This window comes from Arthrobacter subterraneus, from assembly GCF_900099735.1.
GTDB lineage: Bacteria > Actinomycetota > Actinomycetes > Actinomycetales > Micrococcaceae > Arthrobacter_D > Arthrobacter_D subterraneus.
In genome coordinates, this window is the sequence record NZ_FNDT01000003.1 from 114477 (window position 1) to 172147 (window position 57671).

Below are 57671 nucleotides of genomic sequence, written 5' to 3' on the forward strand. Positions count from 1 at the left end.
CTCTTCCTCCGTCCACGTCACCTCGGTGTCGGTATCGGTCGAGTAGCGGATGCCGTCCTCGCGGAGTTCTGTCTCTTCCTCCGCGTAGTACGCCTCGTCCCGCACCGAGTACCAGCCTGCGTACTTGTCGAGATAGATGTCCCCGTTGGCTTCCATGCGGCGCCAGAGGTCCTGCGACGCGGCGTAGTGATCCTCATCAGTGGTGCGGATGAAGCGGTCGTAGGTGATGGCGAGGTCAGCGTGCGCTGCCTGGTAGACGGCCGCGTTCCGGTCCACCAGTTCCTTGGGGGTGATGCCCTCTTTTTCGGCGGTCTGGGCGATCTTCATGCCGTGTTCATCGGTGCCCGTCAGGAACATGACGTCGTATCCGTCCAGGCGCTTGAAGCGCGCGATGGCGTCTGTGGCCACATACTCATACGCATGCCCGATATGGGGCACGCCGTTGGGATAGGTGATGGCTGTGGTGATGTAGAACGGGGGCTTCTGCGCAGAACTCACCCTAGAAAGTTACCCTGCCACCGGTTGGTTGTCGCATCATTGCGTTCCAGGCCAGGCAATCATGGTTTTCCCATGGTGGTCCGACAACACTACTTGCATGGCACAGCAACTCGACGACCGCCGCGTCATCCCCCGCCGCACCGTTCCCCGCCACCGGATTCTAGTTCCCGCCGTGCTGGTTGCGGCGATGGCGGGCGGGGCGGCATGGCTGCTGACCAACAGCGTGGAGGAGGAACCGCCCGTCATGCTCGGCGCCTCTGACACTGTCGACGGAGGAATCGCCCGCATTAATGGAATCCTGCCCCTGGAATCGGACGGCTGGGAGCCTCCGGCCAACGGCGCGGCCCTAGAAGCTGCAGTGCCCGACGGCGCACACCGGGTCCGTGTGCTCCTCGAACTGACCGCCCTCGAACCGGACGGCATCAGCTTCCGGGCCTCCGACTACTTCATTGACGGCCTGGGCACCGGCGAACCCCGGGTCATCTGGGCATCGCCGTCCAGCCATGCGGCGCAGCAGGGCGAAAGCATTGACGCCACCCTGGTCTTTGAAATTCCGAACCAGGCGCTTGCACTGGTACTCAGTGACGGCGGCGAAACCCGCCTCTCCCTCGGAACCGAGCACCACACAGCGGCTCAATAAGCGCACCTGAGTAGCGCCGCACGCTACTCAGGTACCTACCCGGACCAATACCTGTGAACATTCGAGTAGTGCCCCTGAATCCGGAAGGCTCGGGGGCATATTTTCGGGTAGACCCTACTCGTGATCGGTGTTTCGGACGTCCCTAGCGTTGATCTCATCATTCGAAGCACAAAGGACGAGGTCTCGCCATGTTGCAGTCAGATACCTTTTCACCCTCACATTCGGGGTCCCCTGTGGACGCACCGGGTGTGCCGGCCTTCCTGACGGTCCAGCTGATCGGCTCGCTGCGCATCCGGCGCGGTGATACCGTACTCAACGCCCGGACCCTCGGTGGACCAAAGCCTCGCCAGATTCTGGAGATTCTCCTCCTGAGCCTGGGTACCCCCGTCTCCAAGGACCGTCTCATCGAGGTCCTCTGGGAGGGACATGCGCCGGCAGAGGCTCTCCCGACGCTTGAAAGCTACGTCAGCGTTCTGCGCCGGAACATCCAGCCGGGCAGCGGCAAACTTGGCCCCCTGCGTACCACCACCGGCGGTTACGTGATGGACGCGGCCATGGTGGATCTTGATGTCTTCCGCTTCGACCAGCTCCTGCGCCTGGCGCAGCAGAGCGCACCCGAAACCGCGCTGCAGCTTCTTCAGGAAGCGCTGGGCTTCGCAACGGCCCCGCTGCTTGGCGACGAACTGCTGCCGGCGTGGGCGGAGGATGAGCGCGAGCTTCACAATTCCCGCGTGCTGGAAGCGACGGTTCTTGCGGCAGAAACGGCGGCAACGCTGGGAGCCGTCTCCGAGTCCATCGACTGGGCCCAGAAGGCCCTGACGATGGATCCTCTCAACGAACGTGCCTGGGAGGCCCGGATTGCCGGCCTCGAGCGCACGGGACGGTACGCCGAGGGCCTGCAGTGCTACGAAAAGTGCCGCAGGGCCATGGTCCGGGAACTTGGCTGTGCGCCGGGTCCGGGCCTGAAGGCAGCACACGCGCGGCTCCTGCAGGCTACTGCGGAGAATGAAGGAGAACTCTCCGACGTTCTCTCTGCACTGCTTGTTCTCCACGGCCAGCTCAGCAGGACGCCAACACCTGCGGCCGAAGCAGCACCGCAGATTGTCCGCCAGTCCCTTCGGGAAGCCACCCACGTCATCAACTCGTTCCTGCTCCGGGCGATGTCCGCAGCGTAGGAGTACCACCCGCCGGCTGATTGGAATGGCGGGTTGGATGAATTTTCACTGGGTTCCTGCCTCATGGGGCAGGAACCCTTTTTTGTCAGCGCCCGTTATCCCCTCCGGAACGCGGCATTGCTGCATCGCGGCATTGCTGCATTGTGTACCTGCTCCCACCCACAGGGAAAGGACCATGGCGGGTAATCCGCCATGGTCCTTTCCCGTGCAAGCCCCTAGGGGGTCAGGCGATTAGGTAGCTGCTCCACCCGTTGCCGATCTGTGCGCGGGTGCCAACCCTCCCCGTACCCGTGCCCGGGTAGAGCCACAGCCCGCCCGCGGAGTCGCGGGCCACCAGGTCGGACTGCCCGTCGCCGGTGAGGTCACCGATGCCGACCAGGGTGTAGCCGGTCCAGCCGTTGCCGAACTGCGACCGGGATCCGAACCCGCCGGTTCCGTTCCCCGGGTACAGCCACAGCCGGCCGCCGGTGTCGTAGGCGATGAGGTCAGAGCGGCTGTCTCCGTTGAAGTCACCGGTGCTGGTCATCTGGTATCCGCTCCAGCCGCTGCCGGCCTGGCTGCGTGAGGCGAAGCCGCCGGTTCCGTTTCCGGGGTACAGCCACAGCCTGCCCGAGGAGTCCCGGGCCAGCAGGTCGGACCTGCCGTCACCGTTGAAGTCACCGGGAGCGGTCAGCGTGAAGCCTGCCCAGCCGTTGCCGATCTGGAGTCCGCTCAGGAGCCCGCCGGCGTTATTGCCGCGGTAGAGCCACAGCCGCCCGCTGGAGTCATAGGCGATGACGTCTGCGCGACCGTCGCCGTTGAAGTCGCGGGTGGCGATGATGCTGCGCATCCCCTGCCAGCCCGTTCCCATCAGTGACCGGGCCTGCAGGCTCCCCGTCCCGTTCCCGGGGTACAGCCACAGCCTTCCGTTGCTGTCACGGGCCACCAGGTCAGCGACGCCGTCGCCGTTGAAGTCCTCGTTCAGCTCGGGCCGGGTGGGCGTCACGGGGTCCGAGAGGGGCGAGAACTCGCCGCTGCCGAGCGCATTGGCTGCGCGCACCTGGAACCGGTAGGCGGTTCCGTTGGTCAGGCCGGTGACCGCCAGGCTGGTTGCGCCGGCGCCCGCCGTCCTCAGTGCGCCGACCGGCTGACCGTCGGGACCGACCACCCGGACCGCATATCCGGTGATGGCTGAGCCGCCGTCGGAAGCCGGAGGCGTCCAGCGGACCGTCACCGATCCGTTCGCCGCGCTGATTCCCCCGAGCACCGGAACGCCCGGAACCGTCCTGGGGGTAACCGGAGCGGACGCTGCCGAGAGTGCTCCGTCACCGTGGGCGTTGACCGCCAGTACCCTGAAGCTGTAGGCGGTGCCGTTCTCCAGTCCGGTGATCTGCGCCGTCGTCGTCGAGCCGGTGCCCGGGATGGTCTGGATCAGGGTTTCTCCGACGAGCACCTGCACCTTGTACCCGGTGACGGCGGTGCCTCCGTTGGGGGCCGGAGCAGACCACGAGAGGTCGACTGCCCCGTTGCCGGCGATACCGGTAACACCTGTCGGAGCGGCGGGCACGACGTCGGGAGTCACCGCTGCGGACAGCGGCGAGAAGGCGCTGGTTCCCAGTTCATTGGCTGCGCGCACCTGGAACCGGTATGCCTGCCCGTTGACCAGCCCGGTTACCACCGTGCTGGTTTCGTTGCCGGACACCTGGCGGAGCGTGCCAACCGTAGCGCCGCTGGCATCCACGGTACGGACCTCGTAGGTGGTGACCGGAGAAACCGGTGCACCCCACTCAACGGTGGCCGAGCGGTCACCGGCCGTTGCCGCAGCGACCTCGGGCACTCCGGGTGCCTGGGAGTCCGCGAACAATAGCTTCTCGATGTTCCGAAGGGTGTCCACACCATCGCCGACACCGAGCGCCGGCAGGGCGTCCGGATCGTCGCCGAGATGGGTCACCGTGGTCACACTGCCCGGGGAGCCCAGGGCGGCACCGGCCGGAACCGTGGTCACCGTGTAGTTCTGCTCGAGATCCGAGAAGATGGCAGCATCCTGATCGCTGCCCGCGCCGCCGTCGAGGATCTCGCGGACAATGACGATGTTTCCGGGATTCACCTCGCCGGCGAAGACCGCCGCCTGGAGGGTACGTGAGCTCCCGGACAGGTAGGGCTTGTCCATCCCGGTGGTGCTGCCGACTTCCGTGGCAGGGTCCGCAGGATCAGTGCGGACGCTCAGCCGGACCTGAAGGAACTTGTCACCGTCGAGGATGTCGTTACCGCCCCGGCCCTCCAGCACGTCGCTTCCGCCGCCGCCGAGGATGATATTTCCCTCGCCCCAGACGCCGCCGTTATCGGTGGCACCGGCAGGGAGCAGCTCTGCGAGGCCCTGGATGCGGGCTGCGCCGTCGGCGTCGAGCCAGTTTTTGCCGGAGAACCCTTCACCCTCGACCAGACGCGGCACTGCGTTGTCGCCGCGCAATACGTCGTTGCGGCCTGCCCCGGACAGGGCCTCCACCTCGGAGTACCTGTCCCGAAGGACTGCAGCGGGGAGTGGGACGCCCAGCAGATTGAGGGTCAGGTCGGCGTCTGCCGCGAGGGGGTCGAGCTGGTGGCTGGACCAGTCGAACCCAGCCGCACCGGCGTTCCGCTCGATGCCGGCATCGGCGAGCATGATGTCGTCGCCGCCCTCGGCGTCGTAGTCGTCATCACCGTTCTGCCCGATCAGGACGTCGTGGCCGGGATCGTTCGGATCATCGAAGAACGGAGCGCCGCTGTCTCCCATCAGGAGATCCGCGCCCTCGCCGCCCTGGATCCAGTCGTCGCCGGCGTCGCCGCGGGCCATGTCGTTTCCGCCGCCGGCAATGATGAAGTCGTCCTGCTCGCCGCCGAAGACGTCGTTGGTGTTGGCGCCGCCGTTGATGAAGTCCTTGCCTGCTCCGCCGAGGATCAGGTCGAGGCCCGGCCCTCCGTCAAGGGCATCGTGGCCGGGGCCGCCCTTGAGGACGTCGTCTCCCGCGGAGTCGGTGATGATGTCATCGCCCTCCCCGCCGAGCGCGGTGTCGCCGCCGTCATTGCCTTCAATGATGTCATTGCCTTCGTTACCGAGGAAGGTGTCATTGTCGACGCCGCCCCACACCCGGTCCGCACCCGCGGTGCCGTTGTAGACGCTCTGGCCGTTGATTCCGGCCGGATCGACCGAGTTTGTCGTGCGGTAGCGGATGGTGCCGTCGGGCATGCGGATCAGGAGGGCTTCCTCGTTGCATTCCGACAGCGGATCATCCAAAACCGTAGTGCCCGAGAACTGCAGCCGGCCGAGTTCGAACTTGCAGTCCGAGGTGCCGAAGACATCCGCCTTGAGGGCAGTTGCGTTGGTATTGCGCATGATGATTTCCGCGAAGGAGTTGCCCTCGAGCTGACCGAGCAGGTTCATGCCGGGCGTGCGCGCCAGGTAGTAGAAACGGTCGCCGCTCTGCAGGTCCAGCATCTGCTGCTCGAAGACGTAATTGAAGGTAGAGCCGAGGAGTCCGCCGAAGAGGTTGGTGCGTTCGGCGAGTCCGCCGACCCACAGGTCCACCCTGTCGAGACCGGTCTTCGATGCTCCCCCGTCATTGGCCCACGTCCCGGTCGAGCCCATGAAGTCCTGGGCGTCGACCGGTATGGTGCCCTCAGCCGCGTCGATCGGTGGATCGACGAGCAGGGTGGCCGCCGCCCGCTTGTCTGCAAGCGTTGTTGCGCCGGTGATGGTGGGGTGCTGGCCGTAGGCTGCAACGAAGTTGATCAGCGACTCGGGATGCTTCAGGTTGAGCCCGAAGTCGATCCAGTTGGTGTAGGGCTTCAGCTGCCCATCGTTGGTGCTGTTGTACAGCTGCTTACGGAGGTTGTTCAGTGAGGGGATGCCGGTTTCGCGGGCCCTTGCGATGTTGATCGCGGCCAGGTCCAGCGGGAGCCCCAGCAGGGCGTTGCGGAGCGTGTCCGTGGTGAACTCATCGAGTTCGTTGCCGACCTGGTCCGACATGCCCATCGCAATGGCGCCCGCGGCGTCCCTGGCGTTGAGGGTACCGGCCGTACCTCCGTCGTAATACTCGGGTGGGTTGAGGAAGGCCTGCAGCAGCGGTACATCATTCGAGGAGCCGTCGGCATTGGTCCGTGCGACGGTATCGGTCAGCATCGAGTGGCCGAACCGGTACACGGCGTGGGCGAATTCTGCGGTGATGGCCGGATCCACATCATCGTGGTAGGTGCCGAATGGCTCGATGAGCGGCTGCACCTTGCGGGCGAACTCCTCGAAGGCCAGGTGCTGGTATTCCATCTCGGTGACAAACCGTGCGGCCTGGAAAATGCGTTCGCCGTTCCAGCCTGCAGCGCCGGCAGTGCTCTTCCATTCAGCCAGGGCGGCGGTGCCGCGCGCGGACGTGTCGGATTCCAGGGTGTGCTTGATGTCCTCGACCAGGCGGTTGTGCTCCGAATGGAACACCTGGTGGATCATGGTCAGCGCGACATTCTCATTGACCCGTCCGTCACCGGCAACGAAGTGGGCGTTGAGCATCTCATCGTCGTAGGTGGTTCCCGGTGCGCCGGGCGGTGTGATGACAGTGTCTGCGTCCGCTGTCAGACCGGGCTTGGGCACCGCATTGTGCGCAATGTCGTCGAGGAAGGCCTCGTTGACCCGCAGCGCGTTCTCCGGTACGGGAACCGGTGCGGCCACATTACCCTCCACCATGCCGGTAGCGGTGACATATTGCGGCAGCCCGCGGGCCGGCCCCGGGATGAACTTGCCGTAGGGGTCGACGGCGATCATCGGAATGCTCAGGACGTCGGGGTCAGCGAGCTTCAGGCCGAGCTTCGTTTCCGCCTGCGCCTTGAGCATCGCCCAGGTTCCCATGCCCCCGCCGGCGGACTCCAGGAGCCGCCCGGTGGACACCGGCCTGCCTTCTGCGTTGTTCGCGTATTCCCTGAGGAACACCTGGTGTGAGGGGTCGGAGCTGTAGGTCTGGGACTGGTCCACATACGGGTTGGTCCGGTTGGTTGCCTCGCGGACGTCGTCGGCGGTTCCGAGCACGCCGTCGGGGCCGGGCTGGTTGGTGGCCCGGGTGAGAACCATGAAACGCATGCGGGGAGGAATGTCGTCTGCGGTATCCAGCACGCCGTCCGGGCCGGCAATCAGCGGATCGTCGGCCTGCAGCGGGACGAAGACGGAGCTTCCGGACTTGTTGACCATATCGAGGCCATGGTCGAAGAACTGCCCGAAGATGGTGAACAGCGAGTTGTACGGTGGCGATAGACCTACGTCAGTGGTGATGTTCGGGATGAAGAGGGTTTCACCGGCCGGCACGCAACCTTCCGGCAGTCCTTCGGCGTCACACGGGACCACGCCCTCGTTGCCCTGGCTGCGGACGGGATACTGTGCTGCAGCAACGGCGGCAGGATTGGTGGACGTCTGGTCCACGATGAGGTTGCTGATCACCCGCGGCTGCGAATCCACCACGTTGCCGGTGCTGTCATAGGTTGTCTGTCCCGGCTCGCGAATGATCGCGCCGTCCTCGGCGGCGCGGAACTCGGGTGCGGTCATCCGCGGGAACGCCCGGTTGGAAGCCCCGAAGTCCTCCCGCTCCGGCTGCAGGTTGTTGCACGAGCCGTCGACCGTGCGCACCCCGTAGGAGACCAGCGGTCCCGGAACCTGGTCCGTCCCCGGACCGAGCAGCGCACCGCAGGGACCCGTCTCGGAGGTGGTGTTGCGCACGTGCGCTTCGGAGATCTTGATCTGCTTCAGGATGAAAGCCAGATCCGAGGCTGTCACCGTGAATCCCTGCCCCACCGGCGCCGCCTGCGCGGGAGCCGCGACAAGAGGCAGGCCGACGCCCGTAAGCATTGCCAATGAGGTGAGTGCTGCGAGTGTGCGCCGGAAGCGGAACCCTGACGGCTGCGTCTGTGCAGCCCGGTACTCCTCCGATGAGTGGTGCGCCTTGCCCATGATTCCTCCCAAGACCGAATCCGGCGGACTTCCGCCGGTGCCGCAAGAGTCCCGTACGAGCGTTATGAATTCCTTGGAGGGTTCATGGTTTCCCCAAGCAGGCGGGCGGAGGATCAAGTAACAAAGAGATGGAGAGGCGGACCATGGGAGAGCGATCGTATGGCTAGCGGCACCGGAACGGCTGCCGTGCCGCTGGCTTCCCGGCGTCGGCGGCATCGATCAGTGGTCGCCGTTCTTGCGGTGCTGGCGGTGCTGGTGGTGCTCCGGCTCTGGGTTCTTGAGCCGCTCTGGGTCTCATCATCGAGCATGGAACCGACCATTCCCGAGGGAAGCGTGGTGCTGCTCTACCGGCACGCCGAACCTGTTCCGGGCTCCCTCGTCTCATTCGCCAATCCGTCAGGGACTGGAACCGTGCTCAAGCGGGTCGTGGCGGTGGGCGGGCAGACAGTCGCCATTGAGGACGCCCGCCTTGTCGTCGACGGCGCGGCTGTACCCGAACCGTTTGTTGATCACTCCCGCATCGACGGGACCTACTTCGGCCCCGTCACGGTGCCGGACGGGCACGTCTTCGTGATGGGCGACAACCGCGCGGCCTCCATTGATTCCCGGGAGTTCGGGCCCCTGCCCGTCGACGAGATCCGGGCCACCGTGGTGTGGCCCACGGCGCCCTCAGAATGACCGCCTGCCACCGTCGTCGTCGTTAAACGAACGACGGCGCCCGCACACCCGGTGCGGACGCCGCCCTTCACAAACGGAGACAGAACTAGTCCTGCAGGTCCACCTCCCGCGCAACGGAGGCGCCGATGGCTTCCTTCAGGCTTTCGAGGACTTCCTGCGGGACCGAGCTGTCGACGGTGAGCAGGGACAGCGCCTGTCCGCCCTCCTTATTGCGCGCGACCTGCATGCCCGCAATATTGATGCCGTGTTCCCCGAGCACGCGGCCGAGCGTGCCGATCACACCGGGGCGGTCCTGGTAGAGGATCACCACGAGGTGCTCGCTGATGGGGATCTCCAGGTCGTAGCCGTTGACCCCCACGAGCTTCTGGATCTGCTTGGGCCCCGTGAGCGTGCCTGCAACCGAGATCTGCGAACCGTCGGACAGAGCGCCGCGAATGGTCAGGACGTTACGGTACTCATCAGACTGGTCCGTCGTCACGAGGCGGGTGTTGATGCCCCGCTGTTCTGCGAGGACGGGAGCGTTGACGTAGGAGACCTGCTCGGACACGACATCGGTGAACACTCCCTTCAGCGCCGCCAGCTCCAGCGCCTTCACATCGAGTGAGGCGATCTCTCCCGCAACCTCGACCTCGATCTGGGTGAGCGAATCATGAGTCAGCGCGGTGAAGATCCGGCCCAGCTTCTCCATCAGCGGGATGCCGGGACGCACATCAGGTGCGATCACACCGCCGGCCACGTTGACGGCGTCGGGCACAAGTTCACCGGCCAGTGCAAGGCGGACAGACTTGGCGACGGAAATGCCAGCCTTTTCCTGCGCTTCGGCGGTGGATGCTCCGAGGTGGGGGGTCACCACAACGTTGTCCATGTCGAAGAACGGAAGGTCGGTGCTGGGTTCCTTGACGAAGACGTCCACGCCTGCGCCCGCAATCTGCCCTTCCTTCAGCGCAGTGTAGAGCGCTTCCTCATCGACGAGCCCACCACGGGCCACATTCACCACGTAGGCGCTGCTTTTCATCTTCTGGAAGGCGGCAGCGCCGAGCATGCCGACGGTCTCCGGCGTCTTGGGCATGTGGATGGTGATGAAATCGGATTCGGCGTAGAGCTCGTCGAGCGTGACAAGCTGCACGCCGAGCTGGGCAGCGCGCGCGGAGGTCACGTACGGGTCATAGGCCAGAATGTCGGTGCCGAACCCCTGGAGGCGTGCCGCAACCAGCGCGCCGATCCGGCCCAGGCCGATGATTCCGATCTTCTTCTCGTAGAGTTCGGTACCCGAGTACTTTGAGCGCTTCCACTCGCCGCCCTTGAGTGCCCCGCTGGCCTGCGGGATGTGACGCGCGAGGCTCAGGATGTGGCCGACCGTCAGCTCGGCAGCGGAAATGATGTTCGAGGTCGGGGCGTTGACAACCATCACGCCGGCCTGCGTGGCCGCCTTGATGTCAACGTTATCCAGGCCTACGCCCGCACGGGCGATGACCTTAAGATTGGGGGCTGCAGCAATAGCCTCAGCGTCCACCTGGGTTGCCGATCGCACGAGGATCGCGTCCACATCCGCGAGGGCTCCCAGCAGTCTGGACCGGTCGGCTCCGTCGGTCTGACGGATCTCAAAGTCGGGTCCGAGGGCATCCACGGTTGCGGGCGAGAGTTCCTCAGCAAGGAGAACTACTGGTTTTTGCACGGGTGATCCTTCGCGATGCGTTGGGCAGAGTATCGGTCGAGCGGTTTGGTCGGGTCTCTGCAAGTCTAGTTTGGCCTGCCGGGACGCCCACTTTGTTACCCGTTATCCGGGCACAGGTGAGACTGGTGCCACAACCTACAGCGGCCGAAGCCACCCCGCCCGCCCGGGCCACCCCGCAAGGGGATGACCAGACTTCAGGGGTGACCTCGGCCGGTGGGTGAAGGTATGGCGGTGCTAGCGCGCTACCGAGCCCTCGGTGTAGTCGTCGTTGGTCTTGATCCAGGAGAACAGCTTGCGCAGTTCGCGGCCGGTGGCCTCGATCGGGTGGTCTTCACCCTTCTTGCGAAGCTCGGCGAACTCCGGTGCTCCGGCGTCCTGGTCATCAATGAAGCGCTTCGCGAAGGCACCGGACTGGATGTCAGCCAGGACCGCCTTCATGTTCTCCTTCACGCTCGGGTCGATGACGCGCGGGCCGGAGACATAATCGCCGTACTCCGCGGTATCCGAGACACTCCAGCGCTGCTTGGCGATGCCGCCCTCAACCATCAGGTCGACGATCAGCTTGAGCTCGTGGAGCACCTCGAAGTAGGCGACCTCAGGCTTGTAACCGGCCTCGGTGAGGGTTTCGAAGCCGTACTGGATGAGCTGGGATGCGCCGCCGCAGAGGACTGCCTGCTCACCGAACAGGTCGGTCTCGGTCTCCTCGGTGAAGGTGGTCTCGATGACGCCGGCGCGGGTTCCGCCGATGGCCTTGGCGTAGGACAGGGCCAGTTCACGTGCCTTGCCGGACGGGTTCTGCTCAACGGCGATGAGGTCCGGAACGCCGCGGCCGGCTTCGAACTCGCGGCGCACGATGTGGCCCGGTCCCTTGGGCGCAACAAGCGCAACATCAACATCGGCCGGCGGCTGGATGTAGCCGTAGCGGATGTTGAACCCGTGGCCGAAGAAGAGCGCGTCGCCGGCCTGCAGGTTGGGAGCAATGTCCTCGGCGTAGACGTGCCGCTGGACCTGGTCGGGGGTCAGCACCATGACGAGGTCCGACTCCGCTACGGCGTCGGCAACGTTCAGGACCCGGAGGCCCTCGGCTTCTGCCTTGGCACGGGACTTGGAGCCCTCCTTCAGGCCGACGCGGACGTCGACGCCGGAATCGCGAAGGCTCAGCGCGTGAGCGTGGCCCTGGCTGCCGTACCCGATGACAGCCACGGTGCGGCCCTGGATGATCGAAAGGTCTGCATCGTCGTCGTAAAACAACTCGGTCACTTGTGTTTCTCCTGTGATGTGATTCTGCTGCTCACCGGTCGTGAACAAGCTTGGATTTCGGGTACTGAATGGGTCTTTGCGCGGCGGGCTAGGCGCTGCGCAGCGCCCGGTCACTCATGGACTTTGCGCCGCGGCTGATTGCCAGCGTCCCTGACTGCACTATCTCCCGGACACCGAACGGCTCCAGCACTGACAGGAGTGCGGAGAGCTTTTCGGCGGTGCCGGTGGCTTCGATGATCAGCGAGTCGGTGGACACGTCAACCACTGAAGCACGGAACAAATCTGCTGCCTGGGTTACCTGCAGCCGTGTTGCGGCGTCCGCGCGGACCTTGACCAGGATGTGGTCGCGCTGCACGGACGATTCGGGAACGAGCTCGACGATCTTGATGACGTTGATGAGCTTGTTCAGTTGTTTGGTGACCTGCTCCAGCAGGTCACCCTCAGCCTCGACCACAACGGTGATCCGGGACATTCCGGTCACTTCGGTGGGGCCGACGGCAAGTGAGTTGATGTTGAAGGCGCGCCGCGCGAAAAGGCTCGCGACGCGGGTCAGAACGCCGGGGACGTCCTCGACCAGGACGGAAAGGGTATGACGGGCCATTGTTAGTCCTCCTGCTCCCAGTCCGGGGTCATGTTGCGGGCAATCTGGATGAGGTCGTTGCTGACGCCTGAGGGCACCATCGGCCAGACCATCGAGTCACGGCTGACCACAAAATCGACGACGACGGGGCGGTCGTTGATCTCGAGAGCCTGCTGGATTGTGGCATCGATGTCCTCGTCCCGCTCGCACCGCAGCCCGGCGCAGCCGTAGGCGTCGGCCAGCTTGACGAAGTCGGGAACCCGGACCGTGTTGTGGCCCGTGTTCAGGTCAGTGTTGGAGTAGCGGCCCTCATAGAAGAGCGTCTGCCACTGCCGCACCATCCCGAGGGATGAATTGTTGATCACCGCGACCTTGATGGGGATGTTGTTGATGACGCAGGTGGCGAGTTCCTGATTGGTCATCTGGAAGCAGCCGTCGCCGTCGATCGCCCACACCACGCGGTCCGGGTTGCCGACCTTCGCGCCCATGGCTGCCGGAACGGCGTAACCCATGGTGCCCAGGCCTCCTGAGTTCAGCCAGGCGTGGGGTCGCTCGTACTTGATGAACTGGGCTGCCCACATCTGGTGCTGGCCGACGCCGGCGGCGTACACCGCTTCCGGACCTGTCAGTTCACCGATGCGCTGGATGACGTGCTGCGGAGCGGAGAGTCCGTCCTCGGGCTGGGTGAACCCGATCGGGTAGCTTTCGCGGAGGCGGTTCAGCACGGTCCACCATGCACTGAAATCCGGTGCGCCGTTGGCGGCGAACTGCTCGCTCAGGGCAGCCGTGAACTCCGGGATGATTTCCTTCACCGACCCGACGATCGGCACGTCAGCGGTGCGGTTCTTGGAGATCTCAGCCGGGTCAATGTCCGCGTGGATGACCTTGGCCCCGGGTGCAAAGCTCGACAGGACGCCGGTGACCCGGTCATCGAATCGCGCACCCAGTGTGATCAGGAGGTCTGACTGCTGAAGCGCGGTCACAGCGGAGACCGAACCGTGCATGCCCGGCATACCGACGTGCTGCGGATGCGAGTCCGGGAAGACGCCGCGCGCCATCAGGGTGGTGACCACCGGCGCGCCGAGGAGCTCGGCCAGTTCCAACAGCTCAGCGGAGGCGTGTGCCTTGATGACTCCGCCGCCCACGTAGAACACCGGACGCTCCGAGGCCATGATGAGCCGGGCCGCTTCACGTACCTGCTTGGAGTGCCCGCGCACCACCGTGCGGTAGCCAGGAATATCGATTTTCGGCGGCCAGGAGAAGGTCATGGGGCCCACCTGGGCGTCCTTGGCGATGTCCACCAGCACAGGCCCGGGCCGTCCCGTGGAGGCAATATGGAACGCCTCGGCCAGGACGCGCGGGATGTCCTGGGACTTGGTCACAAGGTAGGAATGCTTGGTGATCGGCATGGTGATACCGACGATGTCCGCTTCCTGGAAAGCGTCCGACCCGATGACTGCACTGGAAACCTGACCGGTGATGGCGACCATGGGCACCGAGTCCATGTGCGCATCGGCAATCGCTGTGACCAGATTGGTGGCGCCGGGTCCGGAAGTCGCGATGCACACACCTGGGCGGCCGGTCACCATTGCGTATCCCTGAGCTGCATGGCCGGCGCCCTGCTCGTGGCGGACGAGGATGTGCCGGAGCTTGCTCGAGGCCATCAGCGGGTCATAGGTGGGGAGGATTGCACCCCCCGGAAGACCGAAGATGTCATCCACGCCAAGTTCCTCAAGGGACCGGACGATCGCTTCGGAACCGGTCATCTGGGTGGGTGGCACCACCCGGTTCGGTCCCAGGACGGGGTTGGGGTGGGCGGCAGAAGCTGCCGCGTCCCTGCCCGACTGGTGGACCGGTGCCGCCGGAGTGGGCTGCTTGGCTGCCATCAGCGCTGGGCTGATGGGCGATCCCTTGGACATCCTTGAACTTCCTTTGTATCCGGCACAGCGTGTTCGCTGCACAAAATGTTCTGCGCGGGATTGTTCGGTGGGAACAAAAAAACCCCTCAGCCTGGTGGGCTCTGCGAGGGGTTTGCGCGTGACGTAGACGTACCAGTCGGGGCTTTTAGGCCACGCGCTTGGTAACTAGGACTACGGATACGAGCTGCATACCTGTAGTTTTCACTCCCCCGCGAAGAGTGTCAACCGGACCGCGTGCTGTCTCATTATATGAGACAGCAGTTCCAGTTATTGGACACTAACTGAAGCGGACGACGGCGGCTGGGCGCCGCCGTCGTCATCTGCGGTGATGCGGAAGGAACTACCCGCAGTAGGCACCCTCAGACGCTGAGTGCACCAGCTTCGCGTACTTCGCCAGGACTCCCCGGGTGTAGCGCGCAGGAAGCGGTTCCCAGCCGATCTTGCGGCGCTCAAGTTCCTCCGGCTCAACCAGCAGGTCGAAGGTCTTGTTCGGGATGTCCACGCGGATGCGGTCGCCGTCCTGGACAAACGCGATCGGACCGGCGTCCACGGCTTCCGGAGCGACGTGCCCGATACACAGGCCGGTGGTACCACCGGAGAACCGGCCGTCCGTCAGCAGGAGTACATCCTTGCCGAGGCCGGCGCCCTTGATCGCGCCGGTGATGGCCAGCATCTCGCGCATGCCGGGCCCCCCCTTGGGTCCCTCATAGCGGATGACGACGACGTCGCCCGCCTTCACTTCGCCGGCGGCGAGCGCCTGGAGGGCCCCCTGCTCCCGCTCATAGACCCGGGCCGTGCCCTCGAAGACCTCGGCGTCGAAGCCGGCCGACTTCACGACTGCTCCCTCGGGAGCAAGTGAGCCGCGCAGGATGGTCAGGCCGCCGGTCTTGTGGATCGGGTTGTCCATTGCCCGCAGGATCTTGCCGTCGAGGTCCGGCGGATTGATGGACTCCAGGTTCTCGGCGAGGGTCTTGCCCGTGACGGTGAGAACGTCGCCATGGAGGAGACCGGCGTCAAGAAGCGCACGCATGATGACGGGCACGCCGCCGATTTTGTCCACGTCAGTCATGACATAACGGCCGAAGGGCTTCAGGTCCCCCAGATGCGGGACGCGGTCGCCGATGCGGTTGAAGTCGTCGAGCGTGAGGTCGACGTCGGCCTCACGCGCAATCGCGAGCAGGTGAAGCACTGCGTTCGTCGAACCGCCGAATGCCATGGTGACGGCGATGGCGTTCTCGAAGGCCTTCTTGGTCATGATGTCGCGCGCCGTGATGCCGAGGCGCAGCAGGTTGACCACGGCCTCGCCGGACTTCCGGGCGAACTCATCACGACGCCGGTCAGCTGACGGCGGTGCGGCAGAGCCGGGCAGGGACATCCCGAGGGCTTCCCCGATGCAGGCCATGGTGTTGGCGGTGTACATGCCGCCGCAGGCGCCCTCACCGGGACAGATTGCACGTTCGATGCGGTCCAGGTCCCCGCGGGACATCTTTCCCGCTGCGCACGCTCCGACGGCTTCGAAAGCGTCGATGAGCGTGACTTCCTTCTCGGTGCCGTCTTCCAGTTTCACCCACCCGGGCATGATGGATCCGGCGTACAGGAAGACACTCGCCAGGTCGAGGCGGGCTGCCGCCATCAGCATGCCCGGCAGGGACTTGTCGCAGCCTGCCAGCAGGACCGAGCCGTCAATGCGCTCGGCTTCCATGACGGTCTCCACCGAGTCGGCGATCACTTCACGGGACACCAGTGAAAAGTGCATGCCTTCATGGCCCATGGAGATGCCGTCGGAGACCGAAATGGTGCCGAACTGCATCGGAAAACCGCCGGCCGCGTGTACGCCTTCCTTGGCGCCCTGGGCGAGACGGTTCAGGGAGAGATTGCAGGGGGTGATCTCATTCCACGAACTGGCGACGCCGATCTGGGGCTTGACGAAATCGTCATCCCCCATCCCCACTGCCCGCAGCATGCCGCGGGCAGGCGCTCGCTCCATACCGTCTGTGACGGCACGGCTTCTCGGCTTGATGTCTGGTGTTGCTTTGGCTTCGCTATCCACGCTCATGGGTGAAAGTCTAGGCCCGCCGCAGCAGCGCCCCGTGCGTGTGACCCACCTGTTACAGCAGTCGTGGCGTGTTCGGTGCCTCACACCACCACGTTACGGGCGGGACAATGGTGGAGGGACTGCCGCCGCCTCTTTCGGGTAGGGTAGTCGGCGCGGACCTGCGGCCGCCTCGGTAGCTGCACACCAACCAGCCTCCCGCGGGCACATTCCCTACCCAGGCCGGAACATGACCCCCCAGTTGTCGCACGCTCACCCCGACGAGCCTGGAAGCGACGCCTTGAAAAACATTCTGCGGGGAATTTTCGATTCGCAGATCCTCAATTACGGCGATTACAACCTGATCTTCGCCTCGAACGAACGCCGGGAGGGCCGGGACGCCGCGGGGGTCCGGGTCAGCAGGCCCAGGTACTACGTCATCGGCTACCGCTGGCAGCCGGCCGAGATCATGGTGGCTCCCGTCAACGGGCAGACCCTCACAGGCGGCGGAGTACCCGTGGAGCTGAACATGACCAACCTCTCCCACGCCGTTCATCTCGCGGACGGCGACTACGAGGTGGGCACCAATACGGGCAGAACGTTTCGTTTCGGAGTCCAGCCGGAGGTGACTTTCAGTCCCGCGCCCGGCAGGGAGCTGCAGCTCGAACAAGCGGATGACTACACCGATTTCAAGCTGTTCATGCAGGCCTTCGTCGCCATGGCCTAGCGCGGCCGCTTCCCGGCGGGGCTAGCCGTCGGTGCGTCGGGTCCTAGCCGCGGCCGCTTTCCAGCGGGGCTAACCGCTTCCCGGCGGGGCTAGCCGTCGGTGCGTCCGTCGCCCCAGGCTCCGCGCACTACCAGATTCTCCGGCTCCCGTCCTTCGGCGAGCGCCTCCAGCTGCCGCCGCAGCAGCCGCACGATACGCGGCCAGAACGCTCCGGTATTGCCGCCATTGTGAGGGGTGATGATTGCGTTCTTCGCCGTCCAGAGCGGATGGCCGGCAGGGATCGGTTCCGGGTCAAAGACGTCGACGGCGGCGTGCAGCCGCCCACTGACCACTTCAGCGGTCAGCGCGTCCGAGTCCACGACCGGGCCCCTTGCCACGTTGATCACCAGCGCACCATCCGGCAGCGCCGCGAGCACTTCCCTGCCGACCAGCCCGCGTGTGGAGTCCGACAGCGGCGTGATGATGATGAGGACGTCATGACGGGCGGCCAGTTCAACCAGGTCATCACTGCTGTGCACGTGTCCGCGCTCATCGCTGCGGGCTGTGCTCCCGACCCTGGTGAGCTCCACCTCGAACGCGTCCAGCCGCCTTGCGATTTCCTCACCGATTCCGCCTACTCCGAGCAGCAGTACCCGGCGGTCCGCAAGCCCCTTGAAGCGTGCGGGCTTCCAGACGCCCTCGCGCTGATTGAGCACTGCCACATCGATACCGCGAAGCGATGCGATTGCGAGTCCCACGGCCATCTCGGCGGTGGCAGCGGCATGGACTCCCGCCGCGCTGCACACGGCGACCCCTTCCCCCGCCATCTGGGGCACTCCTTCGTAGCCGGTTGACTGTGTCTGCACCAGCTTCAGCGACGGTGCTGACTGCAGCGGCTCGGTGAGATCACCCCTGTCCATATACGGCAGCACCGCCATCTCGACGTCCTGAAGATCGGCGCCGTCGGGTGCACTTTTGAAGTCCCACACAGCGAGGGTGATCCCTTCCGGGGCCGGCTGCAGGGCCTGAAGAAGGTCGTGGTCGGGCACTGTCACGGTTCGGATGGCAGGAGCTGTCATGCGATCAGCCTAGCGGGACCCGCGTCCAGGCTTCACACACTGCTACGCGCGCACTACCAAATGATTCCTTGATACCTCCTACGCCCGCATCATCCACGAGTCAACGCCTATGGACAGCTGTATTCCGTCGTCGTAACGTGTCGGTCATGCGGACCGCGGGGCACGGAAAGCGGGACGGCGGCAGGGGCTCATCACGAGGGGCGCTGCTTCCTCTCCCTCCGGTGTCCGCCGGCCCTCCTGGGGTGCGGGCCGTCATCCGGCGTCGATATCGCTCAGCCGGTCGGCGCTGCGCGGGTATGGCGGCAATTTTTTGCCTTCTCGCCGGGGTGACCGGTTGCGAAGGCGGTCCTGAGCCTGCCCCGGTCGTTGAGCAGCCCGATGCCGCCCCATCCGCAACGGACGGGTCCGGTCCGGCCACGCCAACTGCTGCACCGGAACCGTCCGAACTGCCTGATCCGGCCGTGACGGCAGAAGCGGCGGCAGGCCTCGGAGTCCCGTGGGCGATGGCACTGCTGCCGGACGGAACACTCATCATCACCGAACGGGACACCGCCGAGGTGAAGCGTCTCGTCGACGGCCGGGTGGAAGTCATCGGCGTGGTCGAGGATGCGCTGTCTGCAGGCGGCGAGGGCGGGCTGCTCGGAGTGGCGGTACCGCCCGATTTTTCCGATGTTCCGAGGCTGTATCTCTACTACACAAGTCCCACCGACAACCGTGTAGTGAGCATGTCCTACGACGGGAACGGGCTGGGTGAAACAGCAGCGGTGCTGACCGGCATTCCGCGGGCGAACATCCACAATGGAGGGCGCATCAAATTCGGTCCGGATGGGTACCTCTATATCGGCACCGGTGATGCATCCAACGCCTCGCTTGCCCAGGATCCCGCAAGCCTCGGCGGAAAGATCCTGCGCGTGACTGCGGACGGCGCACCCGCACCCGGGAATCCCTTCGATTCCACCGTGTACTCACTGGGGCACCGGAACGTGCAGGGTCTGGCATGGGACTCCGCAGGCCGTCTCTGGGCAAGCGAGTTCGGCCCGGACCGGGACGACGAACTGAACCTCATTGTTCCCGGCGGGAACTATGGGTGGCCCCTTGTCACCGGGGCTCCGGGTGAGGAGGAATTCCTTGACGCGCGGGTTGTCTGGCCATCCACGGCAACGTCTTCTCCCAGTGGGATGGCCATTGTCGGGGACGTCGCCTATATCGGCGGTCTTCGCGGAGAGCGGCTCTGGCGGGTCCCGCTGGCTGACGGGTCCGCAGGAGAGCCCGCCAGCTTTTTCGACGGCGCCTATGGCCGCCTGCGGGACACCATCGCCGGGGAGGACGGCGGTCTGTTGATCGCCACCAATGAGACTGGCGGTTCGCGGATTCTTAGCGTCGAAATGCAGTAGCTCACATGCGGTGCCCCGATTTCAATTTTCCGTCAGACTGCTGGTAGAGTTTAGTGCTGTTGCGGAAGGCGGTTAGGCCGGATTTCCGCAGGCACCTCTAGCTCAACTGGCAGAGCAATTGACTCTTAATCAATGGGTTCCGGGTTCGAGTCCCGGGGGGTGCACTTCTGAAGAAACAACTCCCGTCGGGCACTGGCCCGGCGGGAGTTGTTTCTTTGCCCGCCGATTGCTGGTCGGACCTCCGGCGGCACCCGCTCACTCCGTTGGCGGGATACTTCCAGCTGCCGGAACCGCACCGGTGGTGGAGCCCCGTGGGGGTCCCGTCAGGGCCGTGGAACACCGTAGAGGCCGCGCAGTCCAGTGGACGCCGTGGAATCGCGTGGGGGCCGTGAGATCAATCCCCATATGATGGCTGAGACTCGAGCCGTAGCTTCGTCGAAGTGTCGAAGTTCCGGCTCAGACCCACACATTCGACCTGACAGAGAGGCGCCCATGTCTGAACGACTCCAGCCCGGAGACCGCGCACCGGACTTCACACTCACCTCCGCTGATGGTTCCGCAGTTTCACTTGGTGACTTTGCGGGCGAGAACGTGGTGGTCTACTTCTATCCGGCGGCCGCCACCCCGGGCTGCACCACTCAGGCCTGCGATTTCCGGGACAGTCTTGCCTCGCTCGCCACTGCCGGGTACCGGGTCATCGGCATCTCGCCTGACGCGGAAACAAAGCTCCGCTCGTTCAGCGACAAGGAAGCTCTTACCTTCCCGCTGCTTTCCGACCCTGACCACGCAGTGGCTGACGCCTGGGGTGCCTGGGGAGAGAAGAAGAATTACGGCAAAACCTATGAGGGCCTGATCCGCTCCACGGTGGTGGTGGACGGCGCCGGGCACGTAGCGCTTGCCCAGTACAACGTCAGGGCGACCGGCCACGTAGCGAAACTGCGCCGCGATCTGGGGATCAGCTGACCCTCGAAACTCACTGAAGTATTCCAGCGCGGGGGCTTCAGCGACCTGAGTACAATGGAGGGTGCGTCGCACGGCCCAGCCTGCAGGCGTACCCCACGCGCGAGTGGCGAAATTGGCAGACGCGCTGGATTTAGGTTCCAGTGTCTTCGGACGTGGGGGTTCGAGTCCCCCCTTGCGCACCATCAGAATGGCTCCCGGCTCTGGCCGGGAGCCATTCTGTTTCAGGCCGTATCGGGTCTGCAGCAATCTTTTTTCAAACTCCACCAATCCACTCCCATTTCCCACCCGAACTAACCGTGAGACATCGACACGATGTGTTCGTCCGGTAAAAGACCATCGCGTTCGCCGTGGGGGTCGAATTGTTTGAAGGAGAAATGAAATGGAACTTCTGAAGCGCAGGAACCTTTCCGTACTCGGTGTCGCGACTGTCGCCATGTTTGGCCTGGCAGCATGCGGCGGTGGCGAGGAAGCAGCACCGGGTGCAGCGGAAACCACAGAGTCGACCACCACGGAGTCCTCGGCTCCCGAGATGACCGAAGAGATGACGGACGAGGCCATGGACCCCGCTGCCAATCTCGTCGGCCCCGGTTGCGAAGGCTACGCCGAGCAGGTTCCCGACGGCGACGGCTCAGTGGCCGGCATGGCCCAGGATCCGGTAGCTGTGGCCGCATCCAACAACCCGCTCCTGACCCAGCTGACCGCGGCTGTCTCCGGCGAGCTGAACCCAGATGTTGACCTCGTGGACACCCTGAACGGTGACGAGTTCACCGTCTTTGCACCGGTCGACGAAGCGTTCGGCGCCCTCGATGCCGCAACCGTCGAGGCCCTCCAGACCGACGCCGACCTCCTCACCGGCATCCTCACCTACCACGTGGTTCCCGGCCAGCTGACCCCTGACGAGGTCGCCGGCACCCACACCACGGTCAATGGAGCCGAGGTAACCGTTGAGGGTGAAGGCGATTCCATCACCGTCGGCGAAGAGAGCGCTGCTGTGATCTGCGGCGGCGTCCAGACCGCCAACGCCACGGTCTACCTCATCGACTCCATCCTGATGCCTCCGGCCCAGTAATACGGACCGTTCGGCCACATCAGGCCAACAGGCTCCTTGATTCGACTCCTCTAATCGGAATCAGGGACACGGGCGGGTATCTGCACCCAGGTGCGGATACCCGCCTTTTTTCTCGTTCTCCCACTGCCCGCTCCGGAACCGTCATCAGCGTCCGTCCAGCCTCGTGGCATAGACTGAAACTTCCGTCCGCAGTTCCTGCCTACTCCAGGCGCGCCCCGAGGAGACCATGCCAGCGAGCCCCACGCACCGCCGTCGTCCGCTGACGGGGCTTGCCCTCCGTACGGTTGCTGCGACAGCTGTCCTTGGGCTCACCGCGTGCAGTGCGGCCACACCGATGCCCACAGCGACGACGCCGGGGCCCACCACAGCAACCGAATCACCCGTGCCCGTCGGAGATACCACCACCGGTACGTTCACCTTTGGGACAGCGGCCAATCCCACCGGTCTTGATCCGGCTCTGGTGGCTGACACCGAGTCATACCGGATCACCCGGCAGATGCTCGAGGGCCTGGTCGGGATCGACCCGCTCACATCCGAGCCCGCACCGCTCCTCGCGACCTCCTGGGAGGAACGCAATGAGGGCCGGGCCTACGCCTTCCAGCTGCGCGAGGACGTTCTTTTCCACGACGGCGAGCCTTTCAACGCCGAGGCCGTCTGCGCCAACTTCGAGCGCTGGTACACCATGCCTGCCGACACCAGGGTCCTGGATTCGACCATCGCCTTCGAGTCCGTCTTCAACGCCTTCTCCGATTCACCGGAGGAGTCCGTGTATGAATCCTGCCAGCCGCTTGGCGAGCACGAGGTCCTCATCCGGCTGTCCGGAGTCATGACGTCGTTCATCCCCGCGCTCGCGCTGCCCGCGTTCGGCATGGCGTCTCCGAAGGCCCTCGCGGAGCTCAACGCCAACGAGCTGACGGTGGAACGGGACGGCCGGAACCTGTCCGAATTCGCGCTGAGCCCGGTGGGAACCGGTCCGTTCACTTTCGAAACGTGGTCCGACGGCGAAGTGACCCTCAGCGCGTTCGAGGACTATTGGGGCGTTCCCGGTGAAATCCAGACGGTGACGTTCCGTACCATTCCCCATACCGATGCACGGCTGCGCGCCCTGCTCAGCGGAGAAATCGACGGCTACGATCTGGTGACGGTGGACAACGCCGCGGAGCTCGCGCGCGAGGGGCAGCAGATCCTGCAACGGGATCCCTACTCGGTCCTCTACCTCGGCATGAACCAGGACTTCCCCGGCGTCGACGATGAGCTCTTCCGGCAGGCGGTCGCCCACGCGATCGACAAGCCTGCACTCATCGAGGGGCGCTTCCTCAACGGAACCAGTCCGGCCAACCAGTTCCTGCCTCCCAAACTGGGGGTAACCAGCGAGGAGGTTGCAGAGTATGAGTACAGCCCCGAGATCGCGCGGGACCTCCTGGAGGAGGCCGGATACGACGGCGAACCCCTCCCCTTCCACTATCCGCGCAACGTGGCGCGGCCGTACCTTTCGTCACCGGAGAAGGTATACGCCGAACTGAGCCGCCAGCTCACAGCAGCCGGTTTCAATATCCAGCCCGTGCCCACCGCATGGTCGGACGGCTACCTCCAAACCGTCCAGCAGGATGACAACCGCGCGTTCCACCTTCTTGGATGGAGCGGAAGCTACCAGGATCCGGACAACTTCGCCGGTGCCCTGTTCGGCGGTTACAGCGAGGAATTCGCCTACCGCGACAACCAGCTCTTCAGCAAGATCGCCCGCGCTGTCACCCTGCCCAACGGTGACGAGCGCGCGGCCGCCTACCGGGACATCAGCGAGAGCATCTCCGTCGACATTCCGGCGGTTCCGCTGGCCTTCCCGATCTCCGCTGCGGTGGTGTCTCCGCGGGTGCTCAGCTACCCCGTAAGCCCCGTCATGCACGAAGTGTTCAACCATATTGACCTTGCCGACGTCGAGCAGCCCACCGCCCCTGCCGGAAGCTGAACCGTCCGCGTGGCGGTTCTCCAGTGGGACCAGAATCACCCCTCCGGCAAGGTCTTCCAATTTACGGAACGTCTGCCCCAGAGGCTACGCTTCTAGGGCTAGCGCCCTTGCTATTGGAGACCCATCGTGACTGCTGACAGCCAGGCGGGAAAGCCCGCGAACCACACCGACGTCGTTCTAATTGGCGGCGGAATCATGAGCGCCACCCTCGGGGCGTTCCTCAAGCAGCTGCAGCCTGACTGGAGCATCGCACTCTTCGAGCGCCTGGACCGTGCAGGGCTGGAAAGCTCGGACCCCTGGAACAACGCCGGGACCGGGCATGCCGCACTCTGCGAACTGAACTACTCGCCGGCGGCCAAGGACGGTTCGGTGGATCCCGCCAAGGCGGTTGCCATCAACGAACAGTTCCAGGTCTCCCGGCAGTTCTGGGCGCACATGGTGTCCAACGGCCATCTCGGCGATCCGGGCAGCTTCATCAACGCCGTCCCGCACATGAGCTTTGTGTGGGGCGAGGGCAACGTGGAGTACCTGCGGCGCCGCTACGAGGCTCTTCGCGCGCAGCCGCTCTTCAAGTCGATCGAGTTCGCTACCGACCACTCCTCGATCGCCGGATGGGCGCCGCTGCTGATGAAGGAGCGGCCTGCCTCGCAGCCTGTCGCCGCGTCGCGGGTCGCTGGAGGCACCGACGTGGACTTCGGTGCACTCACCCGCGGTCTCACAACCTACCTCGGCGAGAACGACGTCGACCTGCGCTACGGACACGACGTCACCGACCTCTCCAAGACATCCCAGAACCGCTGGGATGTCACCGTCCGCAACCGGGCCACCGGCCAGGAACACACCGTGAACACGCGCTTCGTGTTCATCGGCGCAGGCGGCGGGGCGCTGCATCTGCTCCAGAAGAGCGGCATTCCCGAGGGCCGCGGTTTCGCCGGATTCCCGGTGTCGGGCCAGTTCCTGCGCTGCACCAACCCGGACACAGTGAGCCAGCACAACGCCAAGGTCTATGGACAGGCTTCAGTGGGTGCCCCTCCCATGTCCGTCCCGCACCTGGATACCCGCTACGTCAACGGTGAGCGGTCCCTCCTGTTCGGTCCGTATGCCGGTTTCTCGACCAAGTTCCTGAAGCGCGGCTCGCTGCTGGACCTGCCGATGACAATCCGTCCGTCCAACCTCCTGCCCATGCTCGCCGTCGGCAAGGACAACATCCCGCTCACCAGATACCTCATCAGCGAGGTGCTCAAGAAGCGGGAGGCGAAGAATGAATACCTCAACGAGTTTGTCCCGTCAGCTGACGGGAACCGGTGGGAACTGATCACCGCGGGACAGCGTGTACAGGTCATCAAGAAAGCTCCCGGCAAGGGCGGCGTCCTGCAGTTCGGCACCGAGGTGATCACCTCGGCAGACGGCACGGTCGGGGCCCTGCTGGGAGCCTCCCCGGGAGCGTCGACAGCAGCACCGATCATGATCGAGCTGATGCGTCGCTGCTTCCCCGGGCAGATCGCTGCCTGGGAGCCGAAGCTGAAGGAAATGATTCCCGGCTACGGCACCAAGCTCAACGAGAATGAGTCCCTTGCCGATGACATCCAGTCAATGACTGACAGGGTACTCGGACTCACATAGACCGCGGCGCCGCCAGGACTGGCTGCCCGCAGAAGGCAGAACTGATGTTCCGTTTGGCTCAGCTGTCCCTGGGGAACCGTGCACTGATTGCTCTCATCACCGTCTTCGCGGCGGTGTTCGGTGTCATCACCATGGGTTCCCTGAAACAGGAGCTCATCCCGTCGCTGGAGTTCCCGCAGATCACCGTCGTGTCCTCGCTCCCCGGTGCCAGCCCGGAGTATCTGGACAAGCAGGTCAGCGAGCCGCTGGAGAGTGCGCTGAGCGGGGTTGAAGGACTGGAGTCGTCCTCCGCAACCTCGCGCAGCGGCGTCTCGACCGTCAGCCTCATGTTCGCGTACGGCACGGATCTGGACCGTGCCCGCGGCCAGGTGGACCGCGCCATCTCGACGGTGCGGCCCCTGCTTCCGGAGGACGTTGAACCCCAGTCGCTGGCCGGCAGCATCAATGACCTGCCTGTCGTCTTCATGGCCGTCTCTTCCGACCAGCCGCTGAGTGAGCTGGGCGAGGAGCTGAGCCGGCTTACCGTGCCGCGGCTCCAGAAGGTCGAGGGGGTTCGCAGCGCCGAGGTCACCGGCGGCGCCGGGCAGCATATTTCCATCCTGCCCCGAGAGGATGACCTCGTGGCAGAAGGGCTCGCAACCGGCGACATCATCGACGCCCTGGAAAACAACGGCGAACTGTTTCCGATCGGCACACTGGAAGAAGGCGAACGGTCCCTGACGATCCAGGCGGGCAGCCCCATCACGTCGCTCGATGACATCCGTGCCCTGCCTATCCTCCCGTCCGATCCCGATCCCGGATCCGGTTCCGGCGGCCCGGTCACTCTTGGCTCCATCGCCGAGGTGTCCATAGCCGAGGATGACGCCACCTCGGTCACACGCACCAACGGCGTCGAGACGCTGGCCCTCACCGTGACGAAGGTCCCCTCGGCAGATACGGTGACGCTTTCCAACGCGGTCACGGCCCTCCTTCCCGAGCTTGAGGCCGAGTTGGGGAACGGCGCGGCCATTACAGTCATTTTTGACCAGGCGCCGTTCATCGAGCGTTCCATTGCCGACCTCACCACTGAGGGCCTGCTGGGACTGGGATTCGCCGTCGTCGTCATTCTGGTGTTCCTCCTCTCCGCCCGCTCCACCCTGGTGACGGCGGTGTCCATACCGCTGTCGCTGCTGATCACGTTCATCGGGCTGTGGGCAACCGGCTACTCCCTCAACATCCTGACGCTGGGTGCGCTCACCATTGCGATCGGCCGCGTGGTGGACGATTCCATCGTGGTCATCGAGAACATCAAGCGGCACCTCAGTTACGGGGAAGACAAACGCTCCGCAATCCTGACCGCCATCCGCGAGGTCGCCGGTGCGATCACCGCCTCCACCCTCACGACGGTGGCTGTCTTCGCTCCGATCGCCTTTGTCGGGGACCTCGCCGGCGAGCTGTTCCGTCCGTTTGCCCTGACGGTCACCATCGCGCTGCTCGCGTCGCTGGCCGTTTCGCTGACCATCGTCCCGGTGCTGGCGTACTGGTTCCTCCCCCGGACGATTCCTGCGGCCGACCCCTCGGACCCGGCAACCGGTGCCGCCGGTGCCGCAGGTGCCGCCGGTGCCGCCGGTGCCGCAGGTGCCGCCGGTGCCGCCGGTGCCGCCGGTGCCGCCGGTGCCGCCGGGCAGCGCTACCTGGCGGAGGAGAAGGAGCAGCGGTCCTGGCTGCAGCGCGGGTACCTTCCCATCCTTCGCGTGACCCAGCACCATCCGGTCTGGACCGTCGTGGCGGGAGTCCTGGTGCTGGCGGGCACGGTGGCGCTGGTGCCGTTCATGCAGACGAATCTGTTGGGCAACACCGGGCAGAACAGTTTCAGCATCAGCCAACGCCAGCAGCCCGGCTCAAGCCTGGAGAACACTGTTGCCGAAGCGGAACGGGTGGAAGCGGTCCTCGCCCGTTTCGAGGACATCCACGACGTCCAGGTGACTGTCGGTAACGCATCGGGTGCACTTGGAGCGCGTTTCTCCGCCGGCGCCGCCACGGCACAGTTCACGGTGACCACCGAGGAAGACGCCGACCAGCAGGAGCTGCAGAACGAGGTCCGCGCGGCGCTCAATCAACTTGAGGAGGCAGGAGAGATCTCCCTGTCCACTCAGCAGGGCGGGTTCGGCACGTCGAGCACCGTGGATATTAACATCACCGCTCCGGAGCCGGACATCCTCGCCGAAGCAACTGACGCCGTCGTCGCTGCCCTGCAGGGTGTCCCCGGCGCTCGGGATGTCACATCCAATCTGGCCGCGGCGCAGCCGCAGGTCCAGGTGAGCGTGGACCGTGCCGCCGCCGTGCGCGCGGGCCTGAGCGAGGGGCAGATCGGCGCGCTGCTGGGAGGAAACGTCAGCGCCATTCCCGGCGGCACCGTGCGGCTTGAAGCCACCGACTACCCCATCCTGATCGGTGAAGGAACCGAAATCTCCAGCCTGGAGCAGCTGCGGGATCTTTCGCTGCCCACCCCGGCAGGGCCGGTTCCGCTCACGGATGTCGCGACCGTGGAGGAGGTGCAGGTTCCCCTGACGATCACAAGCTCCAACGGCGAGCGGACCGCGCAGGTCTCGATCACGCCGTCGGGCGACAATCTTGGCGCCCTGACCGCCGCGGTCACGGAACGGCTGGACGGCGTAAGCCTGCCCGCCGGTGCAACCGCCACGCTCGGGGGCGCTGCCGAACAGCAGGCCGACTCCTTCGGGCAGCTGTTTCTTGCCCTCTGGGCGGCGGTTGCGATTGTGTACGTCATCATGGTGGCAACGTTCAAGAGCCTGATCCAGCCGCTGATCCTCCTGGTCTCGGTGCCGTTTGCCGCGACCGGCGCGATCGCACTGCTGGTGATCACCGGGATTCCGCTGGGGCTGCCGTCACTGATCGGGATGCTCATGCTGGTGGGGATTGTGGTGACCAACGCGATCGTCCTGATTGACCTGATCAACCAGTACCGGCAACCCCGGAACGGTTCGCCCGGGCTCAGCGTCGCGGAGGCAATTACACGCGGCGCCCGGCAACGCCTCCGTCCCATTCTCATGACGGCGCTGGCGACGGTCTTCGCGCTCACGCCGATGGCCTTGGGGCTGACCGGAGAAGGCGGGTTCATCTCCCAGCCGCTTGCCGTCGTCGTTATCGGCGGTCTTGTTTCCTCCACACTGCTGACGCTGGTGCTGGTTCCGGTACTGTACCGGCTGGTCGAGGGACGGCGGGAGAAGCGCAATGAGGCACCGGAAACGTGGGAACAAATCCCCGAGGAGGTTGGTTACGGAGTACAGTAGATGCAAATGCATGTACTTCTAGGAGGAGGAATCCCATGCAGATCGGTATCTTCAGCGTCGGCGACGTAACTGTTGACCCCACCACCGGCACAGCACCCACGGAACACGAACGCATCAAGGCCATGGTGACCATCGCCAAGCACGCCGAGGACGTCGGAATGGATGTCTTCGCAACAGGCGAGCACCACAACCGCCCGTTTGTGCCCAGCTCCCCGACCACCATGCTGGGATACGTTGCGGCGCAGACCTCCCGCATCATCCTCTCCACTTCGACGACGCTGATCACCACCAATGACCCCGTCAAGATCGCAGAAGACTACGCGATGCTGCAGCATCTCGCCGACGGCCGTGTGGACCTGATCCTGGGGCGCGGGAACACGGCGCCTGTCTATCCCTGGTTCGGCAAGAACCCGCAGGACAGCGTTGACCTCACTGTGGAGAACTACCACCTGCTGCGCCGGCTCTGGGACGAGGACGTGGTCACCTGGGAAGGCAAGCACCGCACTCCCCTGAACAACTTCACCTCCACGCCGCGACCGCTCGACGGCGTTGCACCATTTGTCTGGCACGGTTCCATCCGCACTCCACAGGTCGCGGAAATCGCCGCCTACTACGGGGACGGATACTTCGCCAACAACATCTTCTGGCCCAAGGAGCACTACCAGCAGCTCATTTCGCTCTACCGTGAACGGTATGCGCACTACGGCCACGGGACGTCTGAGCAGGCCATCGTCGGGCTGGGAGGCCAGTTCTTCATCCGCCCCAACTCACAGGACGCCGTCAACGAGTTCCGTCCCTACTTCGACAACGCGCCGGTCTACGGTCACGGTCCGTCGCTGGAGGACTTCACCTCGCAGACCCCGCTGACGGTGGGCAGCCCGCAGGAGCTGATCGACAAGACGCTGACTTTCCGTGAGTTCTTCGGCGATTATCAGCGTCAGCTCTTCCTGGTGGACCACGCAGGCCTTCCCCTGAAGACGGTGCTGGAACAGCTGGACCTGTTCGGATCCGACGTCCTGCCGACCCTGCGCAAGGAGTTCGCCGAGCGCACTCCCGCTTCAGTGCCTGCTCCCCCGACGTTCGAGAACCGGAAGGCTGCGGTGTCCGCCAATGCCTGAGTCTCCAGCCACGCCGCTGCGTCTCACCGCCGATGCCTGGGAGTCTCTCTTCCGGGCGCAGGTGGCGGTGATGCGCAGGCTGCGCCGGGACCCCTCCTTCGCGGCGCTTGCGATCGGCGAGTACGACGTCCTCTTCAACCTCAGCCGCTGTCCCACCGGCTGGACCCGGTTGAATGAACTGAACAGCCACCTGTTGATCAGCCAGCCGAGCCTGAGCCGTATGGCGGAACGCCTGGAGCACAAAGGGCTGATTCAACGCAGGCAGGCTCCCGATGACCAGCGCGGCGTCCTTCTCGCTTTGACCGACGAAGGGCGCCGCCTGCAGCGCGAAATCGGTTCGGCTCACGTCCGCAGCATCCACGCCCTGCTGGGCCCGCTCCTGAACGAGGAAGAAATGGAGCAGCTGCTTGCCCTGACCTCGAAAATCAGGGCTGGTCTGGAGGACGACGGCGGTACTCACCCCTCGATGTAGCTGTCCCTCCGCCGGACGCTAGCCGAGCTGGACCGGTGAGGTGCCGTCTCTCCTCCTACTGGCCGCTCCGCCAGACGCTAGCCGAGCTGCACCGGTGAGGTGCCGTCGTCGTCGTGCAGGATATCTGCGGTGGCGGTGACCTTGATCGTGTCCAGGGTGAGGCTACCGCCGACCGTGGAAAGGAACGCCGTGTCCGAGGCGTCACGCCCGGTGGCGATGCGCAGCAGGTTGGTCCGCGGAGCCAGGCCGGTTGCGTCCACGACATGCCAGGCGCCGTCCACCCACGCCTCCACTACTGCATGGAAATCCATCGGCGTCAGGCCCGGCGCATACACCGACACCAGGCGTGCCGGGACGTCCTTGGCGCGCAGCAGCGAAATGACCAGGTGGGCATAGTCCCGGCAGACGCCCCGGCGGGCCAGCAGCGTGTCCGTGGCGCCGTCGGTATGGCGGGAAGATCCGGACACATAACTGATGTTTCCGCTCACCCATTCGCGGACGGCCTGCAGCAACTCTGTACCCTGCAGGCTGCCGAACAGCCCGTACGAGGTCGGCAGCAGCCTGTCCGATTCGCAGTACCGGCTGGGGCGCACGTACCGGATGAGATCAGCCTCGGTTCGCTCGGCTGCGGTGGCTGTCCCTGAGACCTCGGCTCGGTAGTTCAGCTCAAGCGTGGCCGGTTCCTCCAGCGTCAGCGTATGGAGAAGCCCGCCGTGCAGGTCCTCGACTACTGCCGGTTCCACCGCCTCGCCATTCGCTGTGATCTCCAGCGTTTCAGCAAGCGCCGTATACCCGTCATTGCGCGCAACCGCCACCGAGAAAGCCATTGACGTACCGGCTCGTGTGCGGGCGGTCAGCTGAGCCGTCACTGTTCGATTCATTCGGCGAAGCTCCTGGCGGATCTCGATGAGGGATGGGGTGTGCCGGTCTGAAACACTGGCTGTAACACGGTACGACGAGAAAGGCACACCCTGTGAATCGCTCCATGCCTGAAAGCTCCGGCGACCCTCGTCTGGACGGCAAGACCGCCGTCGTGACCGGCGCAAACAGCGGCCTCGGGCTGCAGACCGCCATCGGCCTGGCCCGCCGCGGGGCGTCGGTGGTACTCGCCTGCCGCAGCGAGGAACGGGGCGCAATAGCCCTGCAGCGTGCTCGTGAAGCTTCGGGAAGTGCCTCGCTCACGCTGCGCCTCCTCGATCTGGCGGACCTCGGATCGGTGAGGTCCTTCTCTCGTGAGTGGAACGGTCCCCTGGACATCCTCGTCAACAACGCAGGGGTGATGGCCACACCGCTGAGGCGAACGGCAGACGGCTTTGAGCAGCAGTTCGGAATCAACCACCTCGGCCACTTTGCGCTGACCGGGCTGCTGCTGGATGCGCTGCGCCGGTCGCCGGGGGCGAGGGTGGTCACAGTCTCGTCGCTGGCGCATCGACGCGGGCGGATCGACTTCGACGATCTCAATGCGCATTCCCGCTACCGTCCATGGCGCGCGTATAACCAGAGCAAGCTGGCGAACCTGCTGTTCACCATGGAACTCGACCGCCGCGTCCGTGCAGCCGGTTGGCCGTTGATCGCCGCGGCAGCCCACCCGGGACTCTCGACGACAAACCTCACAGCCGGCATGCGCGGCGCAGCGGTCCTTGACCTGATGGGCGGATTCTTCCGTGTCATGGGGCAGTCGGATGTCGACGGCGCCGCACCGGTCCTGCTCGCCGCGACCGGAGCGCAGGTGCACGGCGGCGACTACTACGGTCCGAATGGGCCTGGTGAAACGCGGGGGAAACCGGTTCTCGTTGCGCCGGCCCCGTCAGTCCTGGACGAGTACGTTGCAGCGAAGCTGTGGTCGGTGAGCGAAGAGCTCACCGGGGTGACCTACGCAGGATTGCCTGCCACTACGTAGCTATCGAACTGGTGTTCGGGAAAAATGTCGGTGGTGGGTGATGGACTTGGGTCATGAGGTTTTCGGAGCAGCAGTTCGGATCCGGCGCCGGTGCGCCGGCAGCTGATGTTGCCGACGAGGGTGCGCGTCTCGGCCTGACCTCAGTGTGGGAGGGCTCTGCCGATCCAGCAGCGTCTGGTCCGCGTGGGCGGGTGCAGCTTCCGCCGGTGGATTCCTTCGATCTGCCCCATGCCGTGGAGGCACTTGCTCTGGTGTCCGAGCTTCAATCCTGGGCTGAGGCGCAGAAAGCCAAGCTGGTGAACCGGATCCGGGAACACTACCGGCTCAAATCCCTCTACCGGAACGACGACGCCGCTGTCGCCGAGGAGGAATCCTCCTTATGGGCGGCAGAAGAGATCGGTGCGGTCCTTCGCCTGCCGGCCCGCACGGCGCGAACGCTCGTGGAGCAGAGCGAACGCCTCATCCATGCCTATCCGCGGACCTTCCTCGGTCTCGAGTCCGGCAGGCTGTCGTGGCGGCATGCCACCACGGTGGTGGAGGAATGCGTCGGTGTTCCCGCAGACTCGGTAGCCCAGTTCGAACAGGAACTTGTCGAAACAGCCGAGCGGTCCACCGTCCCCAAGCTCACCCGCCACGCCCGCGGCCTCCGCGAACTGCTCCACTCCGACGCCGCGCCCATCCGCACAACTCGTGCCACCGCAGACCGCCGGGTACTCCTCGAACCCGCCCCCGACGGCATGGCCTGGCTCAGCGCCTATCTACCGGCCGAACAAGCCTGCGGAATCTACAACAGGCTCGACGCCGGAGCCCGCGGCCTTCAGACACCGGATGAACCCCGCACCCTCACCCAACTCCGCGCCGACGTACTCACCGACCTCCTCACCCACACCTGCGCCGGGAACATCGACACCGGAACCGGATACCGCGGCATCAACGCCACCGTCCACCTCACCGTCCCCGCACTCACCCTCCTCAACCAACTCCCCGGTGCCGAAGATGCCCCACTCAGCGACACATCTCCCGAAGCTCGCGGCTATCCTCCCGCGCAGGGGCCCCGCAGCTACCCGGTCCTGGAGGGCTACGGGCCCATCGACCCCGACACCGCAGCCCGCCTCGCCGCCCATGCACCCTCATTCACCCGGATCCTCACCCACCCCCACACCGGAGCAGCACTCTCGATCGGCCGGGCCACCTACCGGCCACCGAAACACCTCCAGGACTGGGTCCGCATCCGCGACAAAACCTGCCGACACCCCGGCTGCAACCGGGCAGCGGTCGCCACCGAAATCGACCACACCATCCCCTGGCACCACGGCGGACGCACCAACCACGACAACCTCGCCTGCCTCTGCGCCAAACACCACCGGCTCAAAACCATCGGGCTCTGGGACTACATGCAACCCGAACCCGGCACCATCACCGCCACCTCACCAGCCGGAAAAACCTACACCACCCAACCCCCACCCTTCTAAGACGAAGGAAGGGTGGACGGTGGGAGAAATCCCCCAGCCGATCCGTCCCACCCGAACACTAAGTGGAGGGTCGGCCGGAGAGCAGCGCACTCAGAGGTGGGACTGGACGGGGGCACACACCGAGGCGGCGGCTGACGGGTACGCACGCGAGCGCGAGCTGATGGACATGCCACGGCCTCGGCCTGAAGGACACTTCCACGAGCGAGCTGACCGGTACGCACGCCAGCGCGTACCTGATGGACACGCCATGGGCTCGACTGGAGCGTGACGCGAACGCGGGTGCAGCTAGCTGGCCACTTGAAGGGACATGATCATCCGCCGGATCGCGTCGAAATCCTTCTGACTGAACCGCTTCTGGGCCTCGGCAATGGTCGCGAAAGACTGCGTTCGCGAACCGACCTGCGTTGGGTCCAGCGCCCGAAGCTGGACCGCGTCACCGAACGAGTACAGTCCGATGTGATCCGGCCCCTGAACTGTGTTGTAGAGCACGCACGCCGCTCCGTCCGCTCCACCGACTACGTCGGTAATCCCGTACGAGCTGAAGAACCTGAACCCCTGAATGACCCGAACCACGAAGCGGGGCTCAATGGATCCTTCGGCTTCTGCCGTGGAAGGGACATCAACCGGCTCGCTGCTGAGCACGACGTAGGGGCTTGCGCCATCCGCAGCACACTCTTCCGCCGGCGGTGTGATGCGCGTGTGGAGCTGGGCCAGGGTGGCACCGTCAGCGTTCGAGACGTCAAAGTGCAGACCGCCCTCCTCGAACCCCTCCCCCGGATCTTCGATCGCCTCCACCGTCCAGCTATCGGGCACCTCGAAACTGACAAGCCGCTGCTCATCGGTGAACGCGGTCCAGCCGTCACCGGGCGCTGGCCGCTCCGGCAGCATGGGAAGCGCCACCGGGGTCGGATTCGCAGTTGCGGATGCTGAGCTCTCTGGGGCTGCGCTCACCGAGGAGGTAGCCGGCGGGCGGTCACCGATGACAAAGCCGTCACACCCGGTGAGTGCCACGCCCACCGTCAGAAACATGACGGCACCGAGCAGACTGGACCTCACAGGTCGCGTCATGATCAATCCTTTCGGGTTACTCACGTCCACTCTATGCAGTGAAGCAGCTCACGGGGAGGCATCCGCAGCGGGCGCGGCGCAGAATCACTTCCATGAAGCGTTTCGTTCAAACCTCCCTGGGTACAGTCGCGGTGCGCGTGCACCCGGGCACTGAGGACCGGACCACCGGGCGGGGCTCGCCCCCGTGGGTGTTTCTCCATGGCGCCTCGGGTTCCTGGCGTACCTTCCGCGAGCTGACTCTCAACCGGGCGATTCCCGTGGAGTACGACAGCGTCTTTCTTGATCTCCCGGGCTGGGGCGATTCTCCCGGTCAGGTGCCCTTCACGGTCGATCAGCAGAGCACTGCCGTCGTGGAAGCTCTGACAGCGCTGAACTACCGGTCCTGGTGCCTCTTCGGGCATTCCATGGGAGCGGTACTTGCTCTGGACATTGCAGCGTCACGCCCCGAAGAAACGCACGCCGTCGTCGCTCTTTCTCCAACCGCGCTGACCGCGGGCGCGGCTCTGAACCGACCGCTTCGCTACCCGGCGATGGCTCCGCTTGTCGGCATGCACGCACTGATGTTCGTGTTGCGCGCTCTCGGACGAACAGCCCCTGGGCTGCTGCGTATCGCTGAGCGGACAGGGCTTCTTCGCCTTGTCCTGGGCCCGTTCTTCGTCCGTCCGCGCATGCTGCAGCGTCGTGTCTTCGTGGACTTGGCTGTCGACGCTCGTCCGGCCTCGTTCATTGCTGCAGCAAACGCGCTGAAAAAGTACGACGCCGGTATCTGGCAGCAGATCGCGGCGCCGACAGTCCTCGCTCGAGGCAGCCGGGACATCTTCACCCCGGCTGCGGAACTGCATGCGCTTGCAACGCTTATCTCCACTGCTCAAAGCGTGGTTCTGGCCGGAACCGGGCATTTCGCACACGTAGAAGATCCGGTCGGTACCTGGCAGACGCTGCTGACGGCCCTACAGTCGACTCCGGATTCCCTGCACCTTCCGGACTGACGAGACGACCGCCCGCCCGGCAAGCGAGGTGACAGCCCTACGCGCGGCCGCCCAAACCCTGCACCTTCCGGACTGACGAGACGACCGCCCGCCCGGCGAGGTGACGACCCTACGCGCGGCCGCCCAAACCCTGCACCTTCCGGACTGACGAGACGACCGCCCGCCCGGCAAGCGCTATCTCGGCGTCGCTCGTTGACGCGGTCCAGGACAGCCGCAATGCTGTCTGGGCGACGTCAGGTTCCACTCCGAGCGCCTGCAGCACCGCTGACGGTTCGCTGGAGCCCGCAGCACAGGCGGATCCGCTCGATGACACCACGCCGGCACGTTCCAGCTCCAGCAGAATCGCTTCCCCGTTTGCACCGGGAAAGCAAAACGACGCCACATTCGGCAGCCGTTGCTCCGGATGACCGGTAAGAAAGGATCCTTCCAGGCCGTCGAGCACAGTGCCGATCAGATGGTTGCGACGCGCAAGCGAAGCAGAATAATGGTCGAGACGTTCCTGCTGGGCAAGCCGCAATGCGGTTGCCAGGGCCACCGCCCCGGCGACGTTCTCCGTTCCCGACCGGCGCCCCCGCTCCTGGCCGCCGCCATGGATCAGCGGCTCCAACGGAATTCTCGACCGGACAAAAAGGACGCCACAGCCCTTCGGCGCCCCCAGTTTGTGGCCGGAAATGCTCATCGCGTCTACTCCGAGTTCCGCCGTATCGAGCCGCAGCCATCCTGCTGCCTGCACCGCATCCGTGTGGAAGGGAATCCTGCGTTCACGGCACACGGCTGACAAGGCGGCAATGGGCTGGACAGTGCCGACCTCATTGTTGGCGTACATGATGGTGCATAGCGTGGTGTCGTCGTCGAGTGCGGCGCGGAGCGTCTTTTCCTCCACCAGCCCCTCAGCGGTCACGGGAAGCAGCGAGATCCGGAAGCCATGCAGCCGTTTCAGGTAGTCAAGCGTTTCAAGAACCGCGGGATGCTCGATCGACGATGCGACAATGTGCTTCCCTCGCGGCCGTGCCAGCGCAATGCCCTTGATCGCGAGGTTGTCTGCCTCGGTGCCTCCCGAGGTGAAGAGAACGTCTGCCGGTTTGCAGTTCAGCTCCGCGGCAACAAGTCTGCGCGCGTAATCGAGCGCACGGGCTGCAGATTCACCGACCGTGTGGTGGCTGGACGGGTTTCCGTAATCGGTGGTGAGCAGCGGCCACATGGCTTCAAGCACTTCCCTGCGAACAGGAGTGGTGGCCGCAGCGTCGAGATAAATCACCGCCCGTCCTCCCAGGTGCCGGAACCGGCAGGAGCCGCCGTATCCGGCACAGAGGTTTCGATGCGGAGGTCCAGACCGAGGTCCAGTGCCCGCACGCTATGGGTCAGTGCTCCCGAGGAAATGATGTCGACTCCGGTGCGCGCTATTGCACCGATGGTTTCCAACCGCACATTGCCGCTTGCCTCCACCAGTGCACGGCCCGCGATTTGGGTGACGCCGGTCGCCAGATCCTCAAGGCTGAAGTTGTCGAGCATGATCGTGTCCACTCCGGCCGCCAACACCGGCTCAATCTGGTCCAACCGATCGACCTCCACCTCGAAATGAACGGTATGCGGGAGTGACCGGCGCGCCGCCCGAAGCGCATCGGTCAGATCGATCGTCCCACCCCGGGTCAGGACGGCCAGATGGTTGTCCTTGGCCATCACAGCGTCCGAGAGGCTGAAGCGGTGATTGAAACCTCCGCCGCAGCGCACCGCATGCCGCTCGAGAATGCGCAGTCCCGGTGTGGTCTTCCGGGTGTCCACCACACGGGCACCCGTTCCGGCGACCTCCGCGACAAAACGCGCGGTGAGCGTGGCAATCCCGCTCAGCCGTTGCGCAAGATTCAGAGCTACCCGCTCTGCCGTCAGTACGGAACGCGCCGGCCCGGACACCACAGCAAGAACACTGCCGGCGTCGAACGCCTCACCGTCCCTGACCTCGAAGGAAACCTCGATCCGCGGGTCGGTGAGACGCATAGCGGATTCAAGCACCTGTTCACCGCAGAAGATACCCGGTTCACGCGCAATGACGGCCGCATCGGCCTGGGCCTCGGCGGGAATGAGCGTTTGGGAGGTGACGTCTCCCCACGGAGCATCTTCGGCAAGTGCTGCGGAAACAATACGGTCGACGTCGGACCCAGCCGGCCTCGCAGACACACGCGTCATGACGCACTCCTGAAGATGATGGGGCTGCCGACCGTAGCGGAAGCGCCAGGATAGTCGGCACGATAGTGGGCTCCCCGCGACTCTGTCCGCACAAGGGCCGCCGACGCGATAAGACGTGAACAGAGCAACAGATTGGCGGTCTCTCGAGCCGCGAGCCCGGACCCGGTTGAATGCCACTGGGCCAACTGCTTGGAAGCCACGCGAAGCCCGGCGTCCTCACGGACAATGGAGACGTGCTCGGACATCACCCGACGCAGAGCGTCACGGTCAGCCTCGTCCACCCCCGGCGGCAACGCCAGCGCCTCAGCCCGGACGGTCGGCCAGGCCAAAGCAGGGGTGACAATCGCGCCCGCCGCCCGCGCGCCGAACACCAGCCCTTCGAGCAGCGAGTTCGATGCCAGCCGGTTGGCCCCATGAACCCCGGTCCGCGCAGCCTCACCGACGGCATACAGTCCGGGCAGGGACGTACGCCCGAAGGTATCCGTCACCACTCCACCCATCCAGTAGTGCGCCGCCGGGACAACCGGCAGGAGGTCGTGTGCCCACTCGAACCCGGACTGCCGGGTCACCGCCGACAGGGAGGGAAAGCGACGGGTGAGGAATTCCGTTCCGAACATGGTCGCGTCAAGGAAGACCTCCGCCTCGCCGGTGCGCGCGAGGTGCAGTGCAATGCTTCGGGAGACCACGTCGCGGGGCGCGAGCTCACCGTCCGGGTGGTACTCATCCATGAATCGCTTGCCCGTGCCGTCGCGCAGCACAGCTCCTTCGCCACGGACGGCCTCCGAGATGAGCGGATGCCCGGAAACGTTGAGGGCGGTGGGATGGAACTGGAAGAACTCAAGATCGGCCACGGCTGCACCGGCGCGAAACGCTGCAGCAACGCCGTCGCCGGTGGCAACTGACGGATTGGTGCTGTGCTGGAAAATTCCTCCCGCACCGCCGGATGCAAGCACGACGGCGTCGGCTGCCACCGTCTCCTGCCGACCGTTCCAAAGGACGACGACGCCGGTCACCTGCCCCTCGACCACCACCAGGTCACTGGCGAAGGCATACTCGTGCAGAGTGATGCCCGGGTCTCGTCTGGCGGCCCGAATCAGCGGCGCGGCGATTCCCGCTCCGGTAGCGTCACCCCCGATGTGCAGGATTCGCGACGCTGCATGCGCGGCTTCCCGTCCGAGGGCCAGTGCGCCGCCGGGAGTGCGGTCGAAAAGCGCTCCCAGGGTCACCAGACGCTCGATCGCTTCCCCCGCTTCGGAGCAGAGCACCCGCACCGCAGCTTCGTCACAATGGCCGGCTCCCGCTGCGAGGGTGTCCGCGACGTGAAGCTCTGTACTGTCACCACCCGGAACCGCACCGGAGTCCGCAGCGCCGTCGGGACGATCGAAGCCGGTGAAGCCCTCACTGCCCTGCAGCACGGCGGCAATACCGCCCTGGGCGTACCAGGTATTAGTGTCGGCAAGAGCGCCCTTGGCAAGAACCGTAACCTGCACATCCGACCTCCGGCGCAGCTCCAGCGCTGTGAACAGCCCCGCGATGCCGCTGCCGATTACCAGGACATGCATCACGGCCTGGCCGCCAGCATCCGCTCAAGTGCCACCCGGGCGTGGTTCGCCACGTCGGTCTCCACCACGATCCGGTTGCGCACTTCACCGGCGACGAGGCCCTCGAGCACCCAGGCCAGATACCCCGGGTGGATCCGGTACATCGTGGAGCATGGGCAGATCACCGGGTCGAGGCAAAAGATGGTGTGCTCGGGGAACTCGGCCGCAAGCCTGTTCACCATGTTGATCTCCGTGCCCACCGCGAAGGTTGTCCCCGGTGCTGCCGCTGCGATGGCCTTGCGGATGTAGTCGGTCGAACCCGCCTCATCCGCAGCGTCCACCACGGGCATCGGGCATTCCGGGTGAACAATGACCCGGACGCCGGGAAACTCAGCCCGGGCCTTTTCGATCTGATTGACGGTGAAACGCTTGTGCACGGAGCAGAAGCCGTGCCAAAGAATCACCCGTGAGTCCAGCAGCTCCTGCTCGGTATTGCCGCCGAGCACCTTGTGCGGATTCCACATGGGCATCTCGGTGAGGGGCACACCCATGGCCTTGGCTGTGTTGCGGCCCAGATGCTGGTCCGGGAAGAAGAGCACCCGCTGACCTCGCTCGAACGCCCACTCAAGCACCGTGGCAGCATTCGATGAGGTGCAGACGATCCCGCCGTTACGCCCGCAGAATGCCTTGAGCGCAGCCGAGGAATTCATGTAGGTGACCGGGATCACCGGAAGCCGTCCGCCGTCGTCGGGCTCTGTTCCGAAAAGCTCCTCCAGCTGCTCCCAGCAGTCTTCCACCGAGTCGGCGTCCGCCATATCCGCCATCGAACACCCCGCAGCGAGATTCGGCAGGATGACGTTCTGCTCCGGCCTGGACAGGATGTCAGCGGTTTCAGCCATGAAGTGCACGCCGCAGAACACAATGGCGTCGGCATCCGGACGGGTGAGCGCCGCATTGGCTAGCTGGAACGAATCACCCACGAAGTCCGCATGCTTGACCACCTCGTCACGCTGATAAAAATGACCGAGAATCACCAGCCGGTCCCCAAGCGTTTCCTTGGCGGCCAGGATGCGGGCCTCCAGCTCCTCGTCGCCGGCGAGCCGGTACTCCTCCGGCAGCTCGCCCTGGCGCGGCGTGGAAGCCGGAGCAACATCCTGCATGGAAGCTCCGGGGCCGTAATCAGGGGCGGCGTCGGGTCCGGCAGGAAGATCGAACTCCCAGGGCCCCCGGGCGAGGTCCGGGCTGCAGGTACCGCCCCGGACAACAGAGCGCTCCGCGTCCTCGCGGGTGATGAGCTGGATGGCGGTATTAATGCTCGTCATGGGATTCTCCCTGGTTGAAGCGGGCTGGAAGCCGATGGGTAGTGGGCGGGATACGGAACGGAATCATGGTGCACGCACGGCTTGCGACTGCCGGGTGCTGCCGTCCGGCACCGGCCCGGCGTAGCGGTACAGCCGTGGCGGGCGGTGGCGGGTACCGGTGAGGTACTCGTCCGTGGCTTCGATGTGGGGCGTTGCACGGAGCTGCCGGCGGAAATTCGCGGGGTCAAGTTGCTTGTCCAGCACGGCTTCATAGACTTCACGGACCTGGGCGAGGGTAAAGCGCTCACCCAGCAGGTGATACGCGATGGAGCCGTACTCCATCTTGTTGCGCAGCCTCCAGAGCGCATACTCCACGATGTCGTTGTGGTCGAAGGCGAGCCGCTCAAGCCGATCCGCACGGAACCACCGAACATTCTCGGACTCACGGGTCAGCTCCGCCTCATCGGGCTGCACGAGCGCCCAGTAGACGATCGAAACCAGACGCTGGCCGACCGAACGGTGCAGCCCTCCGAAGGCGTAGAGCTGCTCGAGGTAACGCGGCGCCAGTCCCGTGGTCTCAAGAAGGTTGCGAGACGCCGCGTCCTGCAGCGACTCGGAGGGAGCCAGGGGCCCGCCGGGGAGCGCCCATTGGCCGAGGTATGGCTGGCGGATACGCCGCACCAGCGGAAGCCAAAGCGTCGGGCGTCCCGAAGCCTCGCTGGGACGCAGACCGAAAATCACTGTAGAAATCGCCAACGACGGCGGCTCCTGGCTGCGCTCGCTGACGTTTGCTGACGTGGGACTCACCCTGACACCCCCCTTCCGCAGATCCGTGTGGTGCCATCCTGGCGCCCTACCGAGGACTTAGAGTCGTTATGACTATAACTAATTCTAGCGTGCCCCTCCTGCCGGAGCGCAATTTGCCGGGTGCATGACGCCCGGTACACCATGATCCTGAGTGTTAAGTGGGAATTTCCGGGCCCGATTTGCACCCCGGGGGAAGCGGTGACTAAAGTCACACGCGTTGGCCACTGCTGGCCGGGCGGCGAAGACCTGTTCAATGGAGCACAGTTCTTCGCCGCATTTTCTTTTCCCGGCCCTGTGCCTTCAGGGCGCTAGAGTTCAGGAAAGCGCCGCAGCGAGGAAAACCGGGAGGAACCATGGGACGTCACAGCGATCATCTGGTCGAGGGAACAGACCCAAGAATCCATGTAGCCGTCCATGAACCTGCGTCTCCATCAACCCTGCGGCCCATTCTGCTCCTGCACGGCTTCGCGTCCTCCGCCAAACTCAATTGGGAAGATTCCGGCTGGGTACGCGCCCTGACTGATGCCGGGCGGAAGGTCGTCACCCTGGACCTTCCCGGCCATGGAGCAAGCGCCGCTCCCGAAGAGATGGACGCCTACTCCCCCAGCCGTATCCGTGCCGACATCCTGCAGATCCTGCTCGATGAACACGTCCGTCCGCTGGCCGACGGCCGGCCGGAGACGGGTGTCGACATCATCGGCTACTCCCTCGGGTCACGGCTGGCCTGGGAGTTCGGCGCAACCCAACCTGAACTCGTACACCGGATGGTGCTCGGCGGACCGGGAAGCGGCGATCCCCTTGCGGCATTCGACCTTGCGGCCGCCCAGCGTTTCCTCGCCGATGGGACCCCCATCGCGGATGAGTCAACCGCCAACCTGCTCCGGATGGCACAGCTTGTTCCCACCAATGACGTCTTTGCGTTGCTCACCATGGTGGAAGCGATCAAACGGGAGCCGTTTGTCCCGGCGGACGCGGTGCCGCACATGCCGCTTCTCCTGGTGGCCGGGGAGGAAGATGAACGTGCGCGGACACTGCCGGAACTTGCAGGACTGAGCGGGAATGCCGAGGTGCTCTGGCTGCCCGGCCGCACTCACTCGAACGCCGTGACCGCCCGAGCTTTCAAGAACGCAGCGATCGAATTCCTCGCTGCGTAACAATTGCCGAACTTTTGATCGCCGGCGTAGTGGGGTGTCTTCCGCAGTGCCTCACACAAGGTAGAATGGTTGAGGTGATCAGCATGCTTATCACCTGCTCCTCACCCTCATAACTTCTTTCTCCCCGGAGGTCTCGCGTGGATGAACTCCTGGCCGAGCGGTACCAACCCATTGAGTTGATCGGTACCGGCGGCGCAGCATCGGTGTTTCGGGCACTGGACCGAAACCTCGGCCGGGACGTGGCAATCAAGGTCTTCAACCCCACCACCTCCGATGATGATGACTACCGCCGCCAGCATACGGAAACGATGCTGTTGTCCACCCTGAACCATCCGGGACTGGTAACGCTGCACGATGCCGGCCTCCAGAATGACGGCAACGGCAAGACCACCAGCTTTCTGGTGATGGAACTGGTGGACGGCCTTGATTTGCGCAAGCTCCTCAAGTCCGGGCCGCTGCCCTCCGAACATGTGGCCCAGCTCGGCGCCGACCTGGCGGACGCCCTGGCATACATCCACTCGCAGGGCGTCATTCACCGCGATGTGAAGCCGGCGAACATCCTGATGTACCACTCCGGCGAGCAGGACACCCGGCTGTATCCCAAGCTCACCGATTTCGGCATTGCCCGCATGGTTGAAGCGACGCACTCCACAGCACACGGCGCCACCATCGGCACCGCCAACTACCTGAGCCCCGAGCAGGCCGAGGGGACGCGCGTCGAGCCCAGCTCCGATATCTACTCGCTTGGGCTGGTACTCCTCGAATGCCTGACCGGCGAGAAGGCATTTCCCGGTCCTGTTGTCGAGGCCGCCGTGGCCAGGTTGCTACGGGACCCCGAGGTGCCCGAATCCCTCGGCGCCGACTGGGTCAGCCTCCTCACCCGCATGACGGCCAGGGACCCGCAGGCCCGCCCGGACGCACATGAGGTGGCTCTTGCGCTCCGAGTGGGAAGCGACAAGGACGACGACGGCGCGGTAACCCTCAACCTGCCCACCCCGGACGATGCCCAGGCGGACACTCCTGACGTGAGCACCGGAGGGGTCACGACCGGAAACGTCCACATCCCCGCACCGCCGTCGCGGGCACCGTCCCTGGGCTAGCTTCGGATCGGGCTAGCTCCGGATCGGGCTAGCTCCGGAATGCCTGAGCCCGGCGGAAACCTGGTTCGGGCAATTGCGGCCCTTAACCCAGAGTCCGGGGCGCCTCGGCCCCGGACTCATCCGTCTGCACTCGTTCTTTCCCTGGGCTAGCTCTCCTCGTCGGGGTCTTCCTCGGGTTCGAAACTGCTCGGTTCTTCAGTGGCGGTGGCCCCCACACCGTCATCCGTATTGGGGATCGATCCCTCCGGCTCCGTCTTGGAGGAGTCCTTCCCCTGCGCGTGCTGTTCCTGGTCGCGTGAATCACTTGTCATGATGACCTCCATCGTTTGGACCGGCGTTACAGTTCCGATCCTAGGGTTCGGCGGCGGCGGGCGAAAGATCCCAGTGAGCGGCTCCAGCCTCGCGGAGAGCATGAAAGAGCAGACCAGAGACGTATCCGCGCCCGGTTGCCGCTGGAATTGAACGGTACTCAGGCAATTGCGGGTCGCTTCAGGAATTCGAGTCACCGGGGAATCGCCGGTTACTTCAGGAACTTCGAGGTACGGCGGTCTGCAAGCTGCTTACCGCCGGTCTGGCACGTCGGACAATACTGCAGCGCGGAATCCGCGAACGAGACCTCGCGCACCGTATCACCACATACAGGACAGGGCTCGCCGGCTCTGCCGTGGACCTTCATTTCACGCCGCTTGGAGTCTTTCAACTCCTTCGCGGGCTTGCCGGCCGCCGCGGCAATAGCTGCCTCCAGGACCGAATGCATCGCAGTGTGGAGCCGGATCAGCTGCTCATCATCGAGTGTGGACGCAAGCGCAAACGGAGACAGCCGGGCAGCGTGCAGGATTTCGTCACTGTAGGCGTTGCCGATACCCGCAATGAACGACTGGTCCCGCAGTATCCCCTTCACCTGGCTGCGGTGTCCCTGCAGCATCGCGATGAATTGGTCCTGGTCCACAGTGAGCGCTTCGGGGCCCAGCCTGCTCATCCCCGGCACCTCGGAAACCTCGCGCACAAGATAAACCGCCGCCGACTTCCTGGTGCCCGCCTCAGTGAGGTCGAACCCGTAGCCGGCCGGTTCCGTGCACCTCAGCCGGAGCGCGATCGGGCTCTTCCCTGGCCGGAGAAGGGTGTCCGGCATCGAGTCGGACCACCGCAGCCACCCGGCCCGGGCAAGATGCAGAACGAGATGAAGGTCCTCCAGGCTCAGAATAAGGAATTTTCCGCGTCTGCCCACCTCCGTGAACGCCATCCCGGAGAGGGCGGAAAGCGGCACCCCTGCCGTCTTCAGGACGGCAAAGGAGCCAAGCTGAACGTCGCGGACCCGGGCAGGCGGTGCACCGTCGTCGGGCATCAGTTTGCCCGCAAGGAACTGTGCGAGCCCCTGCACCTCAGGCATCTCCGGCATGGCACCACGGTAGCAGCGGCAAGGGCGTCCGGGACGGCATTCGTAAATGGCAGTCGGGATGCTGTGCAGCGGGTGCAGCACCTGCCTCTGGTCTTCCATTACCGTGGAGGTGGGCGCAGCCGGGCGGACGCTGGCCCGTATCGGGGAGGAAGCAGGCTACAGACGCATGGTCAGTGCAACAGGATCATCCCGGCGCTCCGCCGGCAGGCCACTGAACCGGGTTCTGTCCCAGGAAGCGATCACCCGGGCGGCGCTGGGGCTGATCGAATCCGGCGGGTACGAGGGGCTCACCATGTCCTCCCTCGCCCGTGCTCTGAAGGTAGCGCCGTCGTCGTTGTATAACCATGTGGAATCCAAGGGCGACGTGCTCATCCTTATCCAGGACCACGTCATGAAGCAGGTGGATGTGTCCGGATTCGGGACCGAGCCCTGGGAGCCGGCGGTTCGACGGTTCGCCTGGTCCTACCGGGATGTGTTCACGCGCCATACTCCCCTCATTCCGGTGATCGCTGTCTTGCCGGTAAGCGGAGCGCCACAGACTCTGGCGGTATATGAGGCCGTCACCCGCGGATTTGAGGAGGCAGGGTGGCCTGAACCGCTGATAGTTCCGGCGATTATTGCGCTGGAGTCGTTCATCTTCGGCTCTGCATTCGATGCCACGGCACCTGAGAGCATCTTCGACTCGGGACAACTGGCAGGAAGCTATCCGCGCTTCACCGCTGCAGTGGCGGCTCAGAGAGCGGCAGCGGGCAAACCGCAGGCCGACGTAGCATTCGGGCTGGGGCTCGATTCCCTCCTCCTCGGGCTTAAGGCCCGGATGGAAGACGCCCGCAGTTAGTTGTATCGGCTGGGCCTCTCACCTCGGCTCACCGACTGCACACAAGAAAGAAACTGCACACAAGAAAGACCGGCTCGCGGGGCTGGGGGAACCCAAGGCGAACCGGTCTTTCTCGATACCGGACCCGTCAGTCCGGGGGCGGGCCCCTCGTACAAGGCCCGTCTTGCAGTTCAGTGTAGGTTCGGCTTCCGTCCGCATGCCATGGGGAGAACTACCCATGGCACTATCCATATCCCTGTGCCGCGCTATCCCTGTGCCGCGCTCCGGGGTTGCCGCCGCGCCGTCACCCACGAGTCCTGACAGCACAAAGGCCGCCCCACCTGCGCTCCGTGACGATTCGGGAGAGAAGGTGGAGCGGCCTCGGGCGGCTACTTCGCCTGGCTGTGGCTTTCATTTACGCGCAGGGGCACGCCACGGGTCTCTTTGACCAGGGTGACACCGACGAAGGAAACGACGCACAGGCCCATGATGTAGAAGCCGATGGACAGCGAGGAACCGGTACTGCTCAACAGCGCTTCCGCAATCAGCGGCGCGAAGGCACCGCCGAGGATGGCGCCGAGCGCGTACCCGATCCCGATGCCGGAGTACCGCACATTGGCCGGGAACATCTCGGCATACATCGCCGACATCGGTCCATAGGACAGCCCGAGGCCGATGGTCAGGACGAACAGTGCCACTCCGTACGCGAAGATGTTCCGGGTGTCGATCATCAGGAACAGCGGGATCATCCAGACAAAGACGAGGGCATAACCGATCTGGAAGGTCCGTACGCGGCCAATGCGGTCAGAAAGAATTCCGCCGTACATGGTGAAGATGAGCCAACCGAACGAGGCAAGCAGGGTAGCAAACAGGACGGGGCCGCCCGGCATGCCGAGCGTGCGCTGGGCGTAGGCAGAGAAGAATGCGATCAGGAGATAGCCGGCCGCGTTGTTCGCGATGAAGATCGCGGCAGTCAGTATGACCTGCTTGCTGCTGTGCTTGAAGAGCTCCTTGAGCGGAACCGACGACTCGAGCTTGCGCTCGGTCATCTCCTTGAAGACCGGGCTTTCTGCCACGGCCTTGCGGATGAAGTACCCGACGACGATCAGCACAACGGAGAGGAGGAACGGAACACGCCATCCCCAGGTCAGGAACGCTTCCTCGGACATGGACGAACGCAACAGGAAGAGCACCAGCGTTGCGATGATCATGCCGACGGGAACACCGATCTGCGGATACGCTCCCCAGAATCCGCGCTTGTTCACGGGTGCATGCTCAACCGCCATGAGAGCCGCACCGCCCCACTCACCACCGGCAGAGAAACCCTGCAGGATGCGCAGCACCATCAGAAGAATCGGGGCCGCAACACCGATCTGCTCGTAGCTGGGCAGGAGACCGATCAGCGCAGTGGCCGAACCCATCAGGACGAGAGTGAACACGAGCATGGCCTTGCGCCCGATGCGGTCACCAAGGTGTCCTGCCACTACTGCGCCGAGCGGCCGGAAGAAGAAGCTGATGCCGATGGTGGCCCAGGCCACCAGCTGGGCCAGCCCCGGGCTTTCGTCATTGAGCGGCGCAAAGTAGAGCTGGGCGAAGACGAGGCCTGCGGCCTGCGCGAAGATGAAGAAGTCGTACCACTCGATAGTGGTACCAACCATGGTTCCGGCGACGACCTTGCGGTCTTCCCGGGACATACGCTGCCGTGGGGCAGCCGTTGAAGACGTCATTGTTACTCCAGGTGGACGGACGAGATTACTGACAGAACGTTCGGTAACTATGTTTTAGATCATACTCGAAGCAGGGCACCCAGCGCACCGTGTTTCATTTCGAACCCCTAACGGCGATTTCAGCCCATTTCGGCCGCGCGATCGAGGAAAAACTGCCCCGCGTACCCCTCAGCGGCGTCGCAGCACGGCAGTCGACACGAAGCCCAGCAGCAGCAGCACGACGGCGGCAGCAACCGGAACCATCAGGGCGTTTTGCACGCCGGCCTCCGCCAGTGTCCCTGCAAGCGAGGCCCCCAGTGCCGTGCCCGCCACAATCCCGCTGGCGAGCAGGGTCATCACGGTGCCGACCAGATGTTGGGGGGCAACCAGCGAGCCGACACTGAAGATTGTCACCATGGTTGGTCCAACCGGTAGGCCGAGAATCAGCAACGCCGCCAGCATGAGCGGGATGTCGGATGCGAAAAGCGGCAGGCACGCCGCAGCGCTCATGGCCGCTGCTGAGACAACCCAGCGCAGCGGATGGCGGAAGCCCTGCGGCCAGTACGCAACGGACAGGGCTGTCAGCGCGGAGCTGACGCCCATCACCGCATAGAGCAGTCCCGCGGCCGTTTCCACGCCGAAGCCGCCGGCAAAGGCGATCAGAGCGGTCTGGGTGGAGCCGAAGAACGTCCCCATCATGACCATTCCGAGTACCGGCAACGAGATGAGAAACGCGGTGCGCCGCATCCCGCGGACTGCTGCGCCGGAGGGGACTCCGGTCCGTGGTCGCCGCCGCAGTGGTATCACCGAGCGCTCGGTGGGGTGGACGGCGAAGCCCGATACGAACGTGATGGTCAGCAGCGCCGCAAGCGCGAGCGGCAGCCACGGCGCGATCAGGCTTGCCAGGAGCCCGACCAGCGCAGGGCCAAGAACGAAGGTCAACTCGTCAGCCGTGCTCTCATAGGACAGCGCGGTGTCAAGGTCCGCCGGGCGCTTGTTCCGCGTCAGCGCCATCCAGCGGACCCGCGCCAGGGGACCGATCTGCGGACAGGTTGCTCCCATGAGGAAGGCAGCCGCCAGGGTGGGCAGAAGTCCCGCTCCGGTGCCGGCCAGGCCGCTGACCATGAGCAGTGCAACGATGGCCATGGTGTTCAGGAGCGCCGCGAGCAGGAGGACCGGACGCTGGCCGTACCGGTCTGCAAGGAAGCCGAGCACCGGTGCGCCAAGCGCGGAACCGATACCGACGGCGCCGGCAGCGAAACCGCCGGAGGCGTAGGAATTGGTGGCGGCAGTGACCAGGGTGAGCGCTCCGACTGTGAGCATCGCCAGAGGCAGCCGCGCTACGAAGCCCAGGGGAAGAAAGCCTGCTCCGGCGATTTCAGGAAGGCGGCCGAAACGCCCACGGTTGCTCAGCGGCTCCGGGCTCCCGGGAATGGACTTGGGATCCGGAGGGGTTGTCGAAGAAACGTCGCAAGGAAGGGTGCTGTATTCAGAGGATGATGTTGCCATGTGCTTTCCGGGTACATCGAAGCGCGCATCGTCCCTCCTCCCGATGCGCCCAACCCGGTAACAGCTGCGATTTTACACTCGTTCAAGCTGATTCACGAAGCGCACCGACGAGCCCGTCCGGCCCTTGGAGACGTGCAGTTGCGCCGGTATTCGCTGCTTCAACTCGGCGACGTGGCTGACCAGCCCCACCACACGGCCCCCGTCCCGAAGATTCTCAAGCGCATCCATCACCTGTTCAAGAGACTGCTCATCGAGGCTGCCGAAGCCTTCGTCAACAAAGAGCGTCTCGATGTCCAGTCCGCCCGACTCCTGCTGCACCACGTCGGCCAGTCCAAGAGCGAGTGCGAGGGACGCCATGAACGACTCGCCTCCGGAAAGTGTTGCGGTGTCACGGCGCATGCCCGTCCAGCTGTCGATGACATTCAAACCAAGCCCGGATTTCCGGTTACCCGACCGGGAGTCGCTGTGGACCAGGGAGTACCTGCCGTCCGACATGTGCTGCAGCCGTTCGGTGGCCGCCTCGGCCACCTGTTCCAGCCGGGCAGCGAGGACATAAGTGGCAAGGCTCATCCGGTACAGGTTCTCACCGTTGCCCCGGACGGTGTCAGCGACAGACCTGGCAAGCCGGTATGCCTGCCGCAACGGCACCAGCCTGTCGTCAAGCGCGGCTACCCGGTCTGCATAGGAACCCATCTGCACCACCGACTGTTCCAGTAGCCCCACCTCGAGCACCGCCCGCTCGAGCTGCACCCTTACACTCTCCTCGGCCCGGGCAGCAGCGGCGATTTCGTCTTCTTCGGGAATTGGTTCGCCGTTCTTTTCCGAAGCGGCTGCCGCAACATTCTCTGGACGTTCCAGGTCCCGTTCTATGCGGTGGGCAGCGTGCTCGGCCTCCCGGATGCGCTGCTCCATCGCCTCCACCCGGCTGTCATCCAGCAGGGCCTGCCGAACAGTGTCCGGCGAAGCGAACTCGGTTGCTGCCAGCTGCAATGTCAGCGCGTGTTCAGCTTTCTCCAGACGCGCCGCTGCCTGTTGCCACGCGGACAGGGCAGCGCAGACCGCGCCGACGCGTTGTGCGGTCCCTTCGAGTTGTGCCACTTTCTCCGCGACTGTGGCGTACCTGCCGCGCACCGACTCCAGCCGGGCAAGCAGTGCCGTGTGCTGCTCCTCCAAGGCGGAGAGCAGCGAAGAGAACTCTGCCTCGCTTCGGACGGCTTCGGCCTGCTGCTCACGCACACCGGCGAGCGCCGCCTCTGCCGTTGCTTTCCTGGCGAGGAGTTCCGCCGAGGCGCGGACCGCCGCCTCTGCCTCTCCGCGTTCCTCCTCCAGGGAGGCGAGCGCGGCGCGCACCGTCCCGGCCGGCGTATCCCCGCTTCGGGCGCGCAACCCTGCGGCCTGAAGCGCTGCAGCGTCCCGCACCGCGGTGGTATCCCGGAAACTGCGCTCTGCTTCATCCTGGTGCGCACGGGCGGACTCCTCATCCTCCCGGGTCACCAACCCCTGCGTTCCGGCGGTTGCCGGCGCAGGGTGCTCCTGGCTTCCGCACACCGGACAGGGCTCCCCCGGGCTCAGCCGCGCTGCAAGCTCGGCAGCAGTCTGCTCAAGGCGTAACTGAAGTTTCTGCAACCAGTCTTCCTTGGCCGCCAGAAACAGCGCACGCTGGGAATCCTGGCGCTCATCCAGCTCCCGCAGTGACCGCTCCGCCCGGTCTGCCTGCGCAAGCAGGTCCAACTGTGCGGCTGTCTCGGCACATGCTGATGCCAGCTCCGCCGCACGGGCGCCCGCCGCTTCCGTTGTCTCGATCCGTGCTGAGAGGTCGCTCAGCTCCTCCTCGAGCCGCTGCTGCCGGGTGCTGTACCGATCCAGCTCTGCGGTCTTCACCTCACTGCGCTGCACAGTGATCCTGATCCGGTCTTCCAGACGGACAAGATCTTGCTCCGTCGGCAGAGCCGCACGCGCCTCTGCGAGCCGTTCGCGGAGGGCCTCGTGTGCACTGTCGAAAGCGTCTCCTGACACCTCGACGTCCAACGTGAGAAGGTCAGGGATCTCCTGCCGGGCGGCAGGATCGGCCTGCAGCTGGCCGTTCAGTGAATGCATCTTATCCCGGGTGCTGCGCGCCTGATCCGCTGCCTCGTCACGCGTCTGGAGAGGACCCTGCAGGATCTGCGCGCGCCTGTGATTCTCAAGCAGTTCCCGCAGTGCACCCGCCTCAGCGAGGGCGATCTGATTTTCCGCAACCTCTGCCGCCAGCCGGCGGAAGGCCAGACGGTCCCGCCGTTCGGTTTCCAGCCGGGACCGCCGCTTCGCAGCGTTGTCCCGGACAGCCGTCAGCTCCCTGGCGCGGTTCCGCCCTGCCACGACGGCGTTTGTCAGCCGGTCCTGGAGAGCGGCAAGAGCAGACGCCGGATCAGCCTCAGCCTCGCCGGGCGCTGATCCGTCTCCAGTGCCTCGCGCACCACCGGACTGGTCGGTGGAGCCGGGCCGGTCAGTGGGGGCGGACTGGTCGGTGGAGCCGGGCCGGTCAGTGGAGCCGGGTTTTTCAGTGTTGCCCGTCGGACCAGCCGCACTTGCGTGCTCGTCGGAACTGCGCAGCGGACCAGCGGACAGGGGATTTTCCGACAGCGGACCACCGGACAGGGGATCGTCCGACAGGCCATGACGCTCCACCTCTTCAACGGCCCGGGAAAGGAGGTCCTCCAGCTCACTCTCAACCTCCTGTGCGCGCGTGGAAGCGTGAGCGGCACGCTCCGCGAGCAGCTGCTCGACGGCGGAGAAACGGTCGGTCGCAAAGAGCCGCTGCAGGAGCTCACCACGGGCGGCGGCGTCTGACCGGAGAAAAGCCGCAAACTCTCCCTGGGGCAGCATGACCACCCTGGTGAACTGTTCCCGGTTCATGCCGAGCAGAGCCTGCAGTTCCGCTCCCGCTTCATCGTTCCGGGTGGAACGGGTGACCCACTCCCCCGCCACCCGTTCCCGAAGCATGGTTTTCGCTTGCTCGGTGGTGGTTCCGGAACCACGCCGGGACGGCCGGTTCCAGGAAGGATTCCGTGTGACCTCCAGGCGCCGGGAGCCGGCTGAAAACTCGCACACCACCTCCGGCGCAAGCCCCACAGGTGCATGGTCGCTGCGCAACCGTCTGGCGTTCTGGCGGGCGCCGGGTACTGAACCGTACAGCGCGTAGCAGATGGCATCAAGCACACTGGATTTCCCTGCTCCGGTGGGTCCGTTCAGCAGGAACAGGCCCTGTTCCGCCAGGGCATCAAAGTCAATGTGCTGGCGCTCAGCGAACGGGCCGAAAGCCTGTATCTCCAGCCGATGTATTCTCATACGCCGCTCTCTGCAGCCCGCAGCGCATCAATGGTTTCCGCAAAGAGCGCCGCTTCCTCTGCGTTGGCCTTGCGCTGACGTACGTGCTCCAGAAATCCACAGCAGATGGCGGTGTCATCAGCCGCCTGCGCAATCCGTTCGCTGTACGTCCGTTCCTCCCCGGCATTCCGCGACGCGGGCTCAAACGCGAGCACCAGGGTACCGGGGAAACGGGCACGCAGGCGTTCCATCGCGTGCTGCGGGCGCTCGCTGTCGGTCAACGTCACCTGGCACCACGAATTCTCGGCCTCGACGTGCTCTGGAGAAGCCAGAAGCTCTTCTATGGGCCCCCGCAGCACCGCAAGATTCCGCGGCGGCGCCCACTGCACCGGGCGAATCTCATCCACACCACCGGCACCGACATCAATGAGCCAGGCGCCCTTGGACTGACGTGCCTCGGAGAATGAGTAAGCCAGGGGAGAACCCGAATAACGTATACGTTCCTGCAACTGCTGCCGGCCGTGCAGGTGGCCGAGCGCCACGTAGTCGAAACCCTCGAAGAGGTCCAGCGGTACCACTCCCAGGCCTCCCATGCTGAGCTCCCGCTCGCTGTCAGAACTGACCCCACCGCCGGCGAAAGTATGCGCCATGACCACGGAATACAGCGTGCGTGACGGGTCCAGTCCGCGACGCCGACTAACGTCAGCCCGCACCCGGTCCAGCGCCGCCGAGGTCACCGCCGTGTGCGTTGCCGCTTCGCTTCCCAGCTTTTCGGCGACCATGCGCGGCTCCAGATACGGGAGGCCGTAGACGGCGACCTCGGCAGTGTCACCCACCGGAAACACCGCTGGGCGCCCGATGTCTTCCAGCCGCGTGCGGAGGTGCACTCCGCCACGTTCGATCAGTCGGCCACCGAAACCCAGCCGCACCGCTGAATCATGATTTCCGCTGCTGACCACCACGCTGGCTCCGGCGACGGTGAGCCGCTCAAGCGCCTCGTCGAAGAGCTCGACGACGTCAACTGCCGGCAGTGCGCGATCGTAGACATCCCCGGCAATGAGAACCACATCAACGTTCTCCTCACGGACTGTCTTTTCCAGTTGGTCGAGGAAAAGCTGCTGCGCCTCAAGCATTCCGACGCCGTGGAACGAGCGGCCCAGATGCCAGTCCGATGTGTGCAGTAACCTCATGATTCCAAGCTACCGGCCACCTCCGACAGTTTCGGACGGCAACGCCGGACGTACTCGCGAAGGGGTGCCGAACGCGACCGATTGGCGGCGCAGTCCCGGCTGCCCAACCTCACTGCCTACACTGGCCCAGTGACACTTTCCAACAGTTCTCCCGGTGCAGTCCGCAGCAGAATCAACGGTTCCCTCCTTGGAGGTGCCCTCATGGAGGCCGCTGCGGGCTCGCCCGAAGAATTCCATTTCGGCGACGCCGCCCACCTGGCCCTCTATACGGTCGACGGCCTGACCGAGGCACTCGAGTGGGCCAATGACGGCGTTGCCGCCGATGAGGCTGCCTGCCTCTGGCTTGCCTACCTCCGCTGGCTCCGCATCCAGGGTGAGGCACCGCCGTCGTCCGCTCCCTCCCCGCCCGCCCGCTGGCTTGACCGGCAGGATGTCCCGCACCGCCGCAGCCAACCGGACACTGCCACGGTCCGTGCACTCGCCAGCGGCGAGATGGGCAGCAGGCAGCGGCCGCTCGAACGGGACGACGACGGTCCCGGCGCCCTGCAGCGCTCAGCCCCCTTCGGACTGGTTGCCAACGTACCGCCCGAGTGGATCGAGAAGCTGGCACTGGACGCCGCAGCCATCACGCACGGCAACCCGCTGGCACAGATCCCCGCTGCCGTCCTTGCCCGGCTGATACACGGGATCACTTTCAAAGAGCAATCCCTGGAGGACGGAATCTCCGCCGCGGCACAGCATGCGGCAGCGCTGGGATCGACAGACCTGTCCGCGTTACTTCAGTCCCCTGACACTGCCCAGCAGGAACGCGCTGACGCAGCGGGTGTCCTGGGTGAGGCCGTCGGGCTGGTCCTCTCCACGGCAAACGACGACGGCGCAGCCTCCTTCCGTGCACTCCTGACTGCAGGAGGAAAGCTGGAGGGGCCGGCGGCATCGGTTGTCGGCTCGGTTGCCGGTTCGATCGCCGGTGCACTGCACGGAGACCACTCACTGCCTCCGGATGCCCGACAGCGGTTGGCGGGAGCGGACATCGTCGAAGAAGTGGCGGCCGGGTTCGCCTCGGCAATGGGGGTCTAGGGATCTGCTACTGGCTGGCGACGGGCCAGCGCCCGCCGGTCATCTGCAGGAACTCGGCCTCGGAGAGCACCTCGATATTCTGGCCGCGGCTGTGCAGTTCCAGAACACGCCGGGCCTTCCCTGTCACGCGACCGCTGCGGAGATCGGCCGCTACAAACCCGTCGCCGACCACCAGTACCGTGGTTTTCCTGGTCACAGTGCTCGCCGGCTGCGCGCCCAGCACCGCTGCCCGCTGTTTCGCCTGTGGCCGCGGGATCCCTAGGTCACCGGTGAAGACCACTGTCTGTCCGTAGAGCGGATGGGTGGGGTCCGCGGCCGGATTGGGATCCGGGTTCAGCCCCTCGTCCGGCCAGCCCGCCCAGCCGACGGCCGGCCCGCGTTCCAGCGCCGTCCGCGTAGCCTTGGACAGTTCTGAAATCCCTGGTTGATAGGCGTCCAGGCGGGACAACCGGAGACGGTGGCCGGTGACCAGTTCCTGAAGAGTCGATGCCTTTGCACGGCGTGCGATATCCAGCAGGATACCGGCGCACGCCCGAGCGTCCTCGACGGCGTCATGGTGGTTGACGAGCGGCACGCCGGCTGCCTCCGCGACGTAGGGCAGTGAGTAGGAAACAAGGAAGTAGCTGCGGCGGGACAGCAGCACAGTGCAGGCGTAGTCGTAGCCCGGCCCGGCCTGGTTGGAGACCTCAAGTGCGGAGCGGATGACACCCAGGTCAAAGGCCGCGTTGTGAGCCACCAGAACATCGTTCCCGATGAAGGCGCCGATCTCAGGGAAAAGTTCGCCGAACCGCGGCTGATGCGCCACCATGTCCGCGGTGATCCCATGAATGGCAACGTTGCGCGAATCGAAGTGGTCGTGCCCGGCGGGTGGCCGCATGAGCCAGTTCGCTTCGGCTACGATCCGGCCGTCACGGACCTTGGTGAGCCCTACGGCACAGGGCGAACCCCGAAACCCATTGGCAGTCTCGAAGTCGATTGCCGTGAACTCAATTCCCACCCGTTCACGGTATCCGGTGGACGGGCGTACCCCTGTGAGGCTTGCCCGTGTGGCGCGGAAACCGGAAGGGACACCGACCGAGTTGACCGGCCTGAGATCAGCCGGCTGGAAGGCCGCAGCCTCAGGAAGCTTCGCGCTTGCGCCGAACTTTTCGCACCTTGCTCACAATCAGGAATGCCATCACCAGTACGACGGCGACAATCACCAGTTTCTGGAAGATGTCCGCATACTGCTCCACCAGATGCCAGTTCTCCCCCAGGTAGAAGCCTGCAAGCACGAAGATGGAATTCCAGATGAGACTGCCGGCGAGCGTCAGCCCCAAAAACGTCCAGACCGGCATTCGTTCGATGCCTGCAGGAATAGACACCAGGCTCCGGAAGATGGGCACCATGCGCCCGAAGAACACGGCCTTGTAGCCGTGGCGGTTGAACCACGCTTCGACGCTGTCCACATCTTCCAGGTCCACCAGAGGAACTTTGGACACCAGGCGCCGCATCCGGTCCCGCCCGAGCAGCACCCCGAGCATATAGAGGAGATAAGCGCCCACCACGGACCCGGCGGTGGTCCAGAACAGTGCTTCAAAGAGGGTGAAGTCTCCCCGGCTGGCCGTGAATCCTGCCAGTGGAAGGATCACCTCACTCGGCAGGGGCGGGAAGAGATTCTCGAGAGCGATCGCAAGGCCTGCGCCTGGAGCTCCGATCGTTTCCATCAGGGTCACAGCCCAGTCAGCGACCCCTCCGAGGGTGGGTTCATTACCGGTCTGCAGGGGCAGGTAGCTCACATCTCTTCTCATAACCTGGTTAAGTCTGCCCTATCAGCCGGAGCACTCGGACAGCGGGTACGCCCGTGACGAACCGCTGCCGTGTCGGCCGGCGCGCTCGGACAGCGGGTACGCCCGGGATGAACCCCCATGGCAGTCTGGGACGCAAGTCCCCGGCCGGCACTTAAAGCAACCTGCTGACCGGGTACATTCACCGCAACACTTGGAGAATGGCGGGCAGCAGTTCCGCGAACGCCCTGGCCCGGTGGCTGACGGCGTTTTTCTCCTCCGGCGCCAGTTCGGCACAGCTGCGGTCCATGCCGTCAGGCTGGAGCACCGGGTCATAACCAAAACCGTTGTTGCCGCGCGGCTCACTAAGCAGTGTTCCCCTCAGCGCACCATGCCGCACAACTGCGTCCCCGCCCGGAACGGCGAGCGCAGCCGCACACACAAACTGCGCCGCACGCCGGTCCACCGGAATGTCCGCAAGCTGGTTCAGCAACAGCTGAAGGTTGGCTGAGTCATCGCCGTGCCGGCCTGCCCAGCGGGCAGAGAAGATGCCCGGTGCGCCGCCGAGTACATCGACGGCAAGCCCGGAATCATCTGCGACGGCGGGAATGCCGGTCGCCTCAGCGACCGCGCGCGCTTTCAGCAGGGCATTCTCCTCAAAGGTGACGCCGCTTTCGACCACGTCAGGAGCACCTGCTGCAGCGGCGTCGATCACCTGGGTGTCGACGTCGAGCCCTGGCACCCGGTCCCGCAGGAGCGCACGGAATTCGCGCAGCTTTCCCGCGTTCCGGGTGGCAAGGACCAGCCGGGCGGGCTGCTCGGCGGAGGGTTCAGGCACCTGCGGCCTCCCCCAGCGTTTCACGCTGGATCTGCGCAAGCTGGGCCGTGCCAAGCAGAGCGAGGTCAAGCAGCGCGTCCAGCTCGGAGCGGTCGAAGGGAGCACCCTCAGCGGTACCCTGTACCTCCACGAAGCTGCCGCTGCCCGTCACAACCACGTTCATGTCCGTCTCCGCCCGAACATCTTCCACATAGGGAAGGTCGAGCATCGGCACGCCGTCAATGATGCCGACGCTGACCGCCGCTACAGTGTCGGTCAGCGGCCGGGAAGACTGCGCAATGATCTTGTTCTCCTTGGCGTACCGGATAGCCTCGGCGAGCGCCACATAGGCGCCGGTGATCGCGGCAGTCCGGGTGCCGCCGTCGGCCTGCAGCACGTCGCAGTCGAGGACGATGGTGTTCTCGCCGAGGGCGCGCGTATCGATGATCGAACGAAGCGACCTGCCGATGAGGCGCGAAATCTCATG

The 57671-nt window shown here is 65.0% G+C and carries 44 protein-coding genes and 2 tRNA genes (2 of these 46 cut by a window edge); 21 read left to right on the forward strand and 25 right to left on the reverse strand.

The features are described 5' to 3' along the window. On the reverse strand, nt 1-498 hold the beginning of the coding sequence (gene metG / locus BLS52_RS05450; protein WP_090585008.1) for a methionine--tRNA ligase. 1071 nt of this gene lie to the left of the window's left edge; only the first 498 of its 1569 coding nucleotides appear in the window; it begins with the start codon at nt 496-498; its stop codon lies off the left edge, out of view. 97 nt (nt 499-595) lie between these two features. On the opposite strand from metG, the gene BLS52_RS05455 reads away from it, so the two are divergent. Both BLS52_RS05455 and BLS52_RS05460 read left to right on the forward strand, forming a co-directional pair. Next, nucleotides 596-1138: a hypothetical protein gene (locus tag BLS52_RS05455; protein ID WP_090585010.1), complete on the forward strand. Its 543-nt coding sequence runs from the start codon at nt 596-598 to the stop codon at nt 1136-1138. Nucleotides 1139-1326: 188 nt separating this feature from the next. Continuing rightward, nucleotides 1327-2313, forward strand: coding sequence for an AfsR/SARP family transcriptional regulator (locus tag BLS52_RS05460; protein ID WP_090585012.1), 987 nt, complete (start codon nt 1327-1329; stop codon nt 2311-2313). 223 nt (nt 2314-2536) lie between these two features. Here BLS52_RS05460 and BLS52_RS05465 read toward each other — a convergent pair whose 3' ends face one another. After that, nucleotides 2537-8254 (reverse strand): peroxidase family protein, encoded by a 5718-nt coding sequence (locus tag BLS52_RS05465; protein ID WP_090585014.1) that lies wholly within the window; start codon nt 8252-8254, stop codon nt 2537-2539. 159 nt (nt 8255-8413) lie between these two features. On the opposite strand from BLS52_RS05465, the gene lepB reads away from it, so the two are divergent. After that, a complete protein-coding gene (gene lepB / locus BLS52_RS05470; protein WP_090585015.1) occupies nt 8414-8932 on the forward strand; it encodes a signal peptidase I in 519 nt (172 codons plus the stop codon). 85 nt (nt 8933-9017) lie between these two features. On the opposite strand, the gene serA is transcribed toward lepB, so the two are convergent. The 5 genes from serA to ilvD all read right to left on the reverse strand — a co-directional run bounded on the left by serA (nt 9018) and on the right by ilvD (nt 16422). Next, nucleotides 9018-10607, reverse strand: a complete 1590-nt coding sequence (gene serA / locus BLS52_RS05475; protein WP_090585017.1) for a phosphoglycerate dehydrogenase — start codon at nt 10605-10607, stop codon at nt 9018-9020. A gap of 234 nt (nt 10608-10841) precedes the next feature. Further along, nucleotides 10842-11867 (reverse strand): ketol-acid reductoisomerase, encoded by a 1026-nt coding sequence (gene ilvC, locus BLS52_RS05480; RefSeq protein ID WP_026543868.1) that lies wholly within the window; start codon nt 11865-11867, stop codon nt 10842-10844. A gap of 88 nt (nt 11868-11955) precedes the next feature. Then, nucleotides 11956-12468 carry an acetolactate synthase small subunit gene (gene ilvN, locus BLS52_RS05485; RefSeq protein ID WP_026543869.1) on the reverse strand — a complete coding sequence of 171 codons (513 nt, stop codon included), beginning with the start codon at nt 12466-12468 and terminating at the stop codon, nt 11956-11958. Between the two features lie 2 nt (nt 12469-12470). Beyond that, on the reverse strand, nt 12471-14366 hold the full coding sequence (locus BLS52_RS05490) for an acetolactate synthase large subunit (RefSeq protein WP_026543870.1): 1896 nt from the start codon (nt 14364-14366) through the stop codon (nt 12471-12473). A 340-nt stretch (nt 14367-14706) separates the two neighbouring features. Continuing rightward, the gene (ilvD, locus tag BLS52_RS05495) at nt 14707-16422 is read right to left on the reverse strand and encodes a dihydroxy-acid dehydratase (protein ID WP_026543871.1); all 1716 of its coding nucleotides are present in this window, start codon (nt 16420-16422) and stop codon (nt 14707-14709) included. Nucleotides 16423-16648: 226 nt separating this feature from the next. Here ilvD and BLS52_RS05500 point away from each other — a divergent pair, with 226 nt between their 5' ends. Beyond that, entirely contained in the window at nt 16649-17125 is a 477-nt protein-coding gene (locus BLS52_RS05500) for a hypothetical protein (protein ID WP_090585019.1), read from the forward strand. Between the two features lie 89 nt (nt 17126-17214). Here BLS52_RS05500 and BLS52_RS05505 read toward each other — a convergent pair whose 3' ends face one another. Continuing rightward, entirely contained in the window at nt 17215-18183 is a 969-nt protein-coding gene (locus tag BLS52_RS05505) for a 2-hydroxyacid dehydrogenase (protein ID WP_090585021.1), read from the reverse strand. Between the two features lie 461 nt (nt 18184-18644). Here BLS52_RS05505 and BLS52_RS05510 point away from each other — a divergent pair, with 461 nt between their 5' ends. The 10 genes from BLS52_RS05510 (at nt 18645) to BLS52_RS05555 (ending at nt 30081) form a co-directional block, all read left to right on the forward strand. After that, on the forward strand, nt 18645-19577 hold the full coding sequence (locus BLS52_RS05510; protein ID WP_342707422.1) for a PQQ-dependent sugar dehydrogenase: 933 nt from the start codon (nt 18645-18647) through the stop codon (nt 19575-19577). A gap of 91 nt (nt 19578-19668) precedes the next feature. Beyond that, nucleotides 19669-19741: transfer RNA gene (locus BLS52_RS05515), tRNA-Lys, on the forward strand. A 328-nt stretch (nt 19742-20069) separates the two neighbouring features. After that, nucleotides 20070-20540 (forward strand): thioredoxin-dependent thiol peroxidase, encoded by a 471-nt coding sequence (gene bcp / locus BLS52_RS05520; protein WP_090585025.1) that lies wholly within the window; start codon nt 20070-20072, stop codon nt 20538-20540. Nucleotides 20541-20637: 97 nt separating this feature from the next. Beyond that, a tRNA-Leu gene (locus BLS52_RS05525) sits at nt 20638-20722 on the forward strand. Between the two features lie 197 nt (nt 20723-20919). Then, nucleotides 20920-21609, forward strand: a complete 690-nt coding sequence (locus tag BLS52_RS05530; protein WP_090585027.1) for a fasciclin domain-containing protein — start codon at nt 20920-20922, stop codon at nt 21607-21609. Nucleotides 21610-21835: 226 nt separating this feature from the next. Further along, a complete protein-coding gene (locus BLS52_RS05535; protein ID WP_090585029.1) occupies nt 21836-23575 on the forward strand; it encodes an ABC transporter substrate-binding protein in 1740 nt (579 codons plus the stop codon). Nucleotides 23576-23701: 126 nt separating this feature from the next. Then, nucleotides 23702-25198, forward strand: a complete 1497-nt coding sequence (locus BLS52_RS05540) for a malate:quinone oxidoreductase (protein ID WP_090585031.1) — start codon at nt 23702-23704, stop codon at nt 25196-25198. Between the two features lie 44 nt (nt 25199-25242). Further along, nucleotides 25243-28491 (forward strand): efflux RND transporter permease subunit, encoded by a 3249-nt coding sequence (locus tag BLS52_RS05545; RefSeq protein WP_090585033.1) that lies wholly within the window; start codon nt 25243-25245, stop codon nt 28489-28491. Between the two features lie 35 nt (nt 28492-28526). Beyond that, on the forward strand, nt 28527-29609 hold the full coding sequence (locus tag BLS52_RS05550; protein WP_026543878.1) for an LLM class flavin-dependent oxidoreductase: 1083 nt from the start codon (nt 28527-28529) through the stop codon (nt 29607-29609). Continuing rightward, the gene (locus BLS52_RS05555; protein ID WP_026543879.1) at nt 29602-30081 is read left to right on the forward strand and encodes a MarR family winged helix-turn-helix transcriptional regulator; all 480 of its coding nucleotides are present in this window, start codon (nt 29602-29604) and stop codon (nt 30079-30081) included. The genes BLS52_RS05550 and BLS52_RS05555 overlap by 8 nt, the downstream gene beginning before the upstream one ends. 77 nt (nt 30082-30158) lie before the next feature. Here the strand turns inward: BLS52_RS05555 and BLS52_RS05560 are convergent, their stop codons facing one another. Continuing rightward, complete coding sequence (locus BLS52_RS05560) at nt 30159-30962, reverse strand: transglutaminase-like domain-containing protein (protein ID WP_026543880.1); 804 nt, start codon at nt 30960-30962, stop codon at nt 30159-30161. A 104-nt stretch (nt 30963-31066) separates the two neighbouring features. Here BLS52_RS05560 and BLS52_RS05565 point away from each other — a divergent pair, with 104 nt between their 5' ends. After that, nucleotides 31067-31981, forward strand: coding sequence for an oxidoreductase (locus tag BLS52_RS05565; protein WP_035777536.1), 915 nt, complete (start codon nt 31067-31069; stop codon nt 31979-31981). Between the two features lie 53 nt (nt 31982-32034). Next, nucleotides 32035-33453 (forward strand): HNH endonuclease signature motif containing protein, encoded by a 1419-nt coding sequence (locus BLS52_RS05570; RefSeq protein ID WP_090585035.1) that lies wholly within the window; start codon nt 32035-32037, stop codon nt 33451-33453. A 285-nt stretch (nt 33454-33738) separates the two neighbouring features. Here BLS52_RS05570 and BLS52_RS05575 read toward each other — a convergent pair whose 3' ends face one another. Continuing rightward, a complete protein-coding gene (locus BLS52_RS05575; RefSeq protein WP_035779410.1) occupies nt 33739-34521 on the reverse strand; it encodes a hypothetical protein in 783 nt (260 codons plus the stop codon). A gap of 92 nt (nt 34522-34613) precedes the next feature. Between BLS52_RS05575 and BLS52_RS05580 the strand changes: the two genes are divergently transcribed. Then, the gene (locus BLS52_RS05580) at nt 34614-35510 is read left to right on the forward strand and encodes an alpha/beta fold hydrolase (RefSeq protein ID WP_090585037.1); all 897 of its coding nucleotides are present in this window, start codon (nt 34614-34616) and stop codon (nt 35508-35510) included. 109 nt (nt 35511-35619) lie between these two features. Here BLS52_RS05580 and BLS52_RS05585 read toward each other — a convergent pair whose 3' ends face one another. From BLS52_RS05585 to BLS52_RS05605, 5 genes are all read right to left on the reverse strand, one after another. After that, nucleotides 35620-36768 (reverse strand): cysteine desulfurase family protein, encoded by a 1149-nt coding sequence (locus BLS52_RS05585; protein ID WP_026545842.1) that lies wholly within the window; start codon nt 36766-36768, stop codon nt 35620-35622. Continuing rightward, a complete protein-coding gene (gene nadC / locus BLS52_RS05590) occupies nt 36765-37694 on the reverse strand; it encodes a carboxylating nicotinate-nucleotide diphosphorylase (RefSeq protein ID WP_090585039.1) in 930 nt (309 codons plus the stop codon). Before nadC ends, BLS52_RS05585 begins: the two co-directional genes overlap by 4 nt. Next, complete coding sequence (gene nadB, locus BLS52_RS05595) at nt 37691-39256, reverse strand: L-aspartate oxidase (RefSeq protein ID WP_245702705.1); 1566 nt, start codon at nt 39254-39256, stop codon at nt 37691-37693. The genes nadC and nadB overlap by 4 nt, the downstream gene beginning before the upstream one ends. Next, the gene (nadA, locus tag BLS52_RS05600) at nt 39256-40557 is read right to left on the reverse strand and encodes a quinolinate synthase NadA (protein ID WP_026545844.1); all 1302 of its coding nucleotides are present in this window, start codon (nt 40555-40557) and stop codon (nt 39256-39258) included. Before nadA ends, nadB begins: the two co-directional genes overlap by 1 nt. 63 nt (nt 40558-40620) lie before the next feature. Further along, a complete protein-coding gene (locus BLS52_RS05605) occupies nt 40621-41343 on the reverse strand; it encodes an NUDIX hydrolase (protein WP_051470828.1) in 723 nt (240 codons plus the stop codon). A 353-nt stretch (nt 41344-41696) separates the two neighbouring features. Here BLS52_RS05605 and BLS52_RS05610 point away from each other — a divergent pair, with 353 nt between their 5' ends. Further along, a complete protein-coding gene (locus BLS52_RS05610) occupies nt 41697-42497 on the forward strand; it encodes an alpha/beta fold hydrolase (RefSeq protein ID WP_026545845.1) in 801 nt (266 codons plus the stop codon). A 137-nt stretch (nt 42498-42634) separates the two neighbouring features. Then, nucleotides 42635-43597: a serine/threonine-protein kinase gene (locus BLS52_RS05615; protein WP_035779413.1), complete on the forward strand. Its 963-nt coding sequence runs from the start codon at nt 42635-42637 to the stop codon at nt 43595-43597. A 146-nt stretch (nt 43598-43743) separates the two neighbouring features. On the opposite strand, the gene BLS52_RS18450 is transcribed toward BLS52_RS05615, so the two are convergent. Both BLS52_RS18450 and BLS52_RS05620 read right to left on the reverse strand, forming a co-directional pair. Next, nucleotides 43744-43908 carry a hypothetical protein gene (locus tag BLS52_RS18450; RefSeq protein WP_175460097.1) on the reverse strand — a complete coding sequence of 55 codons (165 nt, stop codon included), beginning with the start codon at nt 43906-43908 and terminating at the stop codon, nt 43744-43746. A gap of 209 nt (nt 43909-44117) precedes the next feature. Continuing rightward, on the reverse strand, nt 44118-44996 hold the full coding sequence (locus tag BLS52_RS05620; protein WP_026545846.1) for a DNA-formamidopyrimidine glycosylase family protein: 879 nt from the start codon (nt 44994-44996) through the stop codon (nt 44118-44120). Nucleotides 44997-45162: 166 nt separating this feature from the next. Between BLS52_RS05620 and BLS52_RS05625 the strand changes: the two genes are divergently transcribed. After that, nucleotides 45163-45834, forward strand: a complete 672-nt coding sequence (locus BLS52_RS05625) for a TetR/AcrR family transcriptional regulator (RefSeq protein ID WP_026545847.1) — start codon at nt 45163-45165, stop codon at nt 45832-45834. Between the two features lie 368 nt (nt 45835-46202). Here the strand turns inward: BLS52_RS05625 and BLS52_RS05630 are convergent, their stop codons facing one another. The 4 genes from BLS52_RS05630 to BLS52_RS05645 all read right to left on the reverse strand — a co-directional run bounded on the left by BLS52_RS05630 (nt 46203) and on the right by BLS52_RS05645 (nt 53524). Then, nucleotides 46203-47540 carry an MFS transporter gene (locus tag BLS52_RS05630; RefSeq protein ID WP_026545848.1) on the reverse strand — a complete coding sequence of 446 codons (1338 nt, stop codon included), beginning with the start codon at nt 47538-47540 and terminating at the stop codon, nt 46203-46205. A gap of 168 nt (nt 47541-47708) precedes the next feature. After that, entirely contained in the window at nt 47709-49028 is a 1320-nt protein-coding gene (locus BLS52_RS05635; RefSeq protein WP_090585042.1) for an MFS transporter, read from the reverse strand. 72 nt (nt 49029-49100) lie between these two features. Beyond that, nucleotides 49101-52355 carry an AAA family ATPase gene (locus BLS52_RS05640; RefSeq protein WP_090585044.1) on the reverse strand — a complete coding sequence of 1085 codons (3255 nt, stop codon included), beginning with the start codon at nt 52353-52355 and terminating at the stop codon, nt 49101-49103. Then, complete coding sequence (locus BLS52_RS05645; RefSeq protein WP_090585046.1) at nt 52352-53524, reverse strand: exonuclease SbcCD subunit D; 1173 nt, start codon at nt 53522-53524, stop codon at nt 52352-52354. The genes BLS52_RS05640 and BLS52_RS05645 overlap by 4 nt, the downstream gene beginning before the upstream one ends. Before the next feature lie 129 nt (nt 53525-53653). Between BLS52_RS05645 and BLS52_RS05650 the strand changes: the two genes are divergently transcribed. Then, nucleotides 53654-54601: an ADP-ribosylglycohydrolase family protein gene (locus BLS52_RS05650; RefSeq protein WP_139186226.1), complete on the forward strand. Its 948-nt coding sequence runs from the start codon at nt 53654-53656 to the stop codon at nt 54599-54601. Between the two features lie 7 nt (nt 54602-54608). Here the strand turns inward: BLS52_RS05650 and BLS52_RS05655 are convergent, their stop codons facing one another. From BLS52_RS05655 to rph, 4 genes are all read right to left on the reverse strand, one after another. Beyond that, on the reverse strand, nt 54609-55598 hold the full coding sequence (locus tag BLS52_RS05655; protein WP_090585050.1) for a 3'-5' exonuclease: 990 nt from the start codon (nt 55596-55598) through the stop codon (nt 54609-54611). 121 nt (nt 55599-55719) lie between these two features. After that, a complete protein-coding gene (locus tag BLS52_RS05660) occupies nt 55720-56391 on the reverse strand; it encodes a DedA family protein (protein WP_090585052.1) in 672 nt (223 codons plus the stop codon). Between the two features lie 178 nt (nt 56392-56569). Then, nucleotides 56570-57205, reverse strand: a complete 636-nt coding sequence (gene rdgB / locus BLS52_RS05665; RefSeq protein ID WP_026545853.1) for an RdgB/HAM1 family non-canonical purine NTP pyrophosphatase — start codon at nt 57203-57205, stop codon at nt 56570-56572. After that, nucleotides 57198-57671, reverse strand: partial view of a ribonuclease PH gene (gene rph / locus BLS52_RS05670; RefSeq protein ID WP_035779420.1) — the 3' portion only. The gene runs 324 nt beyond the window's last position; 474 of the gene's 798 nt are visible here — the last part of the coding sequence; its start codon lies off the right edge, out of view — the gene reads right to left on this strand; the stop codon is at nt 57198-57200. The genes rdgB and rph overlap by 8 nt, the downstream gene beginning before the upstream one ends.

Coding starts and splice junctions, on each gene's coding strand:
- BLS52_RS05455 (WP_090585010.1), top strand. CDS start 596: ATGGCACAGCAACTCGACGACCGCCGCGTCATCCCCCGCCGCACCGTT.
- BLS52_RS05460 (WP_090585012.1), top strand. CDS start 1,327: ATGTTGCAGTCAGATACCTTTTCACCCTCACATTCGGGGTCCCCTGTG.
- BLS52_RS05465 (WP_090585014.1), bottom strand. CDS start 8,254: ATGGGCAAGGCGCACCACTCATCGGAGGAGTACCGGGCTGCACAGACG.
- lepB (WP_090585015.1), top strand. CDS start 8,414: ATGGCTAGCGGCACCGGAACGGCTGCCGTGCCGCTGGCTTCCCGGCGT.
- ilvN (WP_026543869.1), bottom strand. CDS start 12,468: ATGGCCCGTCATACCCTTTCCGTCCTGGTCGAGGACGTCCCCGGCGTT.
- BLS52_RS05490 (WP_026543870.1), bottom strand. CDS start 14,366: ATGTCCAAGGGATCGCCCATCAGCCCAGCGCTGATGGCAGCCAAGCAG.
- ilvD (WP_026543871.1), bottom strand. CDS start 16,422: ATGAGCGTGGATAGCGAAGCCAAAGCAACACCAGACATCAAGCCGAGA.
- BLS52_RS05500 (WP_090585019.1), top strand. CDS start 16,649: ATGACCCCCCAGTTGTCGCACGCTCACCCCGACGAGCCTGGAAGCGAC.
- BLS52_RS05505 (WP_090585021.1), bottom strand. CDS start 18,183: ATGACAGCTCCTGCCATCCGAACCGTGACAGTGCCCGACCACGACCTT.
- bcp (WP_090585025.1), top strand. CDS start 20,070: ATGTCTGAACGACTCCAGCCCGGAGACCGCGCACCGGACTTCACACTC.
- BLS52_RS05530 (WP_090585027.1), top strand. CDS start 20,920: ATGGAACTTCTGAAGCGCAGGAACCTTTCCGTACTCGGTGTCGCGACT.
- BLS52_RS05535 (WP_090585029.1), top strand. CDS start 21,836: ATGCCAGCGAGCCCCACGCACCGCCGTCGTCCGCTGACGGGGCTTGCC.
- BLS52_RS05545 (WP_090585033.1), top strand. CDS start 25,243: ATGTTCCGTTTGGCTCAGCTGTCCCTGGGGAACCGTGCACTGATTGCT.
- BLS52_RS05550 (WP_026543878.1), top strand. CDS start 28,527: ATGCAGATCGGTATCTTCAGCGTCGGCGACGTAACTGTTGACCCCACC.
- BLS52_RS05555 (WP_026543879.1), top strand. CDS start 29,602: ATGCCTGAGTCTCCAGCCACGCCGCTGCGTCTCACCGCCGATGCCTGG.
- BLS52_RS05560 (WP_026543880.1), bottom strand. CDS start 30,962: ATGAATCGAACAGTGACGGCTCAGCTGACCGCCCGCACACGAGCCGGT.
- BLS52_RS05565 (WP_035777536.1), top strand. CDS start 31,067: ATGCCTGAAAGCTCCGGCGACCCTCGTCTGGACGGCAAGACCGCCGTC.
- BLS52_RS05570 (WP_090585035.1), top strand. CDS start 32,035: ATGAGGTTTTCGGAGCAGCAGTTCGGATCCGGCGCCGGTGCGCCGGCA.
- BLS52_RS05575 (WP_035779410.1), bottom strand. CDS start 34,521: ATGACGCGACCTGTGAGGTCCAGTCTGCTCGGTGCCGTCATGTTTCTG.
- BLS52_RS05580 (WP_090585037.1), top strand. CDS start 34,614: ATGAAGCGTTTCGTTCAAACCTCCCTGGGTACAGTCGCGGTGCGCGTG.
- nadC (WP_090585039.1), bottom strand. CDS start 37,694: ATGACGCGTGTGTCTGCGAGGCCGGCTGGGTCCGACGTCGACCGTATT.
- nadB (WP_245702705.1), bottom strand. CDS start 39,256: ATGCATGTCCTGGTAATCGGCAGCGGCATCGCGGGGCTGTTCACAGCG.
- nadA (WP_026545844.1), bottom strand. CDS start 40,557: ATGACGAGCATTAATACCGCCATCCAGCTCATCACCCGCGAGGACGCG.
- BLS52_RS05610 (WP_026545845.1), top strand. CDS start 41,697: ATGGGACGTCACAGCGATCATCTGGTCGAGGGAACAGACCCAAGAATC.
- BLS52_RS18450 (WP_175460097.1), bottom strand. CDS start 43,908: ATGACAAGTGATTCACGCGACCAGGAACAGCACGCGCAGGGGAAGGAC.
- BLS52_RS05620 (WP_026545846.1), bottom strand. CDS start 44,996: ATGCCGGAGATGCCTGAGGTGCAGGGGCTCGCACAGTTCCTTGCGGGC.
- BLS52_RS05625 (WP_026545847.1), top strand. CDS start 45,163: ATGGTCAGTGCAACAGGATCATCCCGGCGCTCCGCCGGCAGGCCACTG.
- BLS52_RS05630 (WP_026545848.1), bottom strand. CDS start 47,540: ATGACGTCTTCAACGGCTGCCCCACGGCAGCGTATGTCCCGGGAAGAC.
- BLS52_RS05635 (WP_090585042.1), bottom strand. CDS start 49,028: ATGGCAACATCATCCTCTGAATACAGCACCCTTCCTTGCGACGTTTCT.
- BLS52_RS05640 (WP_090585044.1), bottom strand. CDS start 52,355: ATGAGAATACATCGGCTGGAGATACAGGCTTTCGGCCCGTTCGCTGAG.
- BLS52_RS05645 (WP_090585046.1), bottom strand. CDS start 53,524: ATGAGGTTACTGCACACATCGGACTGGCATCTGGGCCGCTCGTTCCAC.
- BLS52_RS05660 (WP_090585052.1), bottom strand. CDS start 56,391: ATGAGAAGAGATGTGAGCTACCTGCCCCTGCAGACCGGTAATGAACCC.